At 74.3% G+C, this 57,671-nt stretch carries 45 protein-coding genes and 1 riboswitch (2 of these 46 running past the window's edge); of the genes, 30 read left to right on the forward strand and 15 right to left on the reverse strand.

The annotated features are described in order from the left end of the window. Together NXY84_RS02120 and NXY84_RS02125 are read right to left on the reverse strand one after the other, a co-directional pair. A protein-coding gene (locus tag NXY84_RS02120) for a GH36-type glycosyl hydrolase domain-containing protein (RefSeq protein ID WP_258725530.1) crosses the window boundary here: on the reverse strand, nt 1-1,445 show its 5' portion. Its footprint begins 955 nt before the window's first position; only the first 1,445 of its 2,400 coding nucleotides appear in the window; it begins with the start codon at nt 1,443-1,445; its stop codon lies off the left edge, out of view. A gap of 44 nt (nt 1,446-1,489) precedes the next feature. Continuing rightward, a complete protein-coding gene (locus NXY84_RS02125) occupies nt 1,490-3,970 on the reverse strand; it encodes a GH36-type glycosyl hydrolase domain-containing protein (RefSeq protein WP_258725531.1) in 2,481 nt (826 codons plus the stop codon). Between the two features lie 286 nt (nt 3,971-4,256). Here NXY84_RS02125 and dcd point away from each other — a divergent pair, with 286 nt between their 5' ends. The 6 genes from dcd to NXY84_RS02155 all read left to right on the forward strand — a co-directional run bounded on the left by dcd (nt 4,257) and on the right by NXY84_RS02155 (nt 9,879). Further along, nucleotides 4,257-4,832: a dCTP deaminase gene (gene dcd / locus NXY84_RS02130; RefSeq protein ID WP_258725532.1), complete on the forward strand. Its 576-nt coding sequence runs from the start codon at nt 4,257-4,259 to the stop codon at nt 4,830-4,832. A gap of 1 nt (nt 4,833) precedes the next feature. Continuing rightward, entirely contained in the window at nt 4,834-5,967 is a 1,134-nt protein-coding gene (locus NXY84_RS02135) for a hypothetical protein (protein WP_309485045.1), read from the forward strand. A 51-nt stretch (nt 5,968-6,018) separates the two neighbouring features. Then, entirely contained in the window at nt 6,019-6,987 is a 969-nt protein-coding gene (locus NXY84_RS02140; protein ID WP_258725533.1) for an aminoglycoside phosphotransferase family protein, read from the forward strand. 64 nt (nt 6,988-7,051) lie between these two features. Continuing rightward, the gene (locus tag NXY84_RS02145) at nt 7,052-7,492 is read left to right on the forward strand and encodes a VOC family protein (RefSeq protein WP_258725534.1); all 441 of its coding nucleotides are present in this window, start codon (nt 7,052-7,054) and stop codon (nt 7,490-7,492) included. Between the two features lie 53 nt (nt 7,493-7,545). Continuing rightward, nucleotides 7,546-8,418 (forward strand): LLM class flavin-dependent oxidoreductase, encoded by an 873-nt coding sequence (locus NXY84_RS02150; protein WP_258725535.1) that lies wholly within the window; start codon nt 7,546-7,548, stop codon nt 8,416-8,418. A 315-nt stretch (nt 8,419-8,733) separates the two neighbouring features. Continuing rightward, a complete protein-coding gene (locus NXY84_RS02155; RefSeq protein WP_258725536.1) occupies nt 8,734-9,879 on the forward strand; it encodes an epoxide hydrolase family protein in 1,146 nt (381 codons plus the stop codon). 96 nt (nt 9,880-9,975) lie between these two features. Here NXY84_RS02155 and NXY84_RS02160 read toward each other — a convergent pair whose 3' ends face one another. Continuing rightward, nucleotides 9,976-10,326, reverse strand: a complete 351-nt coding sequence (locus NXY84_RS02160; RefSeq protein WP_258725537.1) for a VOC family protein — start codon at nt 10,324-10,326, stop codon at nt 9,976-9,978. Nucleotides 10,327-10,359: 33 nt separating this feature from the next. Beyond that, nucleotides 10,360-10,719 (reverse strand): hypothetical protein, encoded by a 360-nt coding sequence (locus NXY84_RS02165; RefSeq protein ID WP_258725538.1) that lies wholly within the window; start codon nt 10,717-10,719, stop codon nt 10,360-10,362. Nucleotides 10,720-10,906: 187 nt separating this feature from the next. Here NXY84_RS02165 and NXY84_RS02170 point away from each other — a divergent pair, with 187 nt between their 5' ends. Both NXY84_RS02170 and NXY84_RS02175 read left to right on the forward strand, forming a co-directional pair. Then, nucleotides 10,907-12,367, forward strand: coding sequence for a peptidoglycan-binding domain-containing protein (locus tag NXY84_RS02170; protein WP_258725539.1), 1,461 nt, complete (start codon nt 10,907-10,909; stop codon nt 12,365-12,367). A 115-nt stretch (nt 12,368-12,482) separates the two neighbouring features. After that, nucleotides 12,483-13,352: a nucleotidyltransferase domain-containing protein gene (locus tag NXY84_RS02175; protein ID WP_258725540.1), complete on the forward strand. Its 870-nt coding sequence runs from the start codon at nt 12,483-12,485 to the stop codon at nt 13,350-13,352. Between the two features lie 43 nt (nt 13,353-13,395). Here the strand turns inward: NXY84_RS02175 and NXY84_RS02180 are convergent, their stop codons facing one another. Beyond that, nucleotides 13,396-14,733, reverse strand: a complete 1,338-nt coding sequence (locus NXY84_RS02180) for a phytase (protein ID WP_258725541.1) — start codon at nt 14,731-14,733, stop codon at nt 13,396-13,398. Nucleotides 14,734-14,941: 208 nt separating this feature from the next. Between NXY84_RS02180 and NXY84_RS02185 the strand changes: the two genes are divergently transcribed. From NXY84_RS02185 to NXY84_RS02195, 3 genes are all read left to right on the forward strand, one after another. Beyond that, on the forward strand, nt 14,942-16,618 hold the full coding sequence (locus NXY84_RS02185; protein ID WP_258725542.1) for a bifunctional 3'-5' exonuclease/DNA polymerase: 1,677 nt from the start codon (nt 14,942-14,944) through the stop codon (nt 16,616-16,618). A 165-nt stretch (nt 16,619-16,783) separates the two neighbouring features. Continuing rightward, nucleotides 16,784-17,989 carry a hypothetical protein gene (locus NXY84_RS02190; RefSeq protein ID WP_258725543.1) on the forward strand — a complete coding sequence of 402 codons (1,206 nt, stop codon included), beginning with the start codon at nt 16,784-16,786 and terminating at the stop codon, nt 17,987-17,989. A gap of 78 nt (nt 17,990-18,067) precedes the next feature. Further along, nucleotides 18,068-20,587, forward strand: coding sequence for a PQQ-dependent sugar dehydrogenase (locus NXY84_RS02195; protein WP_258725544.1), 2,520 nt, complete (start codon nt 18,068-18,070; stop codon nt 20,585-20,587). 86 nt (nt 20,588-20,673) lie between these two features. On the opposite strand, the gene NXY84_RS21710 is transcribed toward NXY84_RS02195, so the two are convergent. Beyond that, nucleotides 20,674-22,755: a PKD domain-containing protein gene (locus tag NXY84_RS21710; protein ID WP_309485046.1), complete on the reverse strand. Its 2,082-nt coding sequence runs from the start codon at nt 22,753-22,755 to the stop codon at nt 20,674-20,676. 48 nt (nt 22,756-22,803) lie between these two features. Continuing rightward, nucleotides 22,804-22,878: riboswitch (cyclic di-GMP riboswitch) on the reverse strand. Nucleotides 22,879-23,450: 572 nt separating this feature from the next. Between NXY84_RS21710 and NXY84_RS02205 the strand changes: the two genes are divergently transcribed. From NXY84_RS02205 to NXY84_RS02230, 6 genes are all read left to right on the forward strand, one after another. After that, nucleotides 23,451-24,932, forward strand: coding sequence for a glycoside hydrolase family 26 protein (locus NXY84_RS02205; RefSeq protein WP_258725545.1), 1,482 nt, complete (start codon nt 23,451-23,453; stop codon nt 24,930-24,932). A gap of 244 nt (nt 24,933-25,176) precedes the next feature. Continuing rightward, on the forward strand, nt 25,177-25,560 hold the full coding sequence (locus NXY84_RS02210) for an HNH endonuclease (protein ID WP_258725546.1): 384 nt from the start codon (nt 25,177-25,179) through the stop codon (nt 25,558-25,560). Between the two features lie 277 nt (nt 25,561-25,837). Then, entirely contained in the window at nt 25,838-26,224 is a 387-nt protein-coding gene (locus NXY84_RS02215; RefSeq protein WP_258725547.1) for a VOC family protein, read from the forward strand. 238 nt (nt 26,225-26,462) lie between these two features. Continuing rightward, complete coding sequence (locus tag NXY84_RS02220) at nt 26,463-27,416, forward strand: SRPBCC family protein (RefSeq protein ID WP_258725548.1); 954 nt, start codon at nt 26,463-26,465, stop codon at nt 27,414-27,416. 91 nt (nt 27,417-27,507) lie between these two features. Next, nucleotides 27,508-27,702 carry a ribbon-helix-helix domain-containing protein gene (locus NXY84_RS02225; protein ID WP_258725549.1) on the forward strand — a complete coding sequence of 65 codons (195 nt, stop codon included), beginning with the start codon at nt 27,508-27,510 and terminating at the stop codon, nt 27,700-27,702. Beyond that, nucleotides 27,699-28,088 carry a type II toxin-antitoxin system death-on-curing family toxin gene (locus tag NXY84_RS02230; RefSeq protein ID WP_258725550.1) on the forward strand — a complete coding sequence of 130 codons (390 nt, stop codon included), beginning with the start codon at nt 27,699-27,701 and terminating at the stop codon, nt 28,086-28,088. Before NXY84_RS02225 ends, NXY84_RS02230 begins: the two co-directional genes overlap by 4 nt. 29 nt (nt 28,089-28,117) lie before the next feature. On the opposite strand, the gene NXY84_RS02235 is transcribed toward NXY84_RS02230, so the two are convergent. Both NXY84_RS02235 and NXY84_RS02240 read right to left on the reverse strand, forming a co-directional pair. Continuing rightward, the gene (locus NXY84_RS02235; protein ID WP_258725551.1) at nt 28,118-30,424 is read right to left on the reverse strand and encodes a (Fe-S)-binding protein; all 2,307 of its coding nucleotides are present in this window, start codon (nt 30,422-30,424) and stop codon (nt 28,118-28,120) included. A gap of 4 nt (nt 30,425-30,428) precedes the next feature. Continuing rightward, the gene (locus NXY84_RS02240) at nt 30,429-31,547 is read right to left on the reverse strand and encodes a LacI family DNA-binding transcriptional regulator (RefSeq protein WP_258725552.1); all 1,119 of its coding nucleotides are present in this window, start codon (nt 31,545-31,547) and stop codon (nt 30,429-30,431) included. A 206-nt stretch (nt 31,548-31,753) separates the two neighbouring features. Between NXY84_RS02240 and NXY84_RS02245 the strand changes: the two genes are divergently transcribed. The 5 genes from NXY84_RS02245 (at nt 31,754) to NXY84_RS02265 (ending at nt 40,002) form a co-directional block, all read left to right on the forward strand. After that, the gene (locus NXY84_RS02245; protein WP_258725553.1) at nt 31,754-33,058 is read left to right on the forward strand and encodes an ABC transporter substrate-binding protein; all 1,305 of its coding nucleotides are present in this window, start codon (nt 31,754-31,756) and stop codon (nt 33,056-33,058) included. 85 nt (nt 33,059-33,143) lie between these two features. Further along, nucleotides 33,144-34,028 carry a carbohydrate ABC transporter permease gene (locus tag NXY84_RS02250; RefSeq protein ID WP_258725554.1) on the forward strand — a complete coding sequence of 295 codons (885 nt, stop codon included), beginning with the start codon at nt 33,144-33,146 and terminating at the stop codon, nt 34,026-34,028. Between the two features lies 1 nt (nt 34,029). Further along, on the forward strand, nt 34,030-34,926 hold the full coding sequence (locus tag NXY84_RS02255) for a carbohydrate ABC transporter permease (RefSeq protein WP_258725555.1): 897 nt from the start codon (nt 34,030-34,032) through the stop codon (nt 34,924-34,926). Then, the gene (locus tag NXY84_RS02260; protein WP_258725556.1) at nt 34,926-37,619 is read left to right on the forward strand and encodes an alpha-L-rhamnosidase; all 2,694 of its coding nucleotides are present in this window, start codon (nt 34,926-34,928) and stop codon (nt 37,617-37,619) included. Before NXY84_RS02255 ends, NXY84_RS02260 begins: the two co-directional genes overlap by 1 nt. A gap of 49 nt (nt 37,620-37,668) precedes the next feature. Further along, the gene (locus NXY84_RS02265) at nt 37,669-40,002 is read left to right on the forward strand and encodes a beta-glucosidase family protein (protein ID WP_258725557.1); all 2,334 of its coding nucleotides are present in this window, start codon (nt 37,669-37,671) and stop codon (nt 40,000-40,002) included. A gap of 175 nt (nt 40,003-40,177) precedes the next feature. Here NXY84_RS02265 and NXY84_RS02270 read toward each other — a convergent pair whose 3' ends face one another. Together NXY84_RS02270 and NXY84_RS02275 are read right to left on the reverse strand one after the other, a co-directional pair. Next, nucleotides 40,178-41,722, reverse strand: a complete 1,545-nt coding sequence (locus NXY84_RS02270) for a non-reducing end alpha-L-arabinofuranosidase family hydrolase (protein ID WP_258725558.1) — start codon at nt 41,720-41,722, stop codon at nt 40,178-40,180. A 93-nt stretch (nt 41,723-41,815) separates the two neighbouring features. Further along, the gene (locus NXY84_RS02275) at nt 41,816-43,300 is read right to left on the reverse strand and encodes an endo-1,4-beta-xylanase (RefSeq protein ID WP_258725559.1); all 1,485 of its coding nucleotides are present in this window, start codon (nt 43,298-43,300) and stop codon (nt 41,816-41,818) included. A 400-nt stretch (nt 43,301-43,700) separates the two neighbouring features. On the opposite strand from NXY84_RS02275, the gene NXY84_RS02280 reads away from it, so the two are divergent. Beyond that, nucleotides 43,701-44,726 carry a LacI family DNA-binding transcriptional regulator gene (locus tag NXY84_RS02280; protein WP_258727097.1) on the forward strand — a complete coding sequence of 342 codons (1,026 nt, stop codon included), beginning with the start codon at nt 43,701-43,703 and terminating at the stop codon, nt 44,724-44,726. 147 nt (nt 44,727-44,873) lie between these two features. Here NXY84_RS02280 and NXY84_RS02285 read toward each other — a convergent pair whose 3' ends face one another. Both NXY84_RS02285 and NXY84_RS02290 read right to left on the reverse strand, forming a co-directional pair. After that, entirely contained in the window at nt 44,874-45,638 is a 765-nt protein-coding gene (locus NXY84_RS02285) for a phosphotransferase (RefSeq protein ID WP_258725560.1), read from the reverse strand. Between the two features lie 118 nt (nt 45,639-45,756). Next, complete coding sequence (locus tag NXY84_RS02290) at nt 45,757-46,548, reverse strand: aminoglycoside 3'-phosphotransferase (protein WP_258725561.1); 792 nt, start codon at nt 46,546-46,548, stop codon at nt 45,757-45,759. Nucleotides 46,549-46,785: 237 nt separating this feature from the next. Here NXY84_RS02290 and NXY84_RS02295 point away from each other — a divergent pair, with 237 nt between their 5' ends. Genes NXY84_RS02295 through mnhG form a run of 6 tightly spaced genes read left to right on the forward strand, consistent with a single transcriptional unit; the run spans nt 46,786 to nt 53,545 of the window. Continuing rightward, a complete protein-coding gene (locus NXY84_RS02295; RefSeq protein WP_258725562.1) occupies nt 46,786-49,920 on the forward strand; it encodes a Na+/H+ antiporter subunit A in 3,135 nt (1,044 codons plus the stop codon). Further along, complete coding sequence (locus NXY84_RS02300) at nt 49,920-50,426, forward strand: Na(+)/H(+) antiporter subunit C (protein ID WP_258725563.1); 507 nt, start codon at nt 49,920-49,922, stop codon at nt 50,424-50,426. Before NXY84_RS02295 ends, NXY84_RS02300 begins: the two co-directional genes overlap by 1 nt. Beyond that, a complete protein-coding gene (locus NXY84_RS02305; protein ID WP_258725564.1) occupies nt 50,423-52,069 on the forward strand; it encodes a Na+/H+ antiporter subunit D in 1,647 nt (548 codons plus the stop codon). Before NXY84_RS02300 ends, NXY84_RS02305 begins: the two co-directional genes overlap by 4 nt. Next, nucleotides 52,066-52,671, forward strand: coding sequence for a Na+/H+ antiporter subunit E (locus NXY84_RS02310; protein WP_258725565.1), 606 nt, complete (start codon nt 52,066-52,068; stop codon nt 52,669-52,671). Before NXY84_RS02305 ends, NXY84_RS02310 begins: the two co-directional genes overlap by 4 nt. After that, the gene (locus tag NXY84_RS02315; protein WP_258725566.1) at nt 52,668-53,042 is read left to right on the forward strand and encodes a monovalent cation/H+ antiporter complex subunit F; all 375 of its coding nucleotides are present in this window, start codon (nt 52,668-52,670) and stop codon (nt 53,040-53,042) included. Before NXY84_RS02310 ends, NXY84_RS02315 begins: the two co-directional genes overlap by 4 nt. Next, the gene (gene mnhG, locus NXY84_RS02320; RefSeq protein ID WP_309485047.1) at nt 53,039-53,545 is read left to right on the forward strand and encodes a monovalent cation/H(+) antiporter subunit G; all 507 of its coding nucleotides are present in this window, start codon (nt 53,039-53,041) and stop codon (nt 53,543-53,545) included. Before NXY84_RS02315 ends, mnhG begins: the two co-directional genes overlap by 4 nt. A gap of 98 nt (nt 53,546-53,643) precedes the next feature. Here the strand turns inward: mnhG and NXY84_RS02325 are convergent, their stop codons facing one another. The 3 genes from NXY84_RS02325 to NXY84_RS02335 all read right to left on the reverse strand — a co-directional run bounded on the left by NXY84_RS02325 (nt 53,644) and on the right by NXY84_RS02335 (nt 55,591). Then, complete coding sequence (locus NXY84_RS02325) at nt 53,644-54,084, reverse strand: hypothetical protein (RefSeq protein WP_258725567.1); 441 nt, start codon at nt 54,082-54,084, stop codon at nt 53,644-53,646. A gap of 19 nt (nt 54,085-54,103) precedes the next feature. Further along, nucleotides 54,104-54,388 (reverse strand): DUF4235 domain-containing protein, encoded by a 285-nt coding sequence (locus NXY84_RS02330; protein ID WP_258725568.1) that lies wholly within the window; start codon nt 54,386-54,388, stop codon nt 54,104-54,106. A gap of 168 nt (nt 54,389-54,556) precedes the next feature. Next, nucleotides 54,557-55,591, reverse strand: coding sequence for a LacI family DNA-binding transcriptional regulator (locus tag NXY84_RS02335; protein ID WP_258725569.1), 1,035 nt, complete (start codon nt 55,589-55,591; stop codon nt 54,557-54,559). Between the two features lie 286 nt (nt 55,592-55,877). Between NXY84_RS02335 and NXY84_RS02340 the strand changes: the two genes are divergently transcribed. After that, nucleotides 55,878-57,671 carry the 5' portion of a glycoside hydrolase family 3 N-terminal domain-containing protein gene (locus NXY84_RS02340; RefSeq protein WP_258725570.1) on the forward strand. 606 nt of this gene lie beyond the right edge of the window, so only the first 1,794 of its 2,400 coding nucleotides appear in the window; it begins with the start codon at nt 55,878-55,880; its stop codon lies off the right edge, out of view.

Genomic DNA, 57,671 nt, shown 5'->3' on the forward strand with positions numbered 1-57,671 from the left:
TGGACCAGGCCGTGCGCGCCGCGGTGCTCGAGCGAGAACCGCAGCGCCTGCGCCAGGTGGCCGAGCACGGTGTCCTCGCCGGCGTCCGCGTAGGGCAGCACGGTGTCGAGGTAGGACGCGTCGCCGGTCTCGTCGACGAGCGCCGCGACCGAGAGCGGGAGCCACAGGGCGTCGTCGCTGCGGTAGTCCTCGAGCGCCGGCGTCGGCTCCTTGCCGGGCGTGTGCGTGAGCGGCTTGATGAGCGGCAGCGCGCCGCCCTCGGCCGTCTGCCCGGTGAGCAGCAGGTCGAGGCGCTCGCGGGCGGCCTCGGGGATCGAGTGGACGACCGAGAGGATGTCCTGCGCGGTGTCGCGGTAGCCGAGGCCGTCGCGCCCGCCGGTCTCGATGAGCGACACCCCGCGCGACCAGCTGAACGTCATGTGCGTCTGGTAGGCGTGCCACACGTTGACCATCGAGTTCAGCTGCGGGTCCGGGGTCGTGACCTGGAGCGGCGCGAGGTGCCCGGCCCACTCGGCGCGGATGGCGGCGAGCTCGGTCGCGATCCGCTCGGGCGTCGCGAACTCCGCGACCGACTCGCGCCCGGGCCGCACGGTCACCGTGCCGTCGCCCCACTCGGCGTCGGGCGAGCCGACCCCGAGCGTGTAGACGACCTGCCGGGTCTCGCCCGGCACGAGCTCGACGCGCACGTGCAGCGACGCGCACGCGTTGTCGCCGACCGTCTCGCTGCCCGAGCACGTGCCCCGCTCGACCGCCACCGGGTCGCGCGGCGTGCGGTACGGGCCCAGGAACAGGTCGCGGTCGGTGTCGAACGACACGACGTCGGCGCCCGTGACCGTGAACCAGCACTCGCTGAACACGTCGCGCGTCGAGTTCAGGCGGTGGATGAAGCCGTCGGAGTACGACGCGCGCACGACGTACTGGCTGTACTGGAGGTTCAGCAGGTCCTGCTGGTGGCTCCACTCGTTCGCCAGCTCGGCGTACGAGAACAGCGAGACCGTGCGCGGCGTCGTCCCCGTGTTCGTGACCTCGACGGACCAGTGCTCGAACGCCTGGCCCTGCGGCACGAACGTCGTCATCTCGGTGCGGATCCCGCGGTGGTCGGACTCGAACACCGAGTAGCCGAGCCCGTGCCGCACGCGCGCGACGTACGGGTCCGGCCCCTCGAGCGGCGTGCCGACCGGCTGCCACGACGCGGACCAGAAGGCCCCGTCGGCGTCGTCCCGCAGGTACACGAAGCGGCCCGGCTCGTCCTGCGGCACGCCGTTGAAGCGCATCCGCAGGAGCCGGCCCGTCCCTCCCGACCGGAAGAACGAGAAGCCGCCCGCGTTCTGCGTGACGATGCCCCCGTAGAGCCGCGATCCCAGGTAGTTGCTCCAGGACCGCGGCGTGTCGGGGCGCGTGAGGACGTACTCGCACGCGTCGTCGTCGAAGTAGCCGTACCGCATCGTCGCAGTGTCCTCCTACGGCACCGTCCGGTGACCCCGGGGGGTCAGACGGTGACCTCGACCCGGACGGTGGACCCGGCCGGGGCGTAGGGGACCGTGTTGCCGTCGACGGGCGTGCCGTCCACGACCAGCGTGCCGCGAGCGCCGGGGGTGCCGGAGTTCGTCACGTGGATCTCGTACGTCGCGCCGCGCGCCGTCCGGGTCACGGTGAACTCCGGGACCTCGGGGCCGATCTGCGGGTCGACGACGAGCCCGTCGTACCCGGGGCGGACCCCGAGCAGGTACTGGCTCACGGCGACGAAGTTCCACGCGGCGGTCCCGGTGAGCCAGGAGTTCTTGGCCTCGCCGTGCCGCACGGCCTCCTTGCCCGCGATCATCTGCGCGTACACGTACGGCTCGAGCTTGTGGACGTCCGAGATCTCCTCGCGGTACGCCGGCGTGATCCGCTTGTAGTAGTCGAACGCCTGCGCGCCGCGACCCACGACCGTCTCGCCGATGATGACCCACGGGTTGTTGTGGCAGAAGATCCCGCCGTTCTCCTTGTACCCGGGCGGGTACGTGGAGACCTCGCCGAGCTCGATCTGGTAGCTCGTGTACGCGGGGTGCTGGAGGACCATGCCGTGGTCGGTCGCGAGGTGCTCGTTGACCGCGTTGAGCGCCTTGATGGCGGGGCTGCCCTTGGCCTCGGGCGTGGTCGGGTCCGTGCCCTCGACGCCGATGCCCGCCATGACGGCGAAGCCCTGCGGCTCGATCCAGATCTTGCCCTCGGGCTTCTCGTCGGTGCCGATCTTGTTCCCGTAGAAGTCGTAGGCCCGCAGGAACCAGTCGCCGTCCCAGCCGTGGGACAGGACCGCGGCCCGCATCTCCTCGACCGCGGCACGCGCCTCGGCGGCGACGTCGGTCAGGCCCCGACGCTCCGCGAGCTCGGCGTACTCGGCGCCGTAGAGGACGAACTGGGCGGCGATGAACACGGACTCCGCGACGCCGCCGGCCTGGTTCTCGGTCGTCTGGAACGACTCGCCGGGCTCGGTCGAGAAGCAGTTCAGGTTGAGGCAGTCGTTCCAGTCGGCGCGCCCGATGAGCGGCAGGCCGTGCGGGCCGCGGTTGTCGACCGTGAACCGGAACGAGCGCGTCAGGTGCTCGAACAGCGGCTCGGCGAGCGACTCGTCGTTGTCGAACGGGACCTGCTCGTCGAGGATCGAGAAGTCGCCCGACTCCTTGATGTACGCGGCCACGCCGGCGATGAGCCACAGCGGGTCGTCGTTGAAGCCCGAGCCGATGTCGTTGTTCCCGCGCTTCGTGAGCGGCTGGTACTGGTGGTACGCCGACCCGTCGGAGAACTGCGTCGCGGCGATGTCGAGGATGCGCTCGCGGGCGCGCTCGGGGATGAGGTGCACGAACCCGAGGAGGTCCTGGTTGGAGTCGCGGAAGCCCATCCCGCGGCCGATCCCGGTCTCGAAGTACGACGCCGAGCGCGACATGTTGAACGTGACCATGCACTGGTACTGGTTCCACACGTTGACCATGCGGTCGAGCTTCTCGTCGGTGCTGGACACCGAGTAGCCGGACAGCAGCGTCGTCCAGTGCGCGCGGAGCGCCTCGAACGCGGCGTCCGTCTGCTCCTCGGTCGCGAAGCGCGCGAGCAGCTCGTGGGCGCCCGTCTTGTTGACGACCTGCAGGTCGTCGTCCGCCCACTTCTCGTCCTGCGGGTTCTCGAGGTACCCGAGCACGAACGTGTACGACGTCGACGCGCCCGGCTCCAGCGTGACCTCGAGCGAGTGCGACCCGATCGGGTACCAGCCCGAGGCCACCGAGTTCTCCGACTTCCCGGCGAACGGCACGGCCGCCTCGCCGAGCCCGTTGTAGGCGCCGACGAACGTGTCGCGGTCCGTGTCGAAGCCCGTGGCGCGGGCGTTGACGCCGTAGACGGCGTAGTGGTCGCGGCGCTCGCGGTACTCGGTCTTGTGGTAGATCGCGGTGCCCGTCGGGCCGTCGGCCTCGACCTCGACCTCGCCGATCGACAGGTTGCGCTGGTAGTTCGTCTGGTCGTCCTGGGCGTTCCACAGGCAGAACTCGACGAACGAGAAGAGCGTGACGGTCTTGGCGGCGTCCGAGGTGTTGGTCAACGTGACCTTCTGGACCTCGGCGTTCTCGCCCATCGGCACGAAGAACAGCGTCTGCACCGACAGGCCGTTGCGCTCGCCCGTGATGGTGGAGTAGCCCAGGCCGTGACGGGCCTCGAAGTGGTCGAGCTCGGCCTTGACCGGCATCCACGACGGGGTCCAGACGTCGCCGCCGTCGTTGACGTAGAAGTAGCGGCCGCCGGCGTCCGTGGGGATGTTGTTGTAGCGGTAGCGCGTCAGGCGCCGCATCTTGGCGTCGCGGTAGAACGAGTACCCGCCCGACTGGTGCGACAGGAGCGAGAAGAACTGCTCCGACCCGAGGTAGTTGATCCACGGGTAAGGCGTGTGGGGGGTCGTGATGACGTACTCACGGGACTCGTCGTCGAAGTGGCCGTAACGCATGCGTGCGCCTCTCGGGTGCTGGGTGTGTCGCGCCGTCCCCGGGTGCTCGCCGCGGCTTCGCGGTGGTCGGTCGGGACCGGTGGGACGTCGGTGCGAGAGCGCTCCCATGCGACCTCACGGGAGGAAGCATAGCCGCCGCCCCTGCGCGGGGGAACGGCCGGGTGAGCGCGTTCCCGGGTGACGTGCGCGGCGTGCTGGACGGGCGTCCGGCGTTCACCGGCACGGGCGGCCGCCGGACGGTGGTCGGTCCCGGCGCGCACGCCCGGGCGACCGTTACCGTTGCCCCGTGCTGCTCTCCGATCGTGACATCCGCGCCGAGCTCGACTCCGGGCGGGTCGTGCTCGACCCGTACGAGCCCGCGATGATCCAGCCGTCGAGCATCGACGTGCGGCTCGACCGGTTCTTCCGGCTCTTCGACAACCACAAGTACCCGGTCATCGACCCCTCGGCCGACCAGCCGGACCTCACGCGCCTCGTCGAGGTCGAGGGCTCCGAGCCGTTCGTGCTGCACCCCGGGGAGTTCGTGCTCGGCTCGACGTACGAGGCCGTCACGCTGCCCGACGACGTCGCGGCCCGCCTCGAGGGCAAGTCCTCGCTCGGCCGGCTCGGTCTGCTCACGCACTCGACCGCCGGGTTCATCGACCCGGGCTTCTCCGGCCACGTGACGCTCGAGCTCTCGAACGTCGCGACCCTGCCGATCCTGCTGTGGCCCGGCATGAAGATCGGCCAGCTGTGCTTCTTCCGGCTGTCCTCCGCGTCGGAGTTCCCGTACGGCTCCGAGCGCTACGGCTCGCGCTACCAGGGCCAGCGGGGCCCGACGGCGTCGCGGTCCTGGCAGAGCTTCCACCGCACGGACGTCTGACGTGGCTGGTGTGGACCCGACGCTCCCGCGCCTGCCGCTCGACGACCCCGGGCTGCGGACCCGGCACCTGCTCGCGCTGCCCGCGGGCATCGGGCCCGACGAGGTCGAGGTCCTCGCGGTCTCGCGGTTCCCCTCCGCGCGGTGGGAGAGCCGGCCCGGCGTCCCGCAGCAGCGTGCGGCCGGGGCGCGTGGCGCCCGGGGAGCTGGTGCGACGCCCGGCGTGCTGCGCGTCTCGCGGCTCTCGACGCTGACCGGCCCGTACGGCGTCGAGCCCGGCGACGCGCTGAGCCTGGGGCTGCCCGCGACGACGGCCGTGGTCTATGACGCCGCCTGCCCGCGCGAGCGGGGTGAGCGCCCGTACCCCGGCGGCGACCGCGACGGCCTCAAGCGCGCGTTCCCCGACGCGGTGCCGGTCCGCGAGGAGGAGCGCGTGCTGCTCTGGCTCGTGGCCGTCGCCCGGCGCCTCGGCGGGTCGGTGCGGACCGGGGAGCGCGGCACCGTGCTCACGCCCGACATCGACGCCGCGATCGACCTGACCGTCTACACGCGCGGGTGGCTCGAGCCCGAGGAGACGCTCGCCGTCGTCCAGCAGGTCCTGCCGCGGGCCCGGCTCGCGATGGAGGGCGTGCCGTGGGAGGGCCCCGCGCCCGACGCCGGACGCCACGCCCGCCCCGGGCTCGCGGCGCTCGGCGTCCCCGAGCGAGGTGGTGCCGGGCTGCGCGACGCGCTCGAGCGCCACGGCATCGAGGACGAGGACCTGCGCCGGCGCCTGCACGCCGAGGCCGAGGCGTACGACCGAGCGATGCTCGCCGAGCCCCCGCCGCAGACCGGGTACGGCGCGCTCGTCGACCTCGGCGTCGACGGGCTGCTCGCGATCGAGGTGCACGGCGAGGAGGTCCTGCCGCCCCTGCTGCGCGAGCTGCCGTGGGCCAGGGCCGGCGCCGTCGCGTACCGCGTGCGGTGGGAGCCGACCGACATCGAGGAGCTCGAGCTCGAGCGGCCGTCGTTCCAGCACCGGGTCGCGCGCGGGCGGGCGATGCCGCAGGTCCAGGCCGTCGCGCGGGCGCTGCACGCGGCCGTGGGCGGGGAGATCGCCGACGCGGCGGAGTTCCTGGTCAACCCCGCGGACCTCTGACGCGCCGATAAACGGTTGTCGCCCGGGCGCCGGGCGGGCGACGTTGGACGGGTGACCCCCGACACCGGCGCCGGCGTGCGCACCCGGACCAGCGCCGAGCAGGACGACGACGGGCCGACGGTCCCCCTGCCGGACCGCCGGCTCGTCGACGTGGACGTCGTGCGGCGGCTCGTCGCCCGGCAGCTCCCGCAGTGGGCCGACCTGCCCGTGCGGCCCGTCGAGACCGGCGGCTGGGACAACCAGACCTTCCGCCTCGGCGACCGCATGACCGTCCGGCTGCCGACCGCCGCCGAGTACGCGCGCGCCGTCGAGAAGGAGCACCGGTGGCTCCCGGTGCTCGCGCCGCAGCTCCCGCTGCCGGTCCCCGTACCGCTGGCCCTGGGCCGGCCCGGCGAGGGGTTCCGCTTCCCGTGGTCGGTGTACGGGTGGATCGAGGGTGAGCGCGCCGGCCGCGACACGGTGCAGGACCTGACCACGTTCGCCGAGGACCTGGCCGGCTTCCTCGTCGCCCTGCGCGGGGTCGACGCCGCGGACGGGCCGGCGCCGGGGCTGCACAGCTGGTTCCGCGGCGGCCCGCTGCTGACGTACGACGAGCAGACCCGGGACATGATCGAGGTGCTCGGCGACCTCGTCCCGGGCGACCTCGCGACGCAGGTGTGGGAGACGGCGCTGCGCGCGACGTGGGACGGCCCGCCGGTGTGGTTCCACGGGGACGTCGCGGTCGGCAACCTGCTCGTGCGCGACGGGGTGCTGTCGGCCGTCATCGACTTCGGCACGTGCGGCGTCGGGGACCCCGCGTGCGACCTGGCGATCGCGTGGACGCTGTTCTCCGGCGAGAGCCGCGACGTGTACCGGGAGCGGCTCGGCGTGGACCCCGGCACGTGGGCCCGGGGGCGCGGGTGGGCGCTGTGGAAGGCGCTGCTCGTCTACGCCGGCGAGCTCGGGACCGACGCCGCCGCGGCGGCGGTGACCCGTGCGGTGATCGACGAGATCCTCGACGAGGTCACCGCGTCCGGCTGAGCGCGGACCGTGGGACCGTGCGCGGGGCTGTGCGGCGGCGCCCCGCGCGAGCATGCTGGTACGCATGGGAGTACGGCAGATGCACCACGTCGGGGTCGTCGTGCGGGACCTCGACGCGGCGACCGCGTTCTTCGTCGGGCTCGGGCTCGAGGCCGGCGGGAAGGGCGTCGTCGAGGGCGGGTGGGTCGACCGGGTCGTCGGCCTCGAGGGCGTGCGCTCCGAGATGGTCATGCTCAGCACGCCCGATGGCCACAACCGGCTCGAGCTCTCGCGGTACCTCGCACCCGAGGACCCGGAGCCCCCGCAGGCGGCCCCGTCGCACCGGCACGGGCTCCGGCACGTCGCGTTCCTGGTCGACGACCTCGACGCGGCGCTCGGCCACGTCCGTGACCACGGCTTCACGCTGGTCGGCGACGTGCAGCGCTACGAGGACGTCTACCGGCTCTGCTACGTGCGCGGGCCCGAGGGGATCATCGTCGAGCTCGCGGAGGAGCTCGGCGGCTGACGTGTCGGACGGGCGTGCCACGGTAGGACGCACGTCGACGAGCGGAGCGCGCCGTGCAGTGTGCCGTCAGCATCCCCAACTTCGGTGTCGGGCTGTCCGCCTTCGGCGTCGGCGACCTCGCGGCGAGCGCCGAGGTGGCCGGGTGGGACGGGTTCTTCCTCTGGGACCACCTGTTCGCGTTCCCGCCGGGACCGGTCGACGTCGTGGACCCGTGGATCGCCCTGGCGGTCGCGGCGACCCGGACGAGCCGCATCCGGCTCGGGACGGCGGTGACCCCGCTGCCGCGGCGCCGGCCCGTGAAGGTCGCGCGCGAGGTCACGACCCTGGACCACCTGGCGTCGGGACGGATCACGCTCGGCGTGGGGATCGGCGCGATGCCGTTCGAGTGGGACCACTGCGGCGAGGAGCCCGACGCGGTCGTGCGCGGCGACATGCTCGACGAGCACCTCGAGCTGCTGACCCGGCTGTGGTCGGGCGAGGTCGTGCGGCACGAGGGTGTGCACTACCGCGTGTCCGGCGACGACTGGGGTGGGCTGGCGCACCCGCCGCCGGTGCAGCGACCTCGCGTGCCGGTGTGGGTCGGCGGCACCTGGCCGGGCGGGCGGCCGTTCCGGCGTGCGGCCCGCTGGGACGGGGTCCTGCCCATGCGGGTCGACGGGCGGTGGACGGTGGCCGACACCGCGGACGTGACCGCGTTCGTCGGGCGCCACCGGGCCGGCGACGCACCGTTCGACGTGGCGGTGCCCGGCGAGACCGATCCCGCCGACCCGGCCGCCGGGGACGAGGTCCGGGCGCACGCCGCCGCGGGGGCGACGTGGTGGGTCGAGGCGGTGCACCCGTGGCGGTTCGGGTACGAGGACGGCGGCGCCTGGCCCACGCAGGCGATCGAGGCGCGGATCGCGGCCGGTCCGCCGGTGCGCCGGTGAGGTCGCCCGGCGAGCTGCCCGTCCGGCCTCTCGTCGTCGGGCACCGCGCGAGGTAGCGTGCGGAGGACAGGTCCCGCGCACCGACCGGTCCCCCCTCGGCCGGGCGCGCACCGCCGGCCCCGTGCAGCCCCGAGCCGCACGGGGCCGGTGCTTGCCCGGGGGAGGGCGCGGCGCCGGGCCCCGGACGGCCGGCACCCGCCCCGACGGTCCTCGGCACCCTCGCCGCGGCGGCCTGCGCGGTATCCCGGGCTGCACCTCCGGGCAGCGTCGGGGAAGCGGTCACGATCTGACCGCTGCCCTCCCTAGCGTCGACGCATGACCACCGACGAGAGCATCCGCCCGTTCCGCATCGACGTGCCGCAGGCCGACCTCGATGACCTGCACGAGCGCCTCGCGCGCACCCGCTGGCCCCACGAGCTGCCCGACGTCGGGTGGACGTACGGCGTCCCGACGGACTATGTCCGCGAGCTCGCCGAGCACTGGCGCACCGCCTACGACTGGCGCGAGCACGAGGCCCGGCTCAACGCCCACCCGCAGCACGTGACGGACGTCGACGGGCAGACCGTGCACTTCCTGCACGTGCGGTCGCCCGAGCCCGACGCGCTGCCGCTCGTCCTGGTGCACGGCTGGCCCGGGTCGGTCGTGGAGTTCCTCGACGTGATCGGTCCGCTGAGCGACCCGCGCGCGCACGGCGGCGACCCGGCCGACGCGTTCCACCTCGTGATCCCGTCGCTGCCCGGCTTCGCGTTCTCGGGGCCGACGCCGGCGGCGGGGAAGGGCTCGACGGACCGGTACGCCGAGGTCGTCGCCGAGCTCATGCGCCGGCTCGGCTACGACCGGTACGGCACGCAGGGCGGCGACGTCGGCTCGGTCGTCGGCCCGCAGGTCGGGCGCATCGCGACCGAGCACGTCGTCGGCGTGCACGTGAACGCGCTCATGACGCTGCCCGGCTGGGACGTCGACAGCAGCGGCTGGTCCGAGGGCGACCAGGCGCGGCTCGCGGCGCTCGGCGGCTGGGAGGCGCACGGCGGCTACGCGGCGATCCAGAGCACGCGCCCGCAGACCCTCGCCCCGGCGCTCACCGACTCGCCCGCGGGCCTGCTCGCGTGGCTCGTCGACGTCTTCGCGACGTACACGAACCCCGGCATCGAGCTGCCCGACAAGGCCGTCGACCGCGACGCCCTGCTGACGGACGTGAGCGTGTACTGGTTCACCGGGACGATCGGGTCGTCGGCCCGGCTGTACCGGGAGTCGGGGAGCTGGGGCGCCGAGCTGGTGAGCTCCGGGGTGCCGACCGCGGTCGCGCTGTTCCCGGGCGACCTGACGCTGCGGCCGATCGCCGAGCAGCAGAACCACGTCGTGCGGTGGACCGAGCTCGACCGCGGCGGGCACTTCGCGGCGATGGAGGCGCCGGACCTGCTGGTCGACGACGTGCGGGCGTTCTTCCGCAGCCTGCGCTGAGCTCGCGCCCGCGGACCCTGGCGCGCACCGCCCGGCCGGGTGGGCGCCGGGGCCCGCGGGACCGGAACCCGGTCGCCTCGCTCCGACGCCCGGGCGTCACGCGTTCGAGCGGACCACGCACCACTCGTTGCCCTCGGGGTCCAGCAGCACCTGGAACGAGCCCGCGACGTCGTGGTGCACGTCGCCCTGCCGCACCGCACCGAGCGCCTCGGCCTGCGCGGTCCCGACCTCGATGTCCTCGACCAGCACGTCGAGGTGCAGGCGGTTCTTGACCGTCTTGCCCTCGGGGACGCGCTGGAACGCGAGGTCGGGCGAGCCGGGGGAGCGCAGCGTGTGCCAGTCGTCGTCGCGCACGCGGTGCTCACCGCCCAGCACGTCCGCCCAGAACCGCCCGAGCAGGCCCGGGTCCGCACAGTCGATGACGACCTCGTCGACGCGTCCGATCATCCGGCGAGCGTAGCCAGCGCCGCGGGTGCGCCGTCAGCTGTCGGCGGGAGCGTCCCAGTCGGTGAGCGCCACCACGGCCCCGAGCACCGCGGCCGAGCCCAGCCACAGCGCGCGGGCCCGCGGCTCCTTCGCGATGCCCGTGAGCAGCGGCAGCGCGAGGTACAGCGGGTCCGCGGCGAGGTCGATCGCGCGGTGCGTCCGGAACGACAGGAGCCGGCGGACCGCGATCGGGCTGTCGGTGAGGGCGTTGACGGCGACGGTGACGGCGCCGAACGCGCCGAAGAAGACCCGGGCCCGAGTGCTGAGCCCGAGCAGGTGCGGCGCGGCGAGGAGGGTCGCGCCGAGCGTGTGGTCGAGCGCGACGTGGGCGGTGCGGCGGATCGGCTTCGTCATCTTCCCGAGGCTAGGACGGGGTCGGGTCGTGCTCCACCGGAGCGCCGCGCTCCGGCGGCCCGGACGGATGGCCGGACTGCTCCGCGCCAGGGCCGAAAGTCCTGGTCATGGCGGCCGATAGGGGTCTCGAGGCCTTCCCGTACGAGGACGGTCCGCTACGGAAGGCGCTCGTCGAATGTCTGCACGCATGTCTGCTCCCCGGGCGCGGCGCCTCGTCGCCGCCGGAGTCATCGCCACCGTCCTGACCGCGGGGAGCGTCGGCGCCGCCGCCGCGACGCCCGTCGAGGGTCCCGTCGAGACCGGCGTCGAGGCGCCCGCCGGCCCCGAGGCGCCCGTCGAGGAGCTGCCGTCGGTGGACGCGCCGGCCGAGGGCGACGCCCCCGTCGAGGGCGGGTCCCCGGCCGAGGGGACCCCCGAGGTGCAGGCTCCGGTCGAGAGCGAGACCCCCGCCGAGGGCGAGACGCCGGTCGAGGGCGAGGCTCCGGTCGAGGGCGAGGCCCCGGTCGAGGGTGAGGCCCCGGTCGAGGGCCCGATCGACGGCGAGACCCCCGTCGAGGGGGAGAACCCCGAGGGCGTCGAGGTCGTGCCCCCGACCGTCAAGGACGAGACCCTCACCTTCACCGCCGGCGAGACGTTCCGTGTCGACCTGTCCGAGCTCGTGACCCTGGGCACCGGCGCGCTCGAGTCCATCGACGTGTGGGGCAACGCGGGCGACGTCCAGGTCGGCTTCGACCCCGAGACGCACATCCTGACGCTGTCGGCCTGGGAGGGCGGCACGGGCACCCTCGAGTACGTCGCGCACGCCCGCACCGAGGGCGCGAACGGTCAGGTGGAGCGGTCCAACACGGGCACCCTGACGATCGTCGCGGTCGACGCCCCCAAGCCCGCCATCTCGTGGGCCGCGACGCCGGCGGCGTCGACCACGTCGACCACCGCGCGGTTCACCGTGAACGTCGACGCCGGCGACTACGCGCTCGGCTACGTCGTCGACCTGCACCCCGAGGCCCAGTCGGCGTCGCCCGTCATGGTCGAGGGCAACACGTTCGAGCTCACCGGGCTCTCGGTGGGTCGCCACACGATCCGCGTCGTCGTCGAGCGCGGCGCCGGCTGGAGCGCGCTGGACTACGCCTGGGACGTCGTCGCGCCCGGTGCCCCGGCGGCGCCCGTCGCCGCCCCGGTGCTCACCGTCGACGCCATCCCCGCCTCCGTGGTCCGCGCCGGTCTGCGTCGCGGTGCGGTCGGCGAGTCGGTCGCCATCATCCAGCGCGTCGTCGGCGTCGAGGCGGACGGTCGCTTCGGCGCCGCGACCCGCGCCGCGGTCATCGCGTTCCAGCGGGCCCACGGCCTCGTGGCGGACGGCATCGTCGGCCCGCTCACGTGGGCCGCGATCGTCGAGGCCGCCAACGGCGGGACGGCGGCCGCCCCGGTGACCGCGACCTCGATCCCGGCGGCGCAGATCGCCCGCGGCATCTCGCGCGGTGCGGTCGGCTCGTCCGTCTCGGTGATCCAGCGGATCGTCGGCGCGAACCCGGACGGGCGCTTCGGCCCCCGCACGCAGGCCGCGGTCCGCGCCTGGCAGCGGTCGCACGGCCTGGTCGCCGACGGCATCGTCGGCCGTCTGACCTGGGCGGCGATGGTCGCGCGCTGACCTCACCCGCACCACGCAGCCGTCCTCGCCGTCGCCGGCGGGGGCGGCTGCGTGCGTCCGGGCCGGGCGCGAAAATCCCGCGCTCGCCGGGTGCCGGCGCCGCTACCGTCGCCGCGTGCGCCAGCTCCCCGACACCTTCGCCCCCGACGCCGTCGCGCGCGTCGACGCGCTGCTCGACGACCTCGTCGAGCGGCACGGCGTCGCGATCCCGCTCGCGATCGAGAGCGGAAGCCGCGCCTGGGGCTTCCCGTCGCCCGACAGCGACTACGACTGCCGGTTCGTCTACGTCCGCCGTGACGAGGACTACCTCAGCCCGTGGGACGTGCGCGACGTGCTGGAGTCGGCGCCCGACGGCGTGCTCGACGTCAACGGGTGGGACCTGCGCAAGGCCGTGCAGCTGCTCGTGCGCGGCAACGCGACCGTGCCGGAGTGGGCGGGCTCGCCGCTGGTCTACCGCGGCGACGAGGTGTTCCGCCGCGACCTGCTCGCCCTCGCCGACCGCGTCGCGGACCGGGCGCGCGTCGCGACGCACTACGCGCACCTCGGGCAGACGCAGTGGGCGCGGTTCCTGACCGCCGACGGGCGGATGCCGCTGAAGAAGCTGTTCTACGCGCTGCGTCCCGCGCTCGCGGTGCTCTGGCTGCGCGAGCACCCGACGTCCGCCGTGCCGCCGATGCGCCTGCAGGACCTCGTCGCGCAGGTGCCGCTCGGGGCGCCGGTCGTGCGCGCCGTCGAGGACCTCGTCGCGCTCAAGGCGACGACGCGCGAGCTCGGCGTCGGGGCGGTCCCGGCGCCGATCCGCACGCTCGTCGAGCGCGAGCTCCGGCACGAGGAGTGGATGTCGGTGCGGCGCTCGCCGACGGCCGTCGCGGCCGCCCGCGAGGACGCCGCGGAGTTCTTCCGGGACGCCGTGCGGACGTACGGGTCACGGCGGACCGGCACGGCCGGAGCGTCCGCCGACGGGGCGGCGGTCGGCGCGGCGTGAGGGCGGGCGCACCTCGTACGGGGTGCGCCCGCCCTCGCGCAGGTCAGCGGCCGGGGAGCCCCAGCGCGCGCCAGTCGACGTACTTGAAGTTCGCGTTCGGGCGGACCTCGCCGTCGGCGCCGACCTCGTCGGGACCGTTCTCGCCGTCGTGCACCACGAGCAGGCCCTGCGGGTACCCGGGCAGCGGGGTGCTCACCGCGGCGGCGCCGTCGGAGTGCTCGGCACCGTCGACCGTCGGGCCGTCCCCGACGACGAAGCTGCCCACGGGGTCGGTCGTGCGGCGGTCGTACGCGTAGAACCGGTTGTCGCCCTGGCTCGAGACGAGCAGGTACCCGTCGCGCCGGCCCGTCGGGTAGAGCGTCACGCCCTCGACGTCCGCACGGATCCGGCCCCCGAAGCCGGGGTCCTCGTCACCGACGACGCACTCCTCGGTCGCGGCGTCGAACGTCGCCGGCACGCCGTACTCCGCGACCGTCTCGACGAGCCGCTGGTCGCGCGGCCCGGTGCGGAACTCCTCGCGGTCCACGTCGAGCCGCAGGGCCCACAGCCCGACGTCCTCCTGCGCGGCGTACAGGACGCGGGCGGCGGTGTCGACGACCATGCCCTCGACCTGCGGACCCTCGCCGGGCTCGACGCACGGGCTCCACGACGTCGCGTCGGGCAGCGTGAACGTCGACGGCAGCGTGAGCGTGTCCTCGACCGCGTAGCCCAGCCGCCCGCGCGAGGAGTGGAGCTGGACGAGCCCGAGGTCGCTCGTGCTGCGCCGGCTCACGACGGCGTAGTGGCGGCCGTCGTCGGAGTACGTCGCGAGGCCGTAGCCGGTCGCCTGCTCGTCGACCTCGGCCTCGTCGGCGGAGAACAGCAGCGGCACGTCGGCCGCGGTGACGTCGCGCAGCGGCGCCCGGCCGGCGGCGACCGCCTTCGGGTCGATCGCGTAGAACCGGAGGCGGTCGCGGCCCCGGTCGGTGACGACCGCGACGTCGACCCTGCGGCCGTCGAGCTTCACGCCGAGCACGACGTCGACGTTGTTGAAGCGCCCCGGCGCGGCGTCGGGTCCCGGCGCGGGCGGCGCTGCGACCGACTGGAGCTCGCGGCCGGCGAGGTCGTAGACGCGCAGGCCGCCGGTCTTGGCGGTCGCGATCACGAGGCTCGACGCCGCGTCGCGCGGGTCGACCCAGATCGCCGGGTCGTCGGCGTCGGCCTCGCCGCCCGCCTCGTCGTCGAACAGCGCGGGGGTCTCCGTGGTCGCCCGGACGACGCGCGGCTCGTCGGACCCCGGGCCCGGCGGGCGGGTGCCGCTCGCGTCGGGGGCGGCGGGTGCCGTCGTGGCGGACGTGAGGACGAGGGCGGCCGCGGTGAGGGCCACGAGGGGGAGGCGCATGGTCCGCCAGGCTGGCCGAGGCCGGTGGCGCCCGCGTGGCCCGCGTCCGTCCGGGACGCGAACGGGGGGCGGACGACTCGGTCGCCGGGGGCGTCGGTGGCCCGGCCGTCCGGCGAGGGGCGCCGCGCGTCGTGCCGGGCCCCGCGGCCCCCACGGTCCGCGCGGACGCCCGGCGCGGTCGTGTGGGCGGGGGCCGCGAGAATGGACCGTGTCCTTCGTGCTGCTGACCGACGACCCGGTGCGCCGGGACTCCGTCGTGCTGCAGGACGTCACGGCCGACGGCGAGCCGGGCGAGCAGGTCCAGGTCGCGACCGCCGACCTCCCCGCCACGGTGCGCGACCGCGATCGCCCGCCCGAGCCGCCGCGCTGGGTGTGGGACGACACGTCGCGCCGCTACCCGCCGCTGCTCGCCGACGGCGTCCGCGTCGAGCGCTGCCACGACCTGCGCCTGTGCCACGCGATCCTGCGCGGCAGCGCGCTCAGCGCCGGCTCGGAGCTGGCCCGTGCGCCGCGCGGCCGGTGGGACGGGCTGCCGCCCGCGAGCGCCGACGCCCCGCGCGCCGTCGAGGTGAGCCTGTTCGACGACCCGCGGGAGCACGAGGAGACCCCGCTCGACGTGCTCGACGAGCTGCGCCGCCAGCTCGCCGCGGTCGCGGGCGCCGACGAGCCGGGCCGCCTGCGCCTGCTCCTGGCCGCGGAGTCGACCGGCGCGCTCATCGCCGCGGAGATGCGGCACGACGGGATGCCGTGGGACGTCGCCGAGCACGACGCGCTGCTGACCCGGCTGCTCGGGGAGCGCCCGCGTGGCGGCGGGCGGCCCGCGCGGCTCGAGGCGCTCGCGGACGAGGTCCGGGCGCTGCTGGGCCAGCCGTCCCTCAACCTCGACTCGCAGCCCGACCTGCTGCGCGGGCTGCGGCTCGCGGGGCTCGACGTGACCTCGACCCGCACGTACGAGATCCGGTCCCTCGACCACCCGGTGACGGGCCCGCTGCTCGAGTACAAGAAGCTCGCGCGCCTGCTGTCGGCGAACGGCTGGGCGTGGATGGAGGCGTGGGTGCACGGCGGGCGGTTCCGGCCCGACTACGTGCCGGGCGGCGTCGTGACGGGGCGCTGGGCGACGAGCGGCGGCGGCGCGCTGCAGCTGCCCGCGGTGATCCGCGGCGCGGTGAGGGCCGACCCGGGGTGGCGGCTCGTCGTCGCCGACGCCGCCCAGCTCGAGCCCCGCGTGCTGGCGGCGATGTCGGGCGACGCGGCGATGGCGGCGGCCGGGCGCCAGGCCGACCTGTACCAGGGCATCGTCGACGCGGGCATCGTCGAGACCCGGCAGCAGGCCAAGTACGCGATGCTCGGCGCGATCTACGGGGCGACGACGGGGGCCAGCGCGGTCGTGATGCCGCAGCTCACGCGGGCCTACCCGCGGGCGGTCGGCCTCGTGGAGGCGGCGGCCCGCGCGGGGGAGCGGGGCGACGTGGTCTCGACGTGGCTCGGGCGCTCGTCGCCGCGGCCCGACGCGGCCCGGCAGGCCGAGCTCCTGGCCGCGGCCGCGGAGGGCGCCGACGCCGAGGACGTCCGGGCGGCGCGGCGCCGGGGGCGCGACTGGGGGCGGTTCACACGCAACTTCGTCGTCCAGGGCACGGCGGCCGAGTGGGCGCTGTGCTGGATGGCGGCGCTGCGCCGGCGGCTGCGCAGCATCGAGGGGCGGCCGCACCTGGTGTTCTTCCTGCACGACGAGGTGATGGTGCACTCCCCGGCCGACGCGGCGGACGAGGTCGCGGTCGCGGTGGCCGACTCCGCTGCCGAGGCGGGGCGGCTGCTGTTCGGGGACTCGCCGGTGGACTTCGCGTTGCAGGTCGCCGTCGTCGAGAGCTACGCCGAGGCGAAGTAGGCGCCGCTCAAGCCCGGCGCCGCAGGTGCCGACAGGTCTGGGGTGACGCAGACGGCCGAGAGGGTCACCGCCGCGCGCCCTGCTGCGCCCGGAAGCAGCGTCGTCCGCCCGGCCGGCGCTCCGCGCGGGGGTCGTGCGCGGCTGCGGCTCCTGCGGTGGCGGGCGGTGCAGCGCGCGCTCGTCCCCGCCCGCGCCGTCCACGCCGCCGCCCTCGCGGCGCTCCTGCTCGTGCCCGTGGTCGTCGTGGCGTCGTACGCGCCGGTCTGGACGGGGCAGCCCGAGCCCGCCGACCTCGCGTACTTCGGCCCGGCCGGCGCGGCGATCCTGCGCGGCGCGTGGTCCGAGGTGTTCCGGGACCCCGCGGTGCAGGCCGGTCCGCTCGAGCTGCTCCCGTTCGGCGTGCTCGAGCTCGTCGGCCCGAGCACCGGGGCGGGCTGGGTGGTCGCGCACGCCGTCGGGAACCTCGCGCTCGTGCTCGGGTACCTGGTCGCGGTGCTCGCCCCGCTAGCCCGCGGACCCCTGCGCCGGCGCGCGGCCCGCAGCGGCGCGACGTCGCCGTCCCGGATGCGACCGCTCGTGTACGTCGGCGCCGCGGCCGGCGCGCTCGTCGTGCTCGGCGAGGACCTGCCGTGGGCCGTCTCGAGCGGCCACCCCGCACAGGTCGCGGTCCCCGCGCTGTGGGTCGTGGCGGCCCACGCGGCGCGGCGCGGGCACAGCACCACGACGGGGGTGCTCGTGGCGCTCTCCGCGGCGTGGGAGCCGTGGGGTGTGCTCGGGGCGCCGGTGATCTTCTGCGCCGCCCGCCCCGACCTGGTGCGGGCCGCGTGCGCAGGCGCGGTGACGGTCGCGCTCACCTACGGGCCGTTCGTCGCCACGGGCAGCTTCCGCATGTTCGAGCTCGCCTGGCCGGTCACGGGGATGTCCGCCGTGCACGCGGTGCTGCCGGACCTCGAGGAGTTCCCGTGGTCGCTGCGCCTGCTCCAGGCGGTCGTCGTGCTCGGTGTCGGCGTCGCGGTCGCGCGGCTCGGTCGCCGGTCGGTGTACGCGGCGTGGCTCGTCCCGCTGGCCGTGCTGACGACCCGGCTGCTGCTGGACCCGGTCATGTGGCAGTACTACTGGATCGCCCCGCAGGTCGTCCTCGTCGCCCTGGCGGCGTTCGCGGTGGCGTCCCGGCACCGCGCCGCCGCGGTCGTCTCCGTCGGCGCGGCGCTGGTCGTCGAGAGCCCCGGGGCGCGGACGCTGCCCGGGCTGGCCGTCCTGCTGGTGCTCACGGTCCTCTGCGCGGTGCTGCTGCACGTCCGGGCGCCGGCGCCGCGGGAGGAGCACGACCGGGTGCCGGTGCCGCGCGAGGAGCACGTCCCGGTGCCCTGACGCCCCGCCCGTTGCGGCGCACCGCGGACCCGAGGATGCTCGGAGCCTCGGTGGCGTCGACGAAGACGGGGGACCTCGATGATCCGCATGCGGCGCGTCGTGCCGGTCGTGGTGGCAGCAGTGGTCGCGGCGGGGCTCACGGCCCTCACGGGTCCACCGGCGAGCGCCGCCACGGTGCCCGCGGGGTTCACGGACGCGCTGGTCGCGGACGTCGACAACCCGACGGCCATCGCGTTCACGGCGGACGGGCGCATGCTCGTGACGCAGCAGGCGGGGCGCCTGCGGGTGCGGACCGCGGCGGGCCAGCTGCTCGCGACCCCCGCGCTCGACCTGGCGGGCCGGATCTGCACCAACGGGGAGCGCGGCCTGCTGGGCGTCGCGGTCGACCCGGACCCGGCGACGCGCGCGATCTACATGTACTACACGGCCCGCGGCACGAGCTCGACGTGCCCGGCGAGCCAGGGGGCGAACCCGCCCGGCGCCCCGGTGAACCGAGTCTCCCGGTTCGTGCTCCGCGACGACAACACGGTCGACCCGGCGAGCGAGCGGATCCTGCTCGACGGGATCTACTCGTCGGCGAACAACCACAACGCCGGTGACGTGCACGTCGGCAAGGACGGCTACCTGTACGTCTCCGTCGGCGACGGCGGGTGCGACTACAAAGGCGACAGCGGCTGCGGCGGCAGCAACGACGCGGCGCGCGACCGGAACGTGCTGCTCGGCAAGATCCTGCGCGTCGACCGCACGACCGGTGCCCCGGCGCCCGGCAACCCGTTCCTCGGGGCGGGCACCGCGAGCTGCCGGCTCGGCCCGGCGCCCGCGGGGACGATCTGCCAGGAGACGTTCGCGTGGGGCCTGCGCAACCCGTTCCGGTTCGCGTTCGACCCCGACGCCGCGGGCACGGTGTTCCACGTCAACGACGTGGGCCAGAACTCGTGGGAGGAGATCGACCTCGGCACCGCGGGCGCCGACTACGGCTGGCCGGTGCGGGAGGGGCACTGCGCGCAGACCGGCTCGACGACGAACTGCGGCGGGCCGCTCCCCGCGGGGATGACGAACCCGATCCACGACTACGGCCGCCCGACGGGCTGCGGCTCGATCACCGGCGGCGCGTTCGTGCCGAACGGCGCGTGGCCGGCCGCCTACGACTCGGCGTACCTCTTCGCGGACTACGTGTGCGGCAAGATCATGATGCTCGTCGGCGGGACGCGCACGGACCTCGCGACGGGGCTCGGCGGCGCGGTGCACCTCGAGTTCGGGCCGCACGCCGGCAGCCAGGCGCTGTACTACACGACGTACGCCAACGGCGGCGAGATCCGCCGGATCGCGTACACCGGCACGGCGAACCGGGTGCCGACGGCGGTCGTCTCCGCCTCCCCGGCGACCGGGCCCGCGCCGCTCACGACGACGCTCGACGGCTCGCGCAGCAGCGACCCCGACGGTGGCGCGCTCACCTACCTGTGGTCGTTCGGCGACGGCACGCCCGACGCGACGACCACGAGCCCGACGGTGCAGCACGTCTACGCCGCGGGCACGTGGACCGCGACGCTGCGCGTCCGGGACGCCGCGGGCGCGACGTCCACCCCGGTGACGACGCGGATCAGCTCCGGCAACACCGCGCCCACGGTGACGATGACCTCCCCGGCGGCGGGCGCGACGTTCGCGGTCGGCAGCACCGTGCGGCTGAGCGGCACGGCGACCGACGCGCAGGACGGCGGGCTGCCCGGGTCACGCCTGAGCTGGTCGGTGATCCGGGTGCACGACCAGCACACGCACCCCTTCCTCGCCCCGGCGCCCGGCAACGAGCTCACGTTCACCGCTCCGGGGCCCGAGGACCTCGCGGCCGCGGCCAACAGCTACCTCCGGGTCAGCCTGACCGCGACGGACTCGCAGGGCGTCTCCACGACCGTCACGCGCGACCTGCAGCCGCAGAAGGTCGCCGTGACGCTCGCGACGGCGCCGGCCGGCCGGACGCTCACGGTCAACGGGCAGACCGTGACCGGCCCGACGACGTTGACCTCCTGGGCGGGCTTCGACCTGCGGCTCGGCGTGCCGGCGCAGACCGACGCCCAGGGCGTCCCGTTCGTGCTCGACCGATGGTCGGACGGCTCGACCGCGGGCGACCGGGTGTGGCGGACCCCCGCCACGGCGACGACCCTGACGGCGACCCTCACGCAGCGCGGGCTGCTCGGCACCTACTTCGACAACGCCGACCTCACGGGCACGAGCGTCACGCGCGTCGACCCGACGGTCGGCTTCCGCTGGGGGGCCGCCGCGCCCGTCGCCGGCATCGGCGCCGACACCTTCTCCGTGCGGTGGACCGGCTCCGTCGTGCCCCGGCACACCCAGACGTACACGTTCGCGACGACGAGCGACGACGGGGTGCGGCTGTGGGTCGACGGGCGGCTGATCATCGACCAGTGGACCCGGCACGCGCCGCGCGTCGACACCGGGACGGTCGCCCTGACGGCGGGGCAGGCCGTGCCCGTCCGGCTCGAGTACTTCGACGACCGGCTCGACGCGACCATCCAGCTGCGCTGGTCGAGCGCGTCGCAGGTGTCGGAGATCGTGCCGGCGAGCCAGCTGCGCCCGCGCTGAGCGGAGGCGCCGGGCCGCTCCGGGAAGGGAGCGGCCCGGCGCCGCGGGGCAGGTCGCGTGCGCCCGCGACCTGCCCGGCCGGCTGCTCAGCGCGGCGTCGTGAACGAGCGCACCGGCCCGTACAGCGTGCCCTGCGCGTTCGTGGCGACGACCCGGTAGTAGTACGTCGTGCGCGGCGCGAGACCCGTCACGAGGTTGCTCGCGACCGTCTTCTCGTAGGTCAGCGCGGGCAGCGTCGTGACCGGCGAGGACGTGCCGAGCGCGGTCGTCCGGCCCCACTCGATCCACGCCGTGGTGGTGAGCCGGTGCGGGTGCACCTGCGCCTTGAAGGTCGTCGACGTGGACGTCGACGAGGCCGTGAACTGGTTCGATGACGTCGGCGCGCCCGCGGTCTCGAACGTGCGGGTCAGCTCGGTGGTGCCGGCCGGCGACGTGATGGTCGCCTTCCAGTAGTAGGTCGTCCCGGGCCGGATCCCGGCGATGGGCTGGCTCGTGGTCTTCACGTACGGCACGGCCGGCACGTCGACCGTCGAGTCGCCCCCGAGGTACTCGAGCGTCCGCCCGTACTGGAAGCGCACGGTGCCCGCGTACCCGTGCAGGTCGACCCACGCGTAGAGCGTCGCCGAGGTGTCCGTGACGTCCTTCTGGTCGAGCGTCCCGGTCGGGGGCTCCGCCGCGGTGATCGCGACCGAGTCGGTGCTCGTGCCGCCCGCGGTGTCGGTGACGGTGAGCCGTGCGCTGTGGTCGCCCGGGCCGAACACGTGCCTGAGGGTCGACGGCGGTGCTCCCGTGCCGCTCTCGGTGGTCCCGTCCCCGTAGGTCAGCGACCAGCTCGCGACGTGCTCCCCGGCCCCGCCACGCGCGCCCGACGAGCGCGACGCGTCGAACGTGACCGTCAGGGGCGCCGTCCCGTGCGTCGTGGACGCCTGCAGGAACGCCGACGGGCGGGTGTGCGTCGCCGGGGAGTCGGCGATGTCCGCGAACGCCTCGAGCGAGCTCGGCGTCGAGTCCACGAACCACGAGCAGCTGCCGTGGTGGTGGAAGTACAGGACCGCGGTGACCTCGGGCCACGACTCGAGCGTCGCCATGGACTCGCGCAGCCACGCGGCCTTGCGGCCGGGCACCGCGGGGTCCTCGACCGAGCCCCACTCGGCGATGACGAGCTCCTTGCCGTGCGCCTGACCGAAGGCCCGGAACGCCGACGCGGTGCGGGACATCGACGCCCACGCCGTCTGGCCGTTCGTCGAGCACCCGAACCAGTTGTAGGCGTCGAGCGCGATCTGGTCGACGACGTCGTCGCCGGGGTACAGCGCGTCGGCGCTCACGGCCGCGTACGGCGCGAAGGGCGTCGGCGTCACGATCCACGTCCACACGGCGTTCGTCACGCCCTGCGCGCGGAACACCTCGACGTAGTGGCGGAACGCGGCGCGGTAGTCGGCCGCGTCGCCGAATCCGGGGGAGTAGTCGGGCTCGTGCTGGAACGACACGTACATCGGCACGCGCAGGGCCTTGACGGCGTCGGCGTGCTGGACGATCTGCGCGTCGTGGGCGCCGCTCGCGACGGCGGCCCACGAGATCTTGGTGCCGTCGATCTTCTTCGACGACACCGAGAGCATCGGCGTGCGGCCGCGCTGGACCGTCGTGGTGAGCGGCGTCGACGGCAGCTCGTCCCACAGGCTGTACCAGCGGTGCACGTCGAGCTTGCGCCCGACCGACGCCTCGAACGCCGAGACGGCGGCGTCGACGCTCGGGTGCGTGCCCCGCGCGACCGACGCGCCGAAGAGCAGGCCGTCGTCCGGGGTCAGGGCGTCCTCGGCCCAGTCGTTCGCGGCGTCGGCGCCCGGCTTCGGGGTGGCGTCGGGGGTGGGCTCGGACGGCCCGGGCGTGGGGCTGAGCGTCGGGTCGGCCGTGGGCGAGGGGCTGAGCGTCGGCTCGGCCGAGGGAGTGGGCGTGGGTGACGCCGTGGGCGTCGGTTCGGCCGTGGGCGAGACCGTCGGCGCCGGTGACGGCTCGACGACGTGGCGGCTGGCGGCGGTCGACGGCGGCACGACGGCCGCCGTGAGCAGACCCGCGAGCGCGGCCGTCGCCACGACGGCGCGTGCGGTGCGGCTGCGCGCGGCGCGGGTGGCGGCGGTGCGGGTGGAGGCGGTGCGGGTGGGCGCGGGCACGGTGCGGCCCTGCGCAGGGAGGCGGCGTTGCACGGGGATCCCCTGTCGTTCGGCAGCCTGGCGGACCGCATGGGCCCCATGGCTTTGCGTCCCTGCCTCGCGGCAGGTTTGCCTTTTCGTGGACTCGTCGAGCGTACGTGCGCCGTTCGTGTTAATCCAGTCACATAAACCGGACCAAGGGGACGCGTGTGCGCGCCGGCGATGACTCACGTGCACCCGGGCAATTCGGATATACGACCGTGTTCCGTGCAGGGTTCTTGCTCTTTCGAGTGATTCCTGTGCACCATGAGGACCTACCGCACAGGGCTTCCGGGGGGAACCGAGTTCGGCGCCGCAGGCCGGCGCCGAGGTTGGGCCGTCTGGCGCGGTCGCCGCCGCACGCAGGGCAGGGCGACACGGCAGGGGACACGTCCCCCCACGGTCCCGGTAACCCGCGGCGACGCTGTCTCTCACCCATCGTCGCAGGTCAGCACGGTCTGTCGCCGTGCTGGAGCAGGACACGCACCGCGACACGGACGTCGCGCTCCGGCACGGCCGGGCCTCGGGAGGGGCTCCGCGCCATGTCGAACGCGACGGCCGCACATCCGTGCGTCTGCGCTCACGCCCGACGAGCACACGTGCTCACGACCCGCACGCAGTCCGGACCGCACGACCCGGGCGCGCCGTGAAGACCATCGCCGTGGAGGCACCCGCAGATGTTTTCCGACTATCCGTTCAAGTTCACGCGCCGCCATCGCGTGCTCGCTTCTGTGATCACCGTCTCACTTCTTGCCGTCGGCGCCATTGCGCTGCTGTCCCCGCAGGGCCAGTACGTGTGGAACGGGCCGAGCGCGACCGAGGTGGCCCTCCAGACCGAGCAGGCGCGCTCGCGCGACCTCAGCTCCCAGCTCGAGGAGATGGAGGCGAAGCTCAGCGCGCCGCGGCCCCAGGTCGGCGACACGGTCCAGCTCGCCCGCGCGGAGGACCTGAAGAAGCAGATCACCGAGCTCGAGGCGAAGCTCGTGCAGACGCAGCAGGAGCTCGGTCGCGCGGAGGCCGAGGCGGCGGAGCAGAAGGACGCCGCGAACCTCGTCAACGGCACGCTCAAGGCCACGCGCGAGCGCCAGAACGCCGCGACCAAGGTCGCGACCGCGCAGATCGCGGACCTCAAGAAGCAGCTCGGTGAGCTCACCTACAAGGTGCAGAACCCCAAGGGCCACCAGGCGCCCCCGGTCACCGCGTCGATGACCAAGGCGGACATCATCGCGGCGAGCCAGCTCTTCGGCCTCTACACGACGCAGAGCCCGTTCGACTACGGCGAGTTCAACGGCGTGCAGGCGGCCGTGAACCGCGACGCCGACGTCAGCGGCTACTTCCAGTCGTGGGACACCGACTTCCGTCCGGACGCCGTCCAGCAGGCGTGGAGCCGCGGCCAGATCCCGCTGCTCACGTGGGAGAGCCAGAGCCAGGTCGGTGCCATCTCTGCGGAGGCGCCCGAGTACTCGCTCGGCTCGATCATCAACGGCCAGCACGACGAGTACCTGCGCAAGTACGCCCGCGACATCGCCGCGACCGGCCTCCCGCTCGTCCTGCGCTTCAACCACGAGATGAACGGGACCTGGTACCCGTGGTCCGAGGTCCGCGGGTGGGACGGCAAGAGCATCAACGGGAACAAGAAGGGCGAGTACGTGCAGATGTGGCGGCACGTGCACGACATCTTCACGCAGGAGGGCGCGAACCAGTACGTCGCGTGGCTCTGGGCCCCGAACCGCGTCAACAAGATCCCGAGCCAGCCCGACCCGGTGAACTTCTACCCCGGTGACGAGTACGTCGACTGGATCGGCATGTCGGGCTACTACCGCCCGGGCGACCCGGAGCCGACGTTCGACAACACCTACGGCCAGACGCTCCCGCTGCTGCGTGCCGCGTCCTCGACCAGGCCGATCTTCCTCGCGGAGATCGGGGCGACCGAGGAGGGTGGCCACAAGGTCGAGTGGATCACCAGCCTCTTCGAGGGTCTCGCCAGGCCCGAGAACGCCGACATCAACGGCTTCGGCTGGTTCAGCCTCGCCGTGACGTCCGGTGGCGAGGGCGAGGGGCGCACGACGAACGACTGGCGGCTCGACTCGTCCGCACCGTCGCTGCGCGCCGCCGAGGCGGGGCTGGCGGCCACGGGGTTCGGCAAGCTGCGCGAGTGACGCCGTGCGCTCCCGCCGGCACGACCGGCAGGAGCGCACGAGCACGACCCAGGACCGCCCCGTCCGGCACGCGAACCGCGTGCCGGACGGGGCGGTCCGTCGTCGTGGCCGGCTCCGGACCGCAGGCACCCGTCGGTGCGGCGTCGGGCGGCCCGCCCGGGCGCCGTGGACGGGCCGGGGTGCCGTGGGCCGGCGATGCTCCCGAGACCCTGCGGAGGTCGGGGCCCCGACGTACCGTCGGCCCATGAGCGTCGAGGGCCGCCACCAGCCGGGCGCCGCCGAGCGCCTGCGGCTCGCGCTCGACCGGGACGGCGCCCGTTGCGTGTGGTGCGGCCGGCCGTTCGCCGGGCTGGTCGCGCCGACCCGCGAGCACCTCGTGCCGCGCGCCAAGGGCGGGCCGTCGTGGCTCGAGAACGAGGTCGCGGCGTGCCGGCGGTGCAACGCCGAGCGCGGGCACCGGTCGGCCGTCGAGTGGCTCGAGGAGTGCGAGCGGCGCGGCTGGGCCTCGGACGTCGCGGCGGTCGACCGCTCGCTGACCGCGCTGCTCGACGCGATCGCGCGCCGGGGCGGCAACCGCCGGGCCCGGCTGTACGCGGAGGCGCAGCGCCGCCGGCTCCGGCGCCGCTGAGCCCGGTGCCCCGTACGCGATCGTCGAGACCACGGCCGGGTCCGTCGCGTCGGAGGCCGACCGCCTGCTGTGGTCGCACGGCCACCGACCCGTCAGCATCTCGACGTACGCCACCGGGCTGGCTGCGCTGCGGCCCGAGCTCCCGTCGGACCGGTGGCAGCGCCCGCTGCGCTCGCACGTCGAGGACGTGCCGCCGGGGGTCCCGCGGTGGGGCGCCGCAGGGCCGGGCGTCAAGTAAGTGCTCGACACCTCGACGCCGCGCGACGAGGGTGGCGCGATGACCTCCGTGATCTCGCACACCACCGTCGACAGCCGGGACGCCTACGCCATGTCCGTGTTCTGGGCCGACGTGCTCGGCTTCCACGACGATCCCGAGGACCCCAATGAGCCCGGCCACGAGGAGTGCGGCATCTGGTCGCCGGACGGCACGCAGAAGCTCCTGTTCGTGGAGGTGCCCGACGACAAGGTGGTGAAGAACCGGGTCCACCTCGACCTCGAGCCCGCGGAGGGGTCTCGGGACGACGAGCTCGCGCGGCTCCTCGGCCTCGGCGCCCGCCAGGTCGCCGACCTGCGCCGCCCCGACGGTGGCGGGTGGGTCGTCCTCGCCGACCCGGAGGGCAACGAGTTCTGCATCCTGCGCAACCGGGCGGAACGCTCCGCCTGACCTCCGCGGCGCACCGTCCTGGCGTCCGCCCGTGCCCGCGGCCCGGGCAGTGCCCGCGGCGCAGGCGGTGCCGCCACCGTGCCGCGCCGCACCGCACCGCACCGCACCGCGTCGTGCCGCGACCGGACCGTGCCGCCAGCGCCGGGCTCTCCGCGCGCGAGAACCCGCGCGCGGGGCGATCCTGGGGAGCGCGAGCACGAGGCGTCGACGCCTCGTCCGTGCCGACGGAGGGAGAGTCATGACGACGGTCGTGGAGAAGTCGGTCGTGGTGGACGTGCCGGTCAGCGTCGCCTACGCCCAGTGGACGCAGTTCGAGGAGTTCCCGAACTTCATGAGCGGGGTCAAGTCCATCACCCAGCTCACCGACGAGCGCCTGCAGTGGGTCGCGGAGATCGCGGGGGTCCGGCGCGAGTGGGAGGCGCGGATCCTCGAGCAGGTCCCCGACCGCAAGGTCGCGTGGGCCGCGACCGAGGGCGCGACGAACGCCGGCTCCGTGACGTTCGAGCCTGCGAGCGAGACGAGCACGCACGTGCACCTGCACCTCGAGTACGAGCCCGAGGGTCTCGTCGAGAAGGTCGGCGACAAGCTCGACATCGTCGAGAAGCAGGCCGAGGGGGATCTCGAGCGCTTCAAGAAGTTCATCGAGTCCGAGGGCCACGCGACCGGTGCGTGGCGGGGGTCCGTCAACGAGGGGGTCGACGTGCGACCGACGACCGCCGACGCCGCGATGACCGGGAGCGACTCCGGCAAGGCGGGGGTGTCCGGCAAGGTCGCCGCCGCTGTCGGGCTCGGGGTCGCCGCCGCGGCAGCCGGTGTCGTCGCCGCCGCGCGGAAGGACGGCTCCCCGGAGCTGCCGCCGGAGCCGGCGCCGACGACTGCGGACGTGCCGGTCATCGACTCCGTCCCGACGGTCGCCGACGTCGAGCCCGTGTCGCCCGCCGTCGACCAGCAGCCGCCCGCATTCGCGCCGGTCGCGCTCGGCACCGAGGGCGAGACGCCCACGTGGACCGGCCCCGAGACGCCCGCCTGGGACCCGGTCGAGTCCCCGGCCGCGACGGACGACGTCCTTCTGGACGCGGACGACGCGAACCCGGAGGTCGAGGACCCGACCCCGCCGCCCGGCAGCGGCCTCGAGGGCGACCCGCTGGTCGTCCACGACGACACCCCGGGGGACCATGGGGCGCGCCTCTGACGTGACGCGGGAGCCGTGCGCCGGCCTGGGGTCGGCGCACGGCGGTCTCTCGCCGGTGACAGCGCGTGGTAGCACTCGGTATCATTGTCGGATGGCGACCACTCTCCGTCTCTCTCCTGAGCTGCAGGCGCGCGTGAAGGAGACCGCCGCGCGTGAGCAGCGCTCCGAGCACGCCGTGATCGTCGAGGCGATCGAGCGCTACACCTCCGAGCGGGACCGGCGACGTGATGCGGCGCTCGCGCGTGTCCTGGAGCGCGACAAGCCGATTCTCGACGCGCTCGCGTGAGCTTCGTCTACCTCGAGCTGCGTGACCTGATCCTGTTCGGGAACGCGATCCTCGGGCATGACGCGGAGGTCCGTGACTTCGGCCTGCTCGAGTCTGCGCTCGCGCGTCCGCGTGCGACCGTGTTCGGTGACGACGCCTACCCCGACCTGGACGAGAAGGTCGCCGCCCTGCTCCTGTCGATCGTGGGCAATCACGCGCTGGTCGACGGCAACAAGCGGTTGGGATGGGTTTCTGCTCTCGTCTTCTACGAGCTCAACGGGTACCTCGTCGAGGCCCCGCACGACGAGGCGATCGACCTCGTGCTCGCGGTCGCGAGCGGCGCCATCGACGACGTGACGGTGGTCGCCGAGGCCCTCCGCGCTTGGCGGCGGCCGACCTCGGACTAGAGCGTCTCTGGCTGGTCCCCGGCCGGCTGCTACGACCGGGGAGAGCGCACCCGGTCGAGCAGCAGCGTCGCGATGTCGACGACCTCGGGGACGCCGACCGATACCGGTGCCCCGCCGTCGGTCCCGACAGCACCGGTCCCCGAGCCGGCCGACGCCGCGTGCGCCGCGACCCCGTCGGACAGCATCACCGTGCAGAACGGGCAGGCTGTCGCGACGACGTCCGCGCCCGTCCCGATGGCCTCGCCCGCGCGCTCGACGTTGATGCGGGTGCCGATCTTCTCCTCCATCCACATGCGCGCGCCGCCCGCGCCGCAGCAGAAGGAGCGCTCCTGGTTGCGGGGCATCTCAGCGAGCTCGACTCCGGGGAGCGCGCCGAGCAGCTCGCGCGGCGGCGCGTAGACCTTGTTGTGCCGGCCCAGGTAGCAGGGGTCGTGGTAGGTCACGCGCTGCGTCGGCGCCGGGGCCGGCGTGCCGGTGCCCGACGACGCGCCCTCGGCCGTCGTGTCTCCCGGCGCCGCGACCGGCGTCAGCCTCCCGTCCGCCACGAGCCGGTTCAGCAGCTCGGTGTGGTGCAGCACCTCGTAGCGGCCACCGAGCTGCGGGTACTCGCGCGAGATCGTGTTGAAGCAGTGCGCGCACGTCACGACGATGCGCTGCGCGCCGACCTCGTTGAGGGTCTCGACGTTCTGCGACGCGAGCATCTGGAACAGCATCTCGTTGCCGGCGCGGCGGGCCGGGTCGCCGGTGCAGGTCTCCCCGTCGCCGAGCACCGCGAACGTGACCCCGGCGACGTCCAGCAGCTCGGCGACCGCGCGGGTCGTCTTCTTCGCCCGGTCCTCGTACGCGCCCGCGCAGCCGACCCAGAACAGGTAGTCGACGTCCGCCGCCGACTCGACGTCGACGCCGACCTGCGGGACGTCGAAGGTGAGGTCCTTGGCCCACGCGAACCGGTTGCGTGCGGGCAGGCCCCACGGGTTGCCCTGGCGCTCGAGCTTGGTGAACGCGCCGCCGAGCTCCTTGGGGAACGCCGACTCCATGAGCACCTGGTAGCGGCGCATGTCGACGATGGCGTCGACGTGCTCGATGTCGACGGGGCACTGCTGGACGCACGCGCCGCACGTCGTGCACGCCCACAGGACGTCGGGGTCGATCACGCCGGAGCCGACGAGGTCGACGTTGGCGTGCGTGGTGTCGACCGGGGCGTCGGCCGCGCGGCCGTCCGACGCGATCGAGCCCTCGCCCTGCGCGGCGTCGCCTGCCGGGCCGGCGAGGAGGTACGGCGCGGTCGCGTACGCGTGGTCGCGCAGCGCGAGCGTCACGAGCTTGGGGGACAGCGGCTTGCCCGTGGCCCACGCCGGGCACTGGTCCTGGCAGCGGCCGCACTCGGTGCACGTCGAGAAGTCGAGCAGGGCCTTCCAGGTGAAGTCCTCGATGGCACCGACCCCGAGCCGCGCGTCGTCGGGCAGGTCCTCGAGCGCGGCGAGGTCGACGGGCTCGCCGTTGACGGTCATCGGCTGGAGCGGGCCCAGCGCGGGCGCGCCGGTCAGGTCGCGGCGCGCGTAGATGTTGAGCACCGCGAGGAACCGGTGCCACGCGACGCCCATCGTGGGCTGCAGGCCGACGACGACGAACCACGACATCGACACGAGGATCTTCACCGTCGCCGCGACCACGACCGCCGCCTCCAGCGTCGCCGTCGACGCCCCGGCCCACGCCGAGCCGTACCAGGCGGTCAGCGGGAAGTGCAGCGGCGACGCGATCGGCAGGGCCTCCTGCGCCGCGAGCGCGTACTCCAGCCCGCGCAGCACGAGCACCGCGAGCACGACGAGCAGCACGGTCGCCTCGACGAAGTGCGCGGCGGGCGCGTTCGACCGGGAGAACGGCGAGCGACGCTGCTCCTCCTCGGACTGGCGCTTCTTCGGCTGGATCCGGATGCGCCGCGCGATCAGCGCGAGGATCCCGAGCAGCGACGCCCACGCGATGACCTCGGTCAGCCACTCCCAGGGCGCGAGGTGCCCGAGGAGCGGGAGCGCGAAGCGCGGGTCGACGACCTGGCCGTACCCGGTCGCGAGCGTGAAGAACAGCACCGGGAACGACACCATCACGGCCCAGTGCGCGACCTTGACGACGGGCGTGTGCTGGAACCGCCCGTGGCCGACCATCTCGCGCAGCACGAGGCCGACGCGGGGGCCGACGGGGCGCAGCCGGTCCGTCGGCGTCGGGCCGCCGACGCGCACCGTCCGGACGATCGCCGCGAGCCCGCGGGCGAAGACCGCGACACCGACGACGGTCGCGAGGACCACGAGCACGAGGCAGGTCAGCTGGAGGGCGTCCACGCGGTCACGCTAGCCCGTCCCGGGGCGCGCGTCGGGGGACGTCCCGCGCCGGCTGCCCGGCGGGCCGCTCGGCGCGGGGCGGCGACTCGACGGTGCTGCTCCGGACGACGAGCGCCGGCGCCAACACGATCGCCTGGTGGGTGTGGGTCCCGCGCGCCGAGCTCTCCTCGCGCACGAGCCGCGCGCCGAGGCGGCCCACCTCGTGACCGGGCTGGGCGATGGTCGTGAGGGGGATCGGGCTGTCCCAGGCGGCCTGGTTGTTGTCGTAGCCGACGACGGCCACGTCGCGCGGGACCACGACTCCCGGAGTCGTCGCGAGCGCCTGCAGGATCCCGGCGGCGAGCAGGTCGGACGCGGCGAAGATGCCGTCGACCTCGCCCTTGGCGACCTGGGGGGCGAGCTGGGTGCCGGTGCGCCAGCCGTCGGCCCGGTTGATCCAGCGCGGCGTGACCTCGCGCGCGGTCACCTCGGGGTGCTCGGCGACGGCCCGGAAGAAGCCGCGGCCGCGGTCGGCGACGGGCTTGAGCTCGGGCGGTCCCGAGACGAGCACGAGCCGCCGCCGGCCGATCTCGATCAGGTGCTGGGCGGCGAGGTAGCCGCCGAGCTCGTTGTCGACGTCGACGCTGCAGTGGCGGTGCTGCGGGTCGGTGAAGTTGAGCAGCACGAGCGGAGGGGACGCCGGCGCGATCCGCGTGACGGCGTCGAAGTGCGCCGCGTCGTTGAGGGTCATGAGCACCCCGGTGAGCTGGTGCTGGGCGAACAGCGCGAGGTAGCCGGCCTCGCGCTCGACGCGCGAGTCGGTGTTCGCGAGGAGCAGGCTCATGCGACCCTCCTCGGCGGCGGTCTCCGCGCCGCGCGCGATGTCGATGAACAGCGAGTTCGACAGGTCGGAGACGATCAGGCCGATCGTGTTGGTGTGCCCGGCGGCGAGGGAGCGGGCGAGCCCGTTCGGCACGTAGTTGAGCTCGGCGATCGCCCGCTGCACGCGCTCGCGGGTCCGGGCCGTGACCCGGTACGGGTGGTTGAGGACGTTGGACACGGTGCCGAGCGAGACGCCGGCGAGCGCGGCGACGTCCTCCATGGCGGGGCGGTCCCGCGCCGCCCTCGCATCGTCCTGTGCCACGAGGCCTCCTTCGTCGTGCGCCGTCGCGCTCCGAGGGTACGGCGAGCGGGGCGCGTCGTCGGCATCCGCGCGCGGACCGCCCAGCGGACGCCGCGAGGTCACGGTTCGGACAAGCCCATTGACGCGTGCCCGACTCCGCCGTACTTTTTGAAGCGCTTCAAAGACTCGGCTTCACACTTCAAGGAGGAACTGTGGACGTAGATCGGGTGCGCCGTCCGAGGGCGGTGGCGAGCGTCGCCGGCGTCGGGGCGCTGGCGCTGGTGCTCACCGCCTGCGGCGGTGGAGGGACGTCCGGAGGGTCGGGTGGAGCGGGTGCCGACGAGCTCACGTTCCTCGGGCTCAACGAGAACGAGACGATCGCCGCGACGCTCACGGCGCTGAGCGAGGACGAGTGCGCCGCCGAGAACGAGGCCCAGCCGCTCACCGTGACCCAGCAGTCGCAGGAGACGCTCGACCAGCAGCTCCAGCTCCTCGCGGGCCAGGACTCGCTCCCGCAGCTCTTCACGAGCGCCAACGCCCCGGCGCTCAACACCGAGCTGTTCGAGGCGGACAGCACCGTCGACCTCGGGACGGCGCTCGACGAGCTCGGCGTCGCGGACGGCATCGTCCCCGCGGCCCGGTCGGTCGTCGAGCAGCTCTACGACGGGACGATGATCGTCCTGCCCACCGAGCTCAACATCGAGGGGCTCTGGTACAACGAGCAGCTCCTCGAGGAGAACGGCATCGAGGTCCCCACCACGTGGGACGAGCTGGTGGAGGCGTTCGCGACCCTGCAGGCGGCCGGCGTGCAGCCCGTCTCGCAGGCGGGCAGCGGCGGCGACGGCTGGGGCATCACCCGGTGGGTCGGCAACTACCTGCTCCGCGACCTCGGGCCCGAGGCCCTGCAGGCGGTGCGCGACGGGGACGCCGAGCTGACCGACCCCGAGTACGTCGCGGCGGCGCAGGCGGTCTCCGACCTCGGCGCCGAGGGCTACTTCGGCCCGTCGCCCACGTCGATCGACTACGCGACGGCGCTGAACACGTTCCTCGCGGGCGACGCCGGGTTCATCTACATGGGTTCGTGGGCGCTCGCCGCGTTCAACGACCCCGAGCAGAACCTCATCGGCGAGGACGCGATCGGCTTCCTGCCGTTCCCCGAGGTCGAGGGCGGCGCCGGGTCGGCCGACCAGATGCCGGCCAACGTCGGGACCGCGGTCTCGGTGTCCGCGGCGGGCTACGAGGACGAGGCGACGCAGGCGTGGGTCCGGTGCGTCGTGGAGAACTACGGCACGGTCGCGCTGCGCGACAGCGGGCAGATCACCGGCTTCACCGTCGGCGAGGACGTCGAGGTGCCCGCGCTGAGCCAGCTCGTCCAGGACCAGATCGCGGCGGTCGACGAGTCCGTCCTGTGGTTCGAGGGCTACTTCTCGGCGGCGGCCACGACGACCAGCCAGACGAACGGCGGCCTGCTCGGAGCAGGTCAGCTCTCCGGCGAGGAGTTCATGACCCTCGTCCAGGCCGACCTCGGCTGACGCTCGGCCGCACCCCTGCGGACGGCGCCCGGCTGCCGGCTCACGGCGGCGGGGCGTCGTCCGGACCCACCACCACGGAGCCACCATGAACCAGGTCCTCGGGGACCGGCGCGCCGTCGCGCTGCTGCTGACCCCGGCGCTGCTCGTCTACACCCTCGTCATGCTCGTCCCGATGGTGTGGTCCCTCGGGTACACGGCGTTCCGCGGCAACGCCATCTCCGGCTTCGAGTACGCCGGCGGGGAGAACTTCGCGACGCTGGTGTCGGACCCGGCGGCGCGCGAGGCCCTCCTGTTCACGCTCAGGTACGCGGTCGTCGTGACCGTTGGGCAGGTCGTGGCCGGGTACGCGCTCTCGCTGCTCTACGTGTTCGCGCTGCGGCGCTCGTCGACGGCGATCCGCACGCTCGTCTTCTTCCCCGTCGTGCTGCCGACCGTCGCAGTCGCGCTGCTCTTCCAGAAGCTGTTCGAGTACGCGCCGCAGACCGGGCCCGTCAACGCCGCGCTCCTCGCGGTCGGGCTCGAGCCGGTCGACTGGCTGGGCTCGGCGGGGACCTCGTTCGTCGTGATCGCGCTCATGGACGTGTGGCGCTCGATGGGGTTCTACGCGGTGCTGCTGTACGCGGGGCTCATCGACATCCCGGACGAGCTGATCGAGTCCGCGCGCCTCGACGGCGCCTCCGGGTGGCAGCTCGTGCGCTCGATCGTCGTGCCGCTGTCCTTCCCGGTGCTGGTCTCGGCGCTGATCTTCTCGATCAACGGGACGCTCAAGGTCTTCGACTCGATCTACGCGCTCACCGGCGGCGGGCCGGGCGCCGGCACGACGCCGCTGACCCTGCTCATGTACCGCACCGCGTTCTTCTACGGCGACTACGGCTACGGGTCGACCGTCGCGCTCGCGCTCACGGTCCTCAGCCTGCTGGTGACCGTCGTGATCTTCCGCTCGTACCGCCGCGACGTGACCCGAGGCTGACATGACCACGACCCTGACCCCCCGCACCGCGGCGCCCACCTCCGCCCCGGGCGCCGCCGGCCGCCCGTCGCTCGCCCGCCGCCTGCGCCGCGTCCCGCTCGCCGTCCTCGTGACGCTCCTGCTCGTCGTCATGGTCTACCCGCTGCTGTGGCTGTTCCTCGGCTCGTTCAAGACGCAGCAGGAGTTCCTCAACGAGCCGACGTGGGCGCTGCCCGAGAGCTTCGCGAACGTCGACAACTACGCGCAGGCCTGGTCGTCGACCGCGGGCTACCTCACGAACTCCGTCCTGGCCGTCCTCCCCGCGCTCGCCGCGGTGATCGTGCTCGGGACCGCCGCCGGGTACGCGCTCGAGGTCATGGTGTGGAAGGGCCGGGCCTCGGTCCTGATGATCTTCCTCGCGGGGATCATGATCCCCGGGCAGATGATCCTGCTGCCGCTCTTCACCGTGTACTTCCAGCTCCGGCTCACGGACAGCCTGTGGCCGCTGATCCTCACGTACACCGCGATCGGGCTCCCGCTCACGGTGTTCATGATGGCGACGTACTTCCGGTCGATCCCGCGCGAGGTGTTCGAGGCGGCGACGCTCGACGGCGCGTCCGCCGTGCGCTCGTTCTGGTCGATCGGGTTCCCGATGATGCGCGGCGCGGTGTTCACGATCGCGCTCGTCCAGTTCTTCTTCCTGTGGAACGACCTGCTCATCGCGCTCACGTTCACGACGCAGGACGACCTGCGGACCGTGCAGGTCGGGCTGCTCAACTTCACCGGGCAGTTCGGGGTCGTCGACTACGGCCCGACGTTCGCGGCGATCTGCATCAACGTGGTCCTCGTCCTGGTGCTGTACCTGTTCCTCAACCAGCGCGTGATGCGCGGCATGGCGGCCGGGGCGGTCAAGGGCTGATGGCACCGGACGAGCACACGGCCGCCCCGGCGACCGTCCGCCGGGTCGCGCGCGCGGACGAGACGGTGCGGCCGACCGCCCCGCGGTTCGAGCACCACGTCGACGCGCGGGGGATCGGCTCGGCGACCCCGCGCGTGTCGTGGACGGTCCCCGCCGCCCCGGCCGGCTGGCGCCAGGCCGCGTACGAGCTGAGCGCCGAGCGCTCCGGCGGACGGCTCAGCACCGGCTGGGTCGGGTCCGCGGAGCAGGTCCTCGTGCCGTGGCCGGGCGAGCCCCTCGCCTCCCGTGAGGAGGCGACGGTCCGGGTGCGCGTGCGCGGGGCGGACGGCTGGGTGAGCGGCTGGTCCGCCCCCGGGGCCGTCGAGGCCGGCCTGCTCGCGGCGTCGGACTGGGTCGCGGTGGCGGTCACGCCGTCCGGACCGGTCCCCGACGCGGACCTGCGCCGGCCCCCGCTGCTGCGGACCGAGCTCGTCGTCGACCGGCCCGTGCGGCGCGCGCGGCTGTACCTCACCGCGCACGGGCTCGTGCAGGCCGAGCTCAACGGCGTGCGGATCGGCGACGACGAGCTCGCACCCGGCTGGACGGTGTACCCGCACCGGCTCGTCTACGCGACGCACGACGTCACCGCGCACCTGCGCCCCGGCCGCAACGCCCTCGGCGCGTGGCTCGGGGACGGCTGGTACCGCGGCCGGCTCGGGTTCGACGGCGGGACGCGCGACATCTACGGCGACCGGCTCGCGCTCGTCGCGCAGCTCGAGGTCGAGCACACCGACGGCACGCGCACGACCGTCGCCACCGGCCCGGGCTGGCGCGCGGGCCTCGGCCCGGTGCTGTCGGCCGGCCTGTACGAGGGCGAGGTCCACGACGCCCGCGAGACCCCGGGGGGCTGGTCGCTCCCGGGGTTCGACGACAGCGGGTGGCAGCCCGTCGACGTCGTGGACCGCGACCCGGCGACGCTCGTCGCGCCCGACGGGCCGCCGGTGCGCTGCACGCAGGAGGTCGCCCCCGTCGCGGTCACGCGGACCGGGCGCGGGACGTGGCTGCTCGACTTCGGCCAGAACCTCGTCGGGCGGCTGCGGCTGCGCGTCGAGGGCGCGCGCGGGACGCGGGTGCGGCTGCGGCACGCCGAGGTGCTCGAGCACGGCCGGCTGTGCACCCGCCCGCTGCGCGGCGCCCCCTCGGTCGACGAGTACGTGCTCGCGGGCCACGGGGTCGAGGAGTGGGAGCCGCGCTTCACCGTGCACGGCTTCCGGTACGCGGAGGTCGAGGGGTGGCCCGGCGAGCTCGACGCGGCGGACGTGGTCGCCCGCGTCCTGCACACCGACATGCGCCGGACGGGCACGTTCGCGTGCGGGCACCCCGGGCTCGAGCGGCTGCACGAGAACGTCGTGTGGAGCACGCGCGGGAACTTCGTGTCGCTGCCGACCGACTGCCCGCAGCGCGACGAGCGCCTCGGCTGGACCGGGGACATCCAGGTGTTCGCGCCGACCGCGACCGCGCTGTTCGACTGCGCGGGCCTGCTCTCGTCGTGGTTGCGGGACCTCGCGCACGAGCAGCTCCCCGACGGCACCGTGCCCTGGTACGTGCCGACGATCTACGGCAACCCGCAGTGGTCGCCGCCCCGTCCCGGTGCGGTGTGGGGCGACGCCGCCGTGATCGTGCCGTGGGTGCTGCACGAGCGGTACGGCGACCGTGACGTCCTGGCCCGCCAGTACCCGTCCGCGCGCGCGTGGGTCGACCTCGTGGCGCGCCTCGCCGGGCCGTCCCGGGTGTGGGACACCGGGTACCAGCTCGGGGACTGGCTCGACCCGGCCGCACCGCCCGACGACCCCGCGGCGGCGCTGACCGACCCGACGCTCGTCGCGACGGCGTACCTCGCGCACTCGTCGCGGCTCCTGGCCCGGATCGCCGGGACGCTCGGGCGCGCGGACGACGCGCAGGCGTACGACCGGCTGTCCGACGAGGTCCGGGCCGCCTTCCGGGCGCGGTACGTCCGTGCCGGGGCGGCGCTCACGAGCGACACCGCGACGGCGTACGCGCTCGCGCTGCGCTTCGACCTGCTCGCCGAGGCCGACCGCGCACCTGCGGCGTCCCGGCTCGCCCGGATCGTCGCCGACGCCGGTCACCACGTCACCACCGGCTTCGCGGGCACCCCCGTCGTGCTGCACGCGCTCGCGGACCACGGCCACGCCGCGACCGCGTACGAGCTGCTGCTCCAGGACGGCTGCCCGTCCTGGCTGTACATGGTGGCGCGCGGGGCGACGACGACCTGGGAGCGCTGGGACTCGATGCTCCCCGACGGGACGGTCAACCCCGGCGACATGACGTCGTTCAACCACTACGCGCTCGGCTCGGTGGCCGACTGGCTGCACACCGGCCTCGCCGGGCTCGACGCCCTCGCCGACGGCGGCCGCACGCTGCGCGTCGCCCCGCACGTCGACCCCTGCGTCGGGTGGGCGGAGACGTCGCTCGAGACGCCGTACGGCCGCGCGGGCGTGCGCTGGGAGCTCGACGGCGAGGACGTCCGGCTCACCGTCGAGGTCCCCGTCGGCGCGCGGTGCACCGTCGTCCTCGGCGGTCGCGAGCACCACGTCGAGCACGGTCGGTACGAGCTCGTCGCCCCGCAGCTCGGCGCCCCGCGCGCCGCCGACCCGGAGGAGGTTGCCGCGCTCTCGCCGTCACCGACGGTCTGACCCACCACACCCGAGGCCGCAACGACGCGGCCCAGTCGAGAGGGTTCCCATGACCAGTCCCGCCCACCGGACCGATCCCCGGCCGCAGCGCCGGACCGCCCCCCGGACCGCCGCCCGGCCGACCGCCCGCCGGCTCCGGCGCGTCGGTGCGGCCGCGCTCCTCGCCGCCGCCCTGCTCCTGCCGACCGCCGTCGTCGCGGGGGCCCAGCCCGACGACGCCCGCCGCGGTCGTCCGCCGCACCCCTCCGTGCCGGCCGCGTGCCCGTGGATGGACACGCGGCGCACGCCCGAGCAGCGCACCCGCCTGCTGCTCGACGCGAGCACCCTGCACCAGAAGTACCGCTGGCTCGTCGAGCAGCCGGCCAACGACCCCCAGCGGACGACGTTCGAGGGCGTGACGTACCCCGCGCAGGTGCCGTGCACCCCGACGGTCGTCTACACCGACGGCCCGGACGGCGTGCGCTTCACCCCGGGCGTCACCGCGTTCCCGGCGCCGATCGCCGTCGCGTCCACGTGGGACACGGCGCTCGCGGGCACCAAGGGCCACGCCCAGGCCGACGAGGCGTTCGACACCGGCAAGAACGTCGTGCTCGGTCCGGGGCTCGCGTCGGGCCGCACGCCGCTGTCGGGGCGCACCCCCGAGTACTTCGGCGAGGACCCGCTCCTCACCGGGCTGCTCACCGCCGCGACGGTCGAGGGCATCCAGGGCGACCCGGTGAAGCCGGTGCTCGCGGACCTCAAGCACTACGTCGCCAACGAGCAGGAGCTCGACCGCGCGCAGAGCTCCTCGGAGGTCGACGAGCGGACCCTCCGGCAGGTGTACGACCTGCCGTTCGAGATCGCGCTGCGCCGCAGCGACCCCGCGAGCGTCATGTGCTCGTACAACCAGGTCAACGGCACGCACGCGTGCGAGAACCCGCTCCTGCGGGACGTCCTCAAGGGCGACCTGGGCTTCGACGGGTACGTCGTCTCGGACTTCCGCGCCGTGCACTCGACCGCGCCGTCGCTGGTCAACGGCCTGGACCAGGAGCTCAACCGGCCGGTCTGGTTCACGCCCGAGCGTCTCGACGCCGCCCTGGCGGCGGGGGAGATCACGCTCGCGCAGGTCGACGCCGCGGCGGCCCGGGTCGTGCGGGCGTATGTCCGCGGCGGTCTGTTCGACCGCCCGCTGCCTGCAGAGCGGGTCGCGGACGCGTCGACGCCGGCCCACAAGGAGCTCGCGCGCACCCTCGCCGAGCGGGGCAGCGTGCTGCTCGCGAACGACGGCGTGCTGCCGCTGGACGCCCGTCCCGGCGGGACCGTCGCGCTCCTCGGCCCGACGGCCTCCGCGACGCCGGACGAGGACGGGGTCAGCGCCGCGACCGTGTGCGCGATGGCGTGGCGATTCAACGGCGCGGGCACGCTCGACTGCGAGGACCTCGTGACGCCCGAGGTCGCGATCCGGGAGCGGGCCGCGCAGGCCGGGATGGACGTCGTGGTCGACGCCGGGGACGACCCGGTCGCGGCCGCGGCGCTCGCGGCGTCGGCGGACGTGGCCGTCGTCCTCGGCTACCAGAGGATGGGCGAGTTCGACGACCTGCCCGACCTGCGGCTCCAGGGCGGCGGCGACGCGCTGATCGAGGCGGTCGCGGCGGCCAACCCGGACACCGTGGTCGTGCTGCAGACCGGCTCGGCGGTCGAGATGCCGTGGCTCGGCGACGTCGGGGCGGTGCTCGAGACCTGGTACGGCGGCGAGCAGGTCGGCCCGGCGCTGGCGCGGCTGCTCTTCGGTGACGTCGCGCCGTCGGGCAAGCTGCCGATGACGTTCCCCGCGTCGCTCGCCGACACCCCCACGCGCACGCCCGAGCAGTACCCCGGGGTGTTCGCGGACGGGTCGACCACCCGGGCTCCCGGCTCGACCGAGATCCGGCAGGTCCGCTACACGGAGGGCCTGCAGGTCGGGTACCGCTGGTACCAGGAGCAGGGCATCGAGCCGCTGTTCCCGTTCGGCCACGGGCTCACCTACACGACGTTCGACTACGTCGACCTCCGCATCACGCCGCGCACGTCGACGGGTCGCGGAGACGTGCGGGTCTCGTTCCGGGTGACCAACACCGGGGAGCGCGCGGCGACCGAGACGGCGCAGGTCTACGCGGGGCTGCCCGAGAGCGCGGACGAGCCGGGCACGCGCCTCGTCGGGTGGCAGGCCGTGACCCTCGAGCCGGGGCAGTCCCGGCGCGTCACCGTCACGCTCACGCGGCGCGACCTCGCCGAGCTCCACCTGCTCGAGGTCTGGGACGTCGACCGCGACCGCTGGGTCACGACGCCGGGGGAGCACACGGTCTCGGTGGGCGGGTCGTCCGGCACCGTGCTGTCGGGGACCGTGCAGGTCCGCCGGTCCTGAACCGGCCGGCGGCGCGTCGCGCCCCGCTCGGAGAGCAGCACCGTGCCCCCGCCCGTCCGTGGGCGAGGGGCACGGTGCTGGTCGAGAGGGGCCGGACGGTCGTGCCGGGCGCAGCCACCGGCCAGGGCAGCAGCGGGGAGTCGCAGCCGCTGCCGCTGCCCTGGCCGGTCGAGGGCTACCGCTGCAGCGTCAGCAGGCCCGGCCGGTACGGCAGCCGGCCGTAGTCGCCGCCCGAGCTCGGGGAGCGGCCCTGGTAGAGCAGCCGGAGGTTGCACGGGTCGACCGTCATGGTCTGGTCCGCGCTGGTCCGCAGCAGCTCGCCGTGGCTGATGTCGTTGGTCCACGTCGCGCCGCTGTTGGCCTTGCCCGCGAACGGGTTGCTCTCCGTGGCGGCCTGCGGCGTCCACGTGCCGCCCAGGCTCGTGGCGGTGAAGGACCGGAAGTAGCGGCCCTGCGAGCCGATGGCCTCGACGATCATCAGGTACCGGTTCTGGCCCTGGAGCTTGTAGACCTGCGGCGCCTCGAACAGGTTGTTCGTGGTGTCGCTCATGATCGTCGTGTAGCTGGACCCGAAGCTGCCCGGGAAGTTCCCGATCGGCATGCTCGCCCGGTAGATCCTGCCGTTGTCGCCGGCGAAGAACAGGTACATGTTCTGGTCGTCGGCGATGAGCGTCTGGTCGATCGGGCCGGTGCCGGAGCCGGTGATGCTGCCCGTGAACAGCGTCTGGTGCGGACCCCAGCTGTTCGGGTTCGACGGGTCGGTCGAGGTCCGGTAGGAGAACGCCAGGCCGCCCCACTGGTAGGCCATGACCCAGATGTTCTTGGGCGCGAAGTAGAACAGCGACGGCGCGACCGCGGTGAACGGCATCGAGTTCTGGCTCGCCGACGCCATCTCGGAGTAGCTGGTGAACAGCCCGAAGTTCATCGAGCCCCACGACTCGCCGTTGTCGTGCGTCGTGGCGTACACGAGCTGCTTGCCGTTGTAGGGCGCGACCGTGAAGTCCTTGAGCGAGGCCCAGCCGGAGCGCGGGGTCGCGAGCGAGCCCGTCGAGGACCAGCGGTAGGACGAGGGGAGGTTGCAGGTGCCCGGGTTCGGCGCCGGCGTCGTGGTCGTCGGCGTGGGGTTCGGGTTCGGGTTGGCCCCGCCGACCGGCACGAGCAGCCACTGCTGGTTCGCACCGCCCCAGCTCGCGTACTGGACGACGTTCGCGCCGTCGGCCGTCGAGGCGCCCTGCACCTCGACCGCCTTGTTCGAGTTGCGGTTGATCAGCGTGATCGAGCCGCCGGTCGAGTCCTGCAGCCGGAACTGCTGGTTGCTCTGGTTGCGGTCGGTGTACTGGACGATGGCGCCGCCGTCGGCGGTCGAGAAGCTGTAGACGTCGAGGACCTTGCCGGACAGGCGCGACTTGATGCGGTAGTAGCCGTCGCCGGCGTCGACGAACTGCCACTGCTGCTGGGCGCCGTCGTTCCGGGTCCACTGCGTGATCCGGGCGCCGTCGTTCGTCGCGAGGTTGTACACGTCGAGCGCCTTGCCGCTGCCGCGGTTCACCAGGACGTAGGACGCGTTCGTGTCGACCGTCACGGCCGACGCCGCAGGTGCGGTCGCCACCGCCAGCACCGCCGTCGACGCGGCCGTCGCGAGCGCCGCGACCGCGGCGGCCCAGCGTCGTCCGGTCGTCCGTCCGGGGCTGGTCGCCCCGGCGTGGGTTGTTCGCCTCATGCTGCTCTCCTTCGAGCCTGGGAGGGGTGGGTGCTTCGAGGGGTGCGGTCCCGGCCGGACGGGTGCGTCCGGCCGGGACCGCGGTGCGTCAGGTCAGCCGACCCGGACGAGCTGCCACTGCTGGTTCGCCCCGCCCCAGCTCGTGTACTGGACGACGTTGCCGCCGTCGGCCGTCGAGCCGCCCTGCACCTCGACGGCCTTGCCGGAGTTGCGGTTGACGATCGTCAGGTAGCCGCCCGACGACGTGACCCGGAACTGCTGGTTGGTCTGGTTGCGGTCGGTGTACTGGACGATCGCGCCGCCGTCGGCGGTCGAGAAGTTGTAGACGTCCAGGACCTTGCCCGAGAGGCGCGACTTGAGCCGGTAGTAGCCGTTGCCGGCGTCGACGAACTGCCACTGCTGCTGCAGGCCGTCGTTCCGGCTCCACTGCGTGATGCGCGCGCCGTCCGCGGTCGAGAGGTTGTAGACGTCGAGCGCCTTGCCGCTGCCGCGGTTGACCAGGACGTACGACGCGTTGGTGTCGATGGTGCCGTCCGTCGGGGGAGCGGTCGTGGGCGGCGGCGTGGTGCTCCCCGCGTTGAGCGCGTTCAACGTCGAGGTGTAGGCGGCCTTCTTGTTGCCCGCCCCGTCGAACAGCAGCGGGTTGGTGCCGGTGCGCCACGAGTCGGTGTCGCGCACGCCCCACACGGTGATGCCGGTGCAGCGGGCGACCGCGAGGCACGCCCGCGTGACCTGCGCGTACGCGTTGGCCTGGTTCGAGCCCTGCTGGATGTCGAGCTCGGTGATCTGGACGTCGACGCCGAGGTCGGAGAAGCGCTGGAGGTTGGCCTGGAAGTCGCCCGGCATCGTGGTGCCGAGGTGCGCCTGGAAGCCGACGCAGTCGATCGGGACGCCGCGCGCCTTGAAGTCGCGGACCATGGTGTAGATGCCCGTCGACTTCGCGTTGATGCCGTCGGTGTTGTAGTCGTTGTAGCAGAGCTTGGCGCCCGGGTCGGCGGCGCGGGCGGCGCGGAACGCCGCCTCGATCCAGTCGTTGCCGGTGCGCTGCAGGTTGGAGTCGCGGCGGCTGCCGCGGCCGTCGTCGGCGAACGCCTCGTTGACGACGTCCCAGGTGTGGATCTGGCCGCGGTAGTGCGTGACGACCTGGGTCACGTGGTTGATCAGCGCGTTGCGCAGGGCGCTGCCGGACATGTTCTGCATCCAGCCGGGCTGCTGGGCGTGCCACGCGAGGGTGTGGCCGCGGACCTGCTTGCCGTGGGCGCGGGCCCAGAACACGATCCGGTCGCCGTTGGTGTAGCTGAAGCGGTTCTGCGACGGCTCGGTCGCGTCCATCTTCATGTCGTTCTCGGCCGTGATCATGGTGAACTCACGGTTGGCGATGCCGATGTAGGTCGAGTCGCTCATGCGGCCCGCGGCGATCGCGGTGCCGAAGTAGCGTCCGCTCTGCGCGGCAGCGGCGCCGAGGGTGCTCGCTGCCGACTGCGCGGGGGCGGCGACCACCAGTCCGGCGACCGCCGTGGCGACGGTCAGTCCGGCGGCGACCAGCGCGTGCCGGGCGCGTCGTGAAGTCGTGTTCATGCGTACCTCTCTCTGAGGGCCGCCGTCGTCGTCGGCAGCGGCGCCGCCGTCACCGCAGGCAACTCTCCATCGGTGTAGAAACGCCGGTGCGGAAGCGGGGACCGTGCGAATGTTCGCGCTCACATTGGCACGGGATCGGCGGAGATCGAAGCGGTTCCGGGCGATATGAAACGATTCTCACGCGGGCAACCGGTGGCCGCGTCGAGGTACGAGCGTCCTCGGCCGGCCGCGACGGAGCCGATCGACCGGAAGCGGTTCCAGCCAGCGCCGTGCGTGAACGGCGGCATCCGTGCAGGTCGGAGCAGGTCGTCTCCGGTAGATTTGCGACCGGCCGGACCCCCGCTCCCGGGGTGTCGGGGGCCGAGGGCGCAAGGTCCGACGGGGAGGCGCTGTGGCGACGATGGCCGACGTCGCGCGCCAGGCCGGCGTGTCCGTCAAGACCGTCTCGAACGTCCTGAGCGGCTACCCGTACATCCGTGACACGACCCGGGCGCGCGTGCTCGCCGCCGTCGACGAGCTCGGCTACGAGATCAACGTGACCGCGCGCATCTTCCGCTCGGGCCGCAGCGGCGTCGTCGGCCTCGCCGTGCCGGAGCTCGGTCAGCCGTACTTCGGCGAGCTCGCCGACGAGATCCTCGCCGCCGCCCGGGAGCACGACCTCCAGGTGCTCATCCAGCCGACGGGCTTCACGCGCGAGGGCGAGCTCGCAGCGCTCCGCGAGCCGCGTCGCGGGCTGATCGACGGGCTCATCTTCAGCCCCGCCGCGCTCGTCCAGGCCGACGAGCGCCTGCTCCAGGACCTCGGCTACCCGCTCGTGCTGCTCGGCGAGCAGATGTTCTCCCCGCACGTCGACCACGTCACGATGCGCAACGTCGAGGGTGCGCGTGCGGCGACGGACCTGCTCCTGGACGCCGGCCGGCGCCGGATCGCCGTGATCGGCATGCTGCACGCCGAGACCGCCGGCTCGTCGGCCCTGCGGTTCCGCGGGTACCGCGAGGCGCTCGAGGCGCGCGGGGTCGAGGTCGACACGCGGCTGCTCGGCTGGGCGGACGCCGGCTGGCACCGGGCCGAGGGGGCGCGGGCGATGGCCGACGTCCTCGACTCGGGCGCGGGGGTGGACGGGGTCGTCGCGTTCAACGACGCGCTCGCGATCGGTGCGATGTACGAGCTGCAGGTGCGCGGCCTCGCGATCCCGCACGACGTCGGGGTCGTCGGGTTCGACGACATCGGCGACGCGCTGTTCTCGGTCCCGACGCTGACCACCGTGGACCCGGGCCGCCGGGAGATCGCCCGGGTCGCGGTCGACCTGCTCCGCCGCCGGGTCCACGAGCGCCTCGACCCGCGCGCCGAGCGGGACGCGCCCGTGCTGCACGTCGCGGGCATGCGGCTCGTCGAGCGCGAGAGCACGGCGCCGCGCACGGTCTGAGCGGCGACGCTCCCGGGGGGCACGTCATCGTTGTCGGCAGCGGGTCGACGGCACTGGCGACCTGTTGCGAGGTGGCGGATCGTACGGGTTCTCCGTGGGGGCAGGGCAGGTGCGACGGACCGCGGGTCGAAGACTGCGCGGTGCCCGTCAGCGCCGCGCGATCGCGTCGAGCGCGAGCCGGACGACCTCGGCGCCCGCCTGCACGACCCCGGGGGAGTGCGCCCCGAACGAGTCGCGGACCGCCACCGCGCGGTCGAGCGACGTCGTCGGCGGCTCGGGGAGGGCCGCGAGGTAGGCGTCGAGCACGGTCGTGACGAACCACGGGGGGACGTCGAGCCGCGCCACGTCGCCCGCGTCGGCCGGGATGCCCTCGACGACCGCGCACGCGATCGCGAGCGCCGTCATCGCGGTGTCGAGGGTCGCCGGGCCGGTGCGCGCGATCGCCCAGTCGATGACCACGGGCTCGCCGGCCACGAGCATGACGTTCGCGGGGTGCAGGTCGAGGTGCACGACGACGTGGCCGGGCTCGCGCGCGGGCGGGCCGAGGTCGGCCGGCAGGCCGTCGACGGGGACGCGGTGCAGGTCCGCGTGCAGGCGGGCGAGGGTCCGGCCGGCCTCGGCAGGCTCGACGTCACCGACGAGCGCGGCCTCGACGAGGGTCGGGCCGTCGAGCCGCTCGAGCACCATCCCGGTCGGGCGCCCGCGCGCGTCGAGGTGCAGGCCGTGCACGTGCGGGACGCGCACGCCGTGCCGGGCGACGTGCCGCATGACCGTGACCTCGGCCGTCACGTCGCGTGCGTCGTCGTACCGGCGCAGCACGCGTCCGGGGCCGAGCTCGTGCACCGTGGCCTCGCGGCCGCGGGCGAGCAGCGGTCCGGGCGGCTCGTCGGACACCGGCGGGAGGCTGCTCACCTGCGGACCGTAGGCCTCCGAGGGGTCCGCGGTCGACGCGTTTCCCGGGTCGGGCCGCGCCGGGCCGCGCCGGGCCGCGCGCGGGTCGGCGCCACCCGCGCCGGCGCTCGTCACGCCGTCAGGGCGTGAGGTCCCACAGCAGCCGGTAGTACGCCGTGCGCTCGGGGTCGGGGTCGACGCCGTACGCGTCGAGCAGCACGCCGTCGAGCCCGGGGCCGTAGTTCCAGTGCGTGCTCCACGTGGCCACGGCGAGGTCGGCCCAGCGGTCGGCGACGCCGAGCGTCCCGAGGTCGACGTGCGCGGCGAACCGGCCGTCCGCGTCGAGCAGCGTGTTCGGGGCGCACGCGTCGCCGTGGCACACGACGAGCCGGTCGACCGGCGGGACGTCTGCGAGGCGCGCCGCCGCCTCCGCGACCGTGAGGTGGGCGTGGTCGGGGTGCCAGGTCGCGGGGTCGTCACGGCCGCTGGTCAGGGCGCGGGTCAGGCGGTCGCGCACGTCCCACGCGAACGGGCAGCCGTCGACGGGCAGCCGGTCGTGCAGCGCGCGGAGCCCCGCGCCGAGCGCCCGGACCGCGACCTCGGGCCGGGCGGCCCACCGCGGGTCGACGGCGCTGGTCGCGTCGAGCGCGGCTGTCACGAGCCAGGAGCCGTCCGCGTCGGACCCCGCGTCGAGCACCCGCGGGACCGGCGTGAACGGCGCCGCCCACGCGAGCCTGACGGCCTCTGCGGACAGGTCGGCGGGCGCACCCGCGGGCAGCCACTTCACGAAGCGCCGCTCACGCTCGCCCGTGAGCTCGAACGTCAGCCCGCCGAGCTCGTTGCGCCAGACCGCGCGCACGGCGTCGGCCCCGGCGAGGTCGGCGACGACGGGCGGGACGGCGACGTCGTCGACCGGGAAGGAGGCGATCACGGCGCCCAGCGTGCCACGGCCGCGCGCGAGTGCCCGGGGAGTCGCGGGGCTCCCGCCCGCGGGTCGGGACCGTCCACTTGGTAGACTTGCCTCACCCACCCGTGAGCGCACCGCTGCTGGCCTCCCGCGCCGCGCGCGTGCTCGACCGATCCGCTGACAACACCACACACCGGTTCCGGCGCACGTCGTCGGGCGTGCCGGACCGACCACCCGCCCCTCAACAGGACGGAGCCGGACGTGCTGCTGCTGCTCGCTGTCCATCTCGCCGCAGCCGTCGTCGCGCCCCTGCTCGTCCGGTGGATGGGTCGCAAGGCGTTCGGGGTGCTGGCCCTCGCGCCGTCGTCGGCGGCGGTGTGGGCGCTCACGCAGACCGCCGCGGTGCAGGCCGGGGACGGGCCCGTCGAGGTCCTCCCGTGGATCCCGCAGCTCGGCCTCGAGCTGGCGTTCCGGCTCGACACGCTCGGGTGGCTCATGACGCTGCTCGTCGGCGGCGTCGGTGCGCTCGTGCTGGTCTACTGCTCGGCGTACTTCTCCCCGCGGGCCACCGGCCTCGGCCGGTTCAGCGCGGTGCTCACCGCGTTCGCGGGCGCGATGCTCGGGCTCGTCACGGCCGACGACCTGCTCCTCGTGTTCGTGTTCTGGGAGCTCACGACCGTCTTCTCGTACCTGCTGATCGGGCACTACAACGACCGCAAGGCGTCCCGGCGCGCGGCGATGCAGGCCATCGTGATCACGACCGCGGGCGGCCTGACGATGCTCGTCGGCGTCATTTTGCTCGGCGAGGCCGCGGGGACCTACCGCCTCTCCGCGGTGCTGGCCGACCCGCCGCAGGGCACGGCCGTGACGGCCGGGGTCGTCTGCCTCCTCGTCGGCGCGGCGACGAAGTCCGCGATGATCCCGCTGCACTTCTGGCTGCCCGCCGCGATGGCCGCGCCGACGCCGGTCAGCGCGTACCTGCACGCCGCCGCGATGGTCAAGGCCGGCATCTACCTCATCGCGCGCTTCGCGCCCGCGTACTCCGACCTGACCGCGTGGCAGGTCGTCGTGCTGACGCTCGGCTGCGGCAGCCTGCTCGTCGGCGGCTACCGGGCGCTGCGCCAGCACGACCTCAAGCTCGTGCTCGCGTTCGGGACGGTCAGCCAGCTCGGCCTGCTCGTGGTGCTCGTCGGGTTCGGGACGCGCGCCACGGCGCTCGCGGGGCTCGCGATGCTCGGCGCCCACGCGATGTTCAAGGCCGCGCTGTTCCTCGTCGTCGGCGTGGTCGACGCCGCGACCGGCACCCGGGACCTGCGCCGGCTCTCCGGGGTCGGACGGGCGCTGCCCGTGACGGCGCTCGCGGGCGGCCTGGCGACGGCGTCGATGATCGGGCTCCCGCCGTTCGCCGGGTACGTCGCGAAGGAGGCCGCCCTCGAGGCCATCGCGCACCACGACGGCGGCATCGCGGGCCAGGTCGTCTTCTGGGCGGTCGTCGTCGGCTCGGCGCTGACGGTCGCGTACGGGCTGCGGTTCTTCTGGGGCGCGTTCGCGACGAAGTCGTCGGTCGCGCACCCGCCGGTGCACGACTCGGGGACCGCGGCGCCCGCGGGCAGCCCGACGCCCCCGGACCGCGACGAGCCCGCCGTGCCCGCGACGATCACGCGCCCGTCGCTCGTCCTCGTCTACCCGTCCCTCGTCCTCGCCGTCCTCGGGCTCGCCGCCGCGGTGCTGCCGGGCCTCGGGGAGCACCTGCTGTCCCCGTACGCGGACCAGTTCGCCGGCGAGCCCGGCCACCTCGTGCTGTGGGCGGGCGTCACGCCGACGCTCCTCACCACGCTCGGCGTCGTGGCGGCCGGGGTCGCGCTGTTCGCGCTGCGCGGCCCGGTCGAGCGGCTCCAGGCGGCGGTGCCCCCGGTGCCGGAGGCCGACCACCTCTACCGGCGTCTCATGCGCAAGCTCGACGACCTCGCGGCCGACGTCACCGCCCTCACCCAGCGTGGCTCGCTGCCGGTGTACCTCGGCGGGATCCTGCTCGTGTTCGTCGTCGCCGTGGGCGGCGCGATGCTGACCGTCGCGTCGCTGCCGGACGACGTCCGCGCGTGGGACCACCCCGCGCAGGTGCTGTTCGGCGCCCTCGTCGTCGTCTCCGCGATCCTCACCGCGCGCGCCCGCCGCCGCCTCAAGGCCGTGATCCTGCTCGGCATCAGCGGGTACGGGGTCGCGGGGCTGTTCCTGCTGCACGGCGCACCCGACCTCGCGCTGACCCAGGTGCTCACCGAGACCGTGACGCTCGTCGTCTTCGTGCTCGTGCTGCGCCGCCTGCCCGCGTACTTCTCGGACCGCCCGCTCGCCGCGAGCCGCTGGGTGCGCCTCGTGATCGGCCTCGCGGCGGGCCTGACGGTCGGCGGGCTCGCGCTCGTGGTCCCGGGCGCCCGGGTGCACGTGCCCGTCTCCGACCTGTTCGCGGCCGAGGCGTACGAGTTCGGCGGCGGCAAGAACATCGTCAACGTCACGCTCGTCGACGTGCGCGCGTGGGACACGATGGGCGAGATCTCGGTGCTCCTCGTCGCGGCGACCGGTGTCGCGTCGCTCGTGTTCCTGCAGCGGCGCTCGGGCGCGATCTTCCGGGCGGACGAGGCCAAGGCGGGCCGGCAGGTGTGGGCCATCGGCGGGCACGACCCCGCGGCGGCCCTCCGCCAGCCCGCGCACGCGCCGCTCCCGCCGGTGACGGCGGGCTCCTACCCGGGGCTCGCCCACGGGGTGCGTCGCACGGGCGAGCGGTCCAAGGAGTGGCTGCGGGCGGGCCGCACGCTCGCGCCGCGCCGGCGCTCGGTGGTCTTCGAGGTCGTCACGCGCCTGCTGTTCCACACGATGATCGTGTACTCGGCGTACCTGCTGTTCTCGGGGCACAACGCGCCCGGCGGCGGGTTCGCGGCGGGGCTCGTGACCGGCATCGCGCTGGTCGTGCGCTACCTCGCGGGCGGCCGCTACGAGCTCGGCGAGGCCGCGCCGGTGCAGCCCGGCCTCCTGCTCGGCAGCGGGCTGTTCCTGTCCGCCGGCGTCGGGCTCGTCGCGCTGCTCGCGGGTGGGTCGGTGCTGCAGTCCTGGATCATCGACATCCACGTGCCGGTCATCGGCACGATCCACCTCGTGACGTCCCTGTTCTTCGACGTCGGCGTGTACCTCGTCGTCGTCGGGCTCGTGCTCGACATCCTGCGCACGCTCGGTGCCGAGATCGACCGCCAGGCCGAGGCCGGGGAGCACACCGGCGGCTCGGAGGACCACGCGCGCGACGCCCCCGCCGGCGGCTCGGTGTTCGGGGCCGGCGCGCAGGGCACGGCCGACGCCGACGGCCTCGTCCGCACCGCGCACGGCGACCTGGAGGTGCACCGCTGATGCCCCTGAACCCGGACATGAGCCCGAACGTCACGCTGGTCGTCGTCATCGCGGCGCTCGTCACGGTCGGCGTGTACCTGCTGCTCGAGCGCAGCCTCTCGCGCGTGCTCATCGGCGTGATCCTGATCGGCAACGCCGCGAACCTGCTGTTCCTCGTCGCGGGCGGCGCCGCGGGGCGGCCGCCGCTCGTCGGGAGCGCGGAGCCCTCGGAGATGAGCGACCCGCTGCCTCAGGCGATGGCCCTGACGGCGATCGTCATCACCCTGGCGATGACGGCGTTCCTGCTCGCGATGGCGTACCGCTCGTGGCAGCTGCACCGCCACGACGAGGTCCAGGACGACGTCGAGGACCGCCGCATCGCCCGGCTCGCGGCGCGCGACGAGCGCGCCACGACCGACGCCGACACCGAGGACACCCGCTCGACGCTCGACGAGGAGGCCGCGGAGACGCGCGACGAGACCGACGACGCGCCCTCCGAGCGGACCACCCCGGTGGAGGTCCCGTGACCGGCGACCCGACCTGGCTGGTCCCGCTGCCGGTCGTCCTGCCGCTGTTCGGCGCGGGCCTCGCGCTCGCGCTGTACCGCCGGCCCCGCGCGCAGCGGCTGATCAGCGTCGTCGTCCTCTCGCTCGTGCTCGCCGTGTCCGTCGCGCTGCTCGTGCTCGCCGACTCCGGGCCGCTCGTGATCGACGTCGGGGGCTGGGCCGCGCCCGTCGGCATCGACCTCGTCGCGGACCGGCTCTCGGCGCTCATGCTCACGGTGTCGAGCGCCGTGACCCTGTGCGTCCTGCTGTACTCGCTCGCGGAGGGCGAGGCGGACGGCGACGAGGCGGCGCCGGTCTCGATCTACCACCCGACGTACCTCATCATGACCGCGGGCGTCGCGAACGCGTTCCTGTCCGGGGACCTGTTCAACATCTACGTCGGCTTCGAGATCCTGCTCGCGGCGAGCTACGTGCTGCTGACGCTGGGCGGGACCGGCGAGCGGATCCGCGCGGGCAGCATCTACGTGGTCGTCGCGCTGCTCTCGTCGGTGCTGTTCCTCGTCGCGATCGCGCTCGTCTACGCGGCGACGGGGACGGTCAACCTCGCGCAGCTCGCGGTGCGGCTCCCCGAGATCGACCCGGACGTGCGGCTGCTGCTGCAGATCATGCTGCTGCTCGCGTTCGGCATCAAGGCGGCCATCTTCCCGCTCTCGGCGTGGCTGCCCGACTCGTACCCGACCGCCCCGGCGCCCGTCACCGCGGTGTTCGCGGGCCTGCTGACCAAGGTCGGCGTGTACGCGATCATCCGCACGCAGACCCTGCTGTTCCCGGAGGGCCGCGCCGACGACGTCCTCCTGTGGGCCGCGCTCGCGACGATGGTCGTCGGGGTCCTCGGTGCCGTCGCGCAGGACGACATCAAGCGTCTGCTCTCGTTCACGCTCGTGAGCCACATCGGCTACATGATCTTCGGGATCGCGCTCGCGACGCAGGCCGGGTGGAGCGCCTCGATCTACTACGTCGCGCACCACATCACGGTGCAGACCGCGCTCTTCCTCGTCGTCGGGCTCATCGAGCGCCACGGCGGCTCGACGTCGCTCGACCGGCTCGGCGGCCTCGCCAAGCTCACCCCGGTGCTCGCGCTGCTGTTCTTCGTCCCCGCGATGAACCTCGGCGGCATCCCGCCCCTGTCCGGGTTCCTCGGCAAGGTCGGGCTCCTGCAGGCGGGCGTCCAGGTCGGCACGCCGCTCGCGCTCACCCTCGTCGTCGGCGGCGTCGTCGTGTCGCTGCTGACCCTGTACGCGCTGGTCAAGGCATGGAACAAGGCGTTCTGGCAGACGCCCCCGGTCGAGCCGCCGCGCACCCCGCTGCCGCTCGGCATGATCGGCCCGACGGCCGCGCTCGTCGCGTTCGGCCTGCTGCTGACGGTCGCCGCCGGGCCGCTCTACGGCTACACCCAGCGCGCCGCGCAGACGCTCCAGGACCGCTCGATCTACATCGCGTCGGTGCTGCCCGACGGCGAGCGCGGGCAGGGCGAGTCGGCGGAGGTCGCGGAGGACGACGGCGGCGCGGAGCACGACGGCGACGCGTCGGGCGGCGCGCACGCGGGTGACGACGCGTCCGGCGCCGCGCGCGCGGGTGCGACGACGGACGGGGCCCGGCCGTGAGCGCGGGGCGCTGGTCGGTGCGTGCCCAGTGGGGCACGACGCTGTGGCTCACGGCAGTCTGGGTGCTGCTCTGGGGCGACCTGTCGGTCGCGAACGTGCTCGTCGGGCTCCTGCTCGGGTACCTCGTGACGCACGGGCTGCGGATGACGCCCATCGACTTCCACGGCCGGCTGCGCCCGCTCGGGCTCGCGCACCTCGTCGGGCGGTTCCTGCTCGACCTCGTCCGAGCGTCGTTCGAGGTGAGCATGGTCGCGCTGCGGCCCCGGCACGTGCCGCGCGGCGCCGTCATCGGCGTGCAGCTGCGCAGCCACTCCGACCTCTACCTCACGATGACCGCCGAGCTGTGCTCGCTCGTTCCCGGGTCGCTCGTGGTCGAGGCGCACCGCGTGACCGGGGTGCTCTACCTGCACGTGCTCGACGTCGAGCAGTCGGGCGGCATCGAGGCGGCGCGGCAGGTCGTCCTCGACCAGGAGGCGCGCGTGCTGCGCGCGTTCGCGTCGGACGAGGAGCTCGCGGAGGCGGGGCTGTCGACGCGCGGCGGGCTCCGCGGCGGTACCGCTCCGGGGCCGGACCGGACGACCAGCACGGAGGTGCGCGCATGAACGACGTCGTGGTCGCGGTCTGCGCGGTGCTGCTCCTGACCGGGGCGGTCCTCGCGGTCGTCCGGGCTGAGCGCGGGCCGTCGATCCTCGACCGGACCGTCGCGCTCGACATCGTGCTGACGATCATGATCGCGGGCGGTGCGCTCTACGCGAGCCTCGAGCGGCGCACCGACATCGTGCCGATCCTCGTGGTGCTCTCGCTCGTCGGGTTCGTCGGCTCGGTGACCGTCGCGCGCTTCGCGTCGGTCGAGCCGCCCGGCGAGGGCCGCGTGCGCACGCGCGAGGAGATCGCCGCCGAGGAGTCCGAGCGGCGCCGGCTCGAGGGGGCCGACACCCGGGGACAGCGGCGCGACGTGGGGGAGGCCCGATGACCGGGGAGACGTGGGGCACGGTCGCGGACGTCGTCGCGTCGGTGTGCATGCTCGCGGGGGCGTTCCTCGCGTTCGCGGCCGGCGTCGGGATCGTGCGGTTCCCCGACCTGCTCTCGCGGATGCACGCCGGCACCAAGCCGCAGACGCTCGGGCTCGTGCTCGTGCTCGTCGGCCTCGCGCTGCGGCTCCGCTCGGGCGGCGCGGTGTGGGCGCTCGTCCTCGTGGTGCTGTTCCAGATGCTGACGGCGCCGGTCGCCGCGCACATGGTGGGCCGCGCAGGCTACCGCACCGGGAAGGTCCGCACCGACCTGCTCGTCGTCGACGAGCTCACGCGCGACCAGGCCGACGCGACCGCGTCGCGGGACGCCGCCGTCGCCCAGGGCGCGCTGAGCGCGGCGACGGTGCCCGACAACGTGGACCCGCGCAGCCGCGAGCCGCACGGCGGCGAGCCCGAGCTGTACGGGATGGAGCCGCACCGGGCGGAGCGGGACGGCGAGCGCTAGCCGGGTCGGAGCGGGGCGGGGCGGGGGCCGGAGCCGGGTCGGCCGGGTCAGCCGCGGGGTCCGGTCGGGCGAGCCGCCCGGTCGGGCGAGCCGCCCGGTCAGCCGACCGGCTCGGTCCAGAGGTACAGGCTGAGGTCCTCGCGGTCCGCGACCTTGACCAGCGCCAGCACGTCCGTGAGCACCGAGAGCGCGTTCTCGGGCGTGGTCGCGAGCTCCTCGCTCCCGGCCCAGCGCTCGGCGACCTCACCGATCGCGTCCGGGTCCTCGTGCGTCGCGAGCTCGAGCAGCACCTCGATGAGGAACGGGGGCAGCTCGACGAGGTTGTCGTAGTCGAGGTCGACCTCCTGGCACTCGAGGTCGCCGGTCCCGAAGTGCACGACGTCGCACGCGATCTCCCCGAGCACCTCGAGGTCGAGCGGCGAGATCTCGGTCAGCTCGAGACGCGGCGCGTCCTGCGGGTCGGACCCGCTGTCGAGCGCGGTCGCGTGCGCCAGGGCACGGGCGTGGTCGGAGGCGAAGAGCTCACTCAGGACGGCCATGGCGACAGCGTGCCACGGCTCAGCCGCGCACCGACAGACGGCCCTCGTCGACCCGGTTCGCGAACTTCGCGGTCCCGCGTGTCGCGAGCACCCGCACGAGCGCCACGACGGCACCGGTGATGACCGCCGCGATCGCGACCTCGGCGAAGCGCGCGTCGCCCTCGTCGTCGGCGCTCGGCGGCTCGTGCCCGGCGACCGCCTTCCACGCCGTGTTGACCGCCTTGTGCGCGACCCACGTGGCGGCGAGCGCGGACGCGCCGCCGGTGATCGTCGCGACGGTCGACTTCGTCTTCTTGCTGGCCACGGGGGTCCTCCTGGAGGGCGGCTGAGGGTGGCTGCCAGGCTAACGCGGGGGCGTGCCCGCGTCCTGCGCTGAGGACGCGTCGGCGCAGGTGGGCGGCGTCCGGAGCGCCGGGAAAGCCAGGACGGCAGGAGCGCTGGGAGGGGTTGCGGCGGCCTCGCGCCGAGCCGGTCAGTCCTGCGCGGGGTCGACGAGGCGCGCGGTGCTGTCGCGCACCACGAGGCTCGTCGCGAGGTCCATGCGGGTGCTCACCGAGGCGCCCTCGCGGGCCCGCAGGACGAGGCGCGCGGCCTCCTGGGCCATGTGGCGCAGCGGCTGGTGCACGGTCGTGAGGGCCGGGCTGGACCAGCGCGCGACCGCGACGTCGTCGTAGCCGACCACCGAGAGGTCCTCCGGGACGCGCAGCCCCAGGCGCCGGGCGGCCTCGAGGACGCCGAGCGCCTGCAGGTCGCTGCCGGCGAAGATCGCGGTGGGCCGGCGGTCGGCGGGCAGCGCGAGCAGCTCGGTCGCGATGTCGTGTCCGCCCTGGACGTGGAAGTCCCCGAAGCGCACGAGCGTCGGGTCGACGCCGTGGCCCGCGTTGCTCATGGCCGAGCGGTAGCCGTCGAGGCGCGCGAGCGAGCACATCATGTCCTCGGGCCCGGTGATCATCGCGATGCGGCGGTGGCCGAGCTCGAGCAGGTGGCGCGTCGCGGCGAGGCCGCCCGACCAGTTCGCGGAGCCGACCGAGGGGACGTCGGGGTCGGGGTCGCCGGCCGGGTCGACGACGGCGAAGGGGATCGCGCGCGAGCGCAGCTGGTCCTTCACGGCTGCGGGGAGCGTCGAGAACACGAGCACGACGCCGAGCGGGCGGCGCTGCAGCACGCCCTCGAGCCACTCGGGTCCGGGCGCGTGGCGGGTGCCGCTCTCGGTGAGCACGACGCTCGCGGAGCTCTCGCGCGCGACGTCCTCGACGCCGCGGATGAGCTCCATCGCCCAGATGGTGTCGAGCTCGTGGAAGACGAGCTCGATGAGCGGGGCGGCGCTCGACGGGCTGGTGCGGCGCCGGTAGCCGTGCCGCCCGAGCAGGCCCTCGACGCGCTCGCGGGTGGCCTCGGAGACGTCCGCACGGCCGTTGAGGACCTTCGAGACGGTGGAGATGGAGACGCGGGCCTCGGCCGCGACGGCCGCCAGGGTCACGCGGTCGGCCCGGGCGTCGATGCTCATGGGCCCAGGGTAGCGGCCCGGCCGCTCCACGAACGGGAACTTTCGAGCGCGGACCGATCCTTGACGCTGTTCCGAGGCGCTGGTTACGCTCCGGAAGGTCTGGCAAGTTTCGGCGCGAGTCTCGAAACGTTCGACGGCCGACGCCGGGCCTCTCCCGCTGCTTCCCCTGTGATGCGGAAGCGGTTCGACGCTCCCGCGTCGTACTGTCGGACGTCACGAACTGCTCGCTCCGCAGGGGTCGGTCGCGCCCGGGCACAGGCCCCGCGCACCGGCGGAAAGTAGCGTCATGCACACGAAGCACGAGAGCGGGACCCGCACGTCCACGGCCACACCCCCGCACGCGGAGGTGCCCGTGTGGGCCGACGCGTCGGCGGCGACCGCGGACCGTGTGGAGGCGCTCGTCCGCGAGATGACGCCCCGCGAGAAGGTCGCCCAGCTGGTCGGCGTGTGGGTCGGCGCGTCCGCCGAGGGCGGTGAGGTCGCCCCGCACCAGCACGACATGGAGGAAGGTGTCGACCTCGACGCGCTCCTGCCCGACGGGCTCGGCCAGCTCACGCGGCCGTTCGGCACGGCGCCGGTCGACCCCGCGCTGGGTGCGCTGTCGCTGCTGCGCACCCAGGAGCGCATCCGCTCGTCGAACCGGTTCGGGATCCCCGCCGTCGCGCACGAGGAGTGCCTCGCCGGCTTCGCGGCGTGGGGTGCGACGGCGTACCCCGTGCCCGTCTCGTGGGGCGCGACGTTCGACCCCGACCTCGTGCGCCGCATGGCCGACGCGATCGGGCGCGACATGCGCTCGGTCGGCATCCACCAGGGCCTCGCGCCGGTGCTCGACGTCGTGCGCGACGCGCGCTGGGGCCGGGTCGAGGAGACCGTGGGCGAGGACCCGTACCTCGTGGGCACGATCACGACCGCGTACGTGCAGGGCCTCGAGCGCGCCGGGATCGTCGCGACGCTCAAGCACTTCGCCGGGTACTCCGCGTCGCGCGCGGGCCGCAACCACGCGCCCGTGTCGATGGGTGCCCGCGAGCGCGCCGACGTCGTGCTCCCGCCGTTCGAGATGGCCGTGCGCGAGGGCGGCGTCCGCTCGGTGATGGCCGCCTACACCGACACCGACGGCGTCGCGTCCCACGCCGACCCCGAGCTGCTCACCCGCCTGCTGCGCGACGCGTGGGGCTTCACCGGCACGGTCGTCGCCGACTACTTCGGCGTCGCGTTCCTCAAGCTGCTGCACGGCGTCGCCGGCACGTGGGCGCACTCCGCGGCGCTCGCGCTCGAGGCGGGCGTCGACGTCGAGCTGCCGACCGTCAAGACGTTCGGCGAGCCGCTGCTGACCGCGCTCGAGAAGGGCGAGGTCGACGAGGCGCTCGTCGACCGGGCGCTCCGCCGCGTGCTCGCGCAGAAGATCGAGCTGGGACTGCTCGACGCCGACTGGGACCCGGTGCCCGAGGTGCTGCGCGGGCGCGACCTGACCGACACCGAGGCGCTGCGCGGCACCGTCGACCTGGACCCCGAGGGCAACCGGGAGATCGCCCGCGCGCTCGCCGAGGAGGCGGTCGTGCTGCTGCGCAACGACGGCACGCTCCCGCTCGGGCCGGACGTGCGCAAGGTCGCCGTCGTCGGCCCCACGGCCGAGGACCCGATGGCCGTGCTCGGCTGCTACTCGTTCCCGGCGCACGTCGGCACGCACCACCCCGAGCTCCCGCACGGCATCGCGCTGCCGACCCTCGCGGAGTCGCTGCGCGCGGAGCTGACCGGCGCCGAGGTGTCGGTCGCGCGCGGCTGCGACATCGACACGGACGACGCGTCGGGCTTCGACGAGGCGGTCGCGCTCGCCATGGCGTCCGACGTCGTCGTCGTGGCGGTAGGCGACCGCGCCGGGCTGTTCGGGCGCGGCACGAGCGGCGAGGGCTGCGACGCCGAGACCCTGCGGCTGCCCGGCGTGCAGCAGGACCTCGTCGACGCGCTGCTCGCCACGGGCACCCCGGTCGTCGTCGTGGTGCTCTCGGGCCGCCCGTACGCGCTGGGCGGCGCGACCGGCTCCGCCGCCGGGATCGTGCAGGCGTTCTTCGCCGGTGAGGAG

Source organism: Cellulomonas sp. NS3 (assembly GCF_024757985.1).
Lineage (GTDB): Bacteria > Actinomycetota > Actinomycetes > Actinomycetales > Cellulomonadaceae > Cellulomonas_A.

Bases quoted from the DNA above. Each gene is read 5' to 3' on its own strand.
- NXY84_RS02335 (WP_258725569.1), bottom strand. From the start codon at position 55,591: ATGAGCATCGACGCCCGGGCCGACCGCGTGACCCTGGCGGCCGTCGCG.
- mnhG (WP_309485047.1), top strand. From the start codon at position 53,039: ATGACCGGGGAGACGTGGGGCACGGTCGCGGACGTCGTCGCGTCGGTG.
- NXY84_RS02125 (WP_258725531.1), bottom strand. From the start codon at position 3,970: ATGCGTTACGGCCACTTCGACGACGAGTCCCGTGAGTACGTCATCACG.
- NXY84_RS02250 (WP_258725554.1), top strand. From the start codon at position 33,144: ATGAACCAGGTCCTCGGGGACCGGCGCGCCGTCGCGCTGCTGCTGACC.
- NXY84_RS02315 (WP_258725566.1), top strand. From the start codon at position 52,668: ATGAACGACGTCGTGGTCGCGGTCTGCGCGGTGCTGCTCCTGACCGGG.
- NXY84_RS02160 (WP_258725537.1), bottom strand. From the start codon at position 10,326: ATGATCGGACGCGTCGACGAGGTCGTCATCGACTGTGCGGACCCGGGC.
- NXY84_RS02260 (WP_258725556.1), top strand. From the start codon at position 34,926: ATGGCACCGGACGAGCACACGGCCGCCCCGGCGACCGTCCGCCGGGTC.
- NXY84_RS02270 (WP_258725558.1), bottom strand. From the start codon at position 41,722: ATGAGGCGAACAACCCACGCCGGGGCGACCAGCCCCGGACGGACGACC.
- NXY84_RS02220 (WP_258725548.1), top strand. From the start codon at position 26,463: ATGACGACGGTCGTGGAGAAGTCGGTCGTGGTGGACGTGCCGGTCAGC.
- NXY84_RS02155 (WP_258725536.1), top strand. From the start codon at position 8,734: ATGACCACCGACGAGAGCATCCGCCCGTTCCGCATCGACGTGCCGCAG.
- NXY84_RS02255 (WP_258725555.1), top strand. From the start codon at position 34,030: ATGACCACGACCCTGACCCCCCGCACCGCGGCGCCCACCTCCGCCCCG.
- NXY84_RS02265 (WP_258725557.1), top strand. From the start codon at position 37,669: ATGACCAGTCCCGCCCACCGGACCGATCCCCGGCCGCAGCGCCGGACC.
- NXY84_RS02145 (WP_258725534.1), top strand. From the start codon at position 7,052: ATGGGAGTACGGCAGATGCACCACGTCGGGGTCGTCGTGCGGGACCTC.
- NXY84_RS02170 (WP_258725539.1), top strand. From the start codon at position 10,907: ATGTCTGCTCCCCGGGCGCGGCGCCTCGTCGCCGCCGGAGTCATCGCC.
- NXY84_RS02180 (WP_258725541.1), bottom strand. From the start codon at position 14,733: ATGCGCCTCCCCCTCGTGGCCCTCACCGCGGCCGCCCTCGTCCTCACG.
- NXY84_RS02280 (WP_258727097.1), top strand. From the start codon at position 43,701: ATGGCCGACGTCGCGCGCCAGGCCGGCGTGTCCGTCAAGACCGTCTCG.
- NXY84_RS02215 (WP_258725547.1), top strand. From the start codon at position 25,838: ATGACCTCCGTGATCTCGCACACCACCGTCGACAGCCGGGACGCCTAC.
- NXY84_RS02195 (WP_258725544.1), top strand. From the start codon at position 18,068: ATGATCCGCATGCGGCGCGTCGTGCCGGTCGTGGTGGCAGCAGTGGTC.
- NXY84_RS02275 (WP_258725559.1), bottom strand. From the start codon at position 43,300: ATGAACACGACTTCACGACGCGCCCGGCACGCGCTGGTCGCCGCCGGA.
- NXY84_RS02300 (WP_258725563.1), top strand. From the start codon at position 49,920: ATGCCCCTGAACCCGGACATGAGCCCGAACGTCACGCTGGTCGTCGTC.
- NXY84_RS02205 (WP_258725545.1), top strand. From the start codon at position 23,451: ATGTTTTCCGACTATCCGTTCAAGTTCACGCGCCGCCATCGCGTGCTC.
- NXY84_RS02210 (WP_258725546.1), top strand. From the start codon at position 25,177: ATGAGCGTCGAGGGCCGCCACCAGCCGGGCGCCGCCGAGCGCCTGCGG.
- NXY84_RS02165 (WP_258725538.1), bottom strand. From the start codon at position 10,719: ATGACGAAGCCGATCCGCCGCACCGCCCACGTCGCGCTCGACCACACG.
- NXY84_RS02325 (WP_258725567.1), bottom strand. From the start codon at position 54,084: ATGGCCGTCCTGAGTGAGCTCTTCGCCTCCGACCACGCCCGTGCCCTG.
- NXY84_RS02225 (WP_258725549.1), top strand. From the start codon at position 27,508: ATGGCGACCACTCTCCGTCTCTCTCCTGAGCTGCAGGCGCGCGTGAAG.